This window comes from Pseudomonas sp. P20, from assembly GCF_016463925.1.
GTDB lineage: Bacteria > Pseudomonadota > Gammaproteobacteria > Pseudomonadales > Pseudomonadaceae > Pseudomonas > Pseudomonas aeruginosa.
The window spans coordinates 96,887-141,415 of record NZ_JAEMVM010000029.1; the positions used below are offsets into that span (position 1 = coordinate 96,887).

36 protein-coding genes are annotated in these 44,529 nt (G+C 69.2%); 25 read left to right on the forward strand and 11 right to left on the reverse strand.

The genetic code is table 11. The features are described 5' to 3' along the window. Positions 1 to 245 precede the first annotated feature (245 nt). Positions 246 to 1,655: an LLM class flavin-dependent oxidoreductase gene (locus JHD77_RS27325; RefSeq protein WP_003107490.1), complete on the forward strand. Its 1,410-nt coding sequence runs from the start codon at positions 246 to 248 to the stop codon at positions 1,653 to 1,655. Positions 1,656 to 1,715: 60 nt separating this feature from the next. On the opposite strand, the gene JHD77_RS27330 is transcribed toward JHD77_RS27325, so the two are convergent. The 6 genes from JHD77_RS27330 to JHD77_RS27355 all read right to left on the reverse strand — a co-directional run bounded on the left by JHD77_RS27330 (position 1,716) and on the right by JHD77_RS27355 (position 8,387). After that, positions 1,716 to 2,951: an SfnB family sulfur acquisition oxidoreductase gene (locus tag JHD77_RS27330; protein WP_023115331.1), complete on the reverse strand. Its 1,236-nt coding sequence runs from the start codon at positions 2,949 to 2,951 to the stop codon at positions 1,716 to 1,718. Between the two features lie 30 nt (positions 2,952 to 2,981). Continuing rightward, entirely contained in the window at positions 2,982 to 4,241 is a 1,260-nt protein-coding gene (locus tag JHD77_RS27335; protein WP_003117845.1) for an acyl-CoA dehydrogenase family protein, read from the reverse strand. Between the two features lie 217 nt (positions 4,242 to 4,458). After that, a complete protein-coding gene (locus JHD77_RS27340; RefSeq protein ID WP_003115067.1) occupies positions 4,459 to 6,084 on the reverse strand; it encodes an NADP-dependent glyceraldehyde-3-phosphate dehydrogenase in 1,626 nt (541 codons plus the stop codon). Positions 6,085 to 6,247: 163 nt separating this feature from the next. Further along, positions 6,248 to 6,391 carry a hypothetical protein gene (locus tag JHD77_RS27345; protein WP_003089416.1) on the reverse strand — a complete coding sequence of 48 codons (144 nt, stop codon included), beginning with the start codon at positions 6,389 to 6,391 and terminating at the stop codon, positions 6,248 to 6,250. A gap of 25 nt (positions 6,392 to 6,416) precedes the next feature. Continuing rightward, positions 6,417 to 7,769 carry a GntP family permease gene (locus tag JHD77_RS27350; RefSeq protein ID WP_003107128.1) on the reverse strand — a complete coding sequence of 451 codons (1,353 nt, stop codon included), beginning with the start codon at positions 7,767 to 7,769 and terminating at the stop codon, positions 6,417 to 6,419. 96 nt (positions 7,770 to 7,865) lie between these two features. Next, positions 7,866 to 8,387, reverse strand: a complete 522-nt coding sequence (locus JHD77_RS27355) for a gluconokinase, GntK/IdnK-type (RefSeq protein ID WP_003107130.1) — start codon at positions 8,385 to 8,387, stop codon at positions 7,866 to 7,868. Between the two features lie 194 nt (positions 8,388 to 8,581). On the opposite strand from JHD77_RS27355, the gene gntR reads away from it, so the two are divergent. Then, complete coding sequence (gene gntR, locus JHD77_RS27360) at positions 8,582 to 9,613, forward strand: LacI family DNA-binding transcriptional regulator GntR (protein ID WP_003107131.1); 1,032 nt, start codon at positions 8,582 to 8,584, stop codon at positions 9,611 to 9,613. Between the two features lie 746 nt (positions 9,614 to 10,359). Here gntR and JHD77_RS27365 read toward each other — a convergent pair. The 3 genes from JHD77_RS27365 to JHD77_RS27375 all read right to left on the reverse strand — a co-directional run bounded on the left by JHD77_RS27365 (position 10,360) and on the right by JHD77_RS27375 (position 13,053). Beyond that, entirely contained in the window at positions 10,360 to 10,725 is a 366-nt protein-coding gene (locus tag JHD77_RS27365; RefSeq protein WP_003089408.1) for a cupin domain-containing protein, read from the reverse strand. 32 nt (positions 10,726 to 10,757) lie between these two features. After that, positions 10,758 to 12,056, reverse strand: a complete 1,299-nt coding sequence (locus JHD77_RS27370) for an NAD(P)/FAD-dependent oxidoreductase (RefSeq protein WP_031755316.1) — start codon at positions 12,054 to 12,056, stop codon at positions 10,758 to 10,760. A gap of 103 nt (positions 12,057 to 12,159) precedes the next feature. Beyond that, positions 12,160 to 13,053 (reverse strand): LysR family transcriptional regulator, encoded by an 894-nt coding sequence (locus JHD77_RS27375; protein ID WP_003144059.1) that lies wholly within the window; start codon positions 13,051 to 13,053, stop codon positions 12,160 to 12,162. Positions 13,054 to 13,167: 114 nt separating this feature from the next. Between JHD77_RS27375 and JHD77_RS27380 the strand changes: the two genes are divergently transcribed. From JHD77_RS27380 to JHD77_RS27390, 3 genes are all read left to right on the forward strand, one after another. Next, a complete protein-coding gene (locus JHD77_RS27380) occupies positions 13,168 to 14,343 on the forward strand; it encodes a serine hydrolase domain-containing protein (RefSeq protein ID WP_003122721.1) in 1,176 nt (391 codons plus the stop codon). Continuing rightward, positions 14,343 to 15,596 carry an MFS transporter gene (locus tag JHD77_RS27385; protein ID WP_034023089.1) on the forward strand — a complete coding sequence of 418 codons (1,254 nt, stop codon included), beginning with the start codon at positions 14,343 to 14,345 and terminating at the stop codon, positions 15,594 to 15,596. Before JHD77_RS27380 ends, JHD77_RS27385 begins: the two co-directional genes overlap by 1 nt. A 299-nt stretch (positions 15,597 to 15,895) precedes the next feature. Further along, positions 15,896 to 16,399, forward strand: a complete 504-nt coding sequence (locus JHD77_RS27390) for a hypothetical protein (RefSeq protein ID WP_003113089.1) — start codon at positions 15,896 to 15,898, stop codon at positions 16,397 to 16,399. A 75-nt stretch (positions 16,400 to 16,474) separates the two neighbouring features. Here JHD77_RS27390 and JHD77_RS27395 read toward each other — a convergent pair whose 3' ends face one another. Continuing rightward, positions 16,475 to 17,056 (reverse strand): helix-turn-helix domain-containing protein, encoded by a 582-nt coding sequence (locus JHD77_RS27395; RefSeq protein WP_003122724.1) that lies wholly within the window; start codon positions 17,054 to 17,056, stop codon positions 16,475 to 16,477. 54 nt (positions 17,057 to 17,110) lie between these two features. Continuing rightward, positions 17,111 to 17,269, reverse strand: coding sequence for a hypothetical protein (locus JHD77_RS27400; RefSeq protein WP_003089396.1), 159 nt, complete (start codon positions 17,267 to 17,269; stop codon positions 17,111 to 17,113). A 289-nt stretch (positions 17,270 to 17,558) separates the two neighbouring features. Here JHD77_RS27400 and JHD77_RS27405 point away from each other — a divergent pair, with 289 nt between their 5' ends. The 20 genes from JHD77_RS27405 to JHD77_RS32505 form a co-directional block, all read left to right on the forward strand. Next, positions 17,559 to 18,446 (forward strand): TauD/TfdA dioxygenase family protein, encoded by an 888-nt coding sequence (locus tag JHD77_RS27405; RefSeq protein ID WP_191519446.1) that lies wholly within the window; start codon positions 17,559 to 17,561, stop codon positions 18,444 to 18,446. 40 nt (positions 18,447 to 18,486) lie between these two features. Then, complete coding sequence (locus tag JHD77_RS27410) at positions 18,487 to 19,509, forward strand: ABC transporter substrate-binding protein (RefSeq protein ID WP_003089389.1); 1,023 nt, start codon at positions 18,487 to 18,489, stop codon at positions 19,507 to 19,509. Between the two features lie 7 nt (positions 19,510 to 19,516). Further along, a complete protein-coding gene (locus JHD77_RS27415; protein WP_003113091.1) occupies positions 19,517 to 20,365 on the forward strand; it encodes an ABC transporter ATP-binding protein in 849 nt (282 codons plus the stop codon). Positions 20,366 to 20,381: 16 nt separating this feature from the next. Next, a complete protein-coding gene (locus JHD77_RS27420) occupies positions 20,382 to 21,248 on the forward strand; it encodes an ABC transporter permease (protein ID WP_003117834.1) in 867 nt (288 codons plus the stop codon). Between the two features lie 109 nt (positions 21,249 to 21,357). Then, positions 21,358 to 21,975 carry a LysE family translocator gene (locus JHD77_RS27425; RefSeq protein WP_003089383.1) on the forward strand — a complete coding sequence of 206 codons (618 nt, stop codon included), beginning with the start codon at positions 21,358 to 21,360 and terminating at the stop codon, positions 21,973 to 21,975. 164 nt (positions 21,976 to 22,139) lie between these two features. Further along, complete coding sequence (locus tag JHD77_RS27430; protein WP_172626321.1) at positions 22,140 to 25,820, forward strand: non-ribosomal peptide synthetase; 3,681 nt, start codon at positions 22,140 to 22,142, stop codon at positions 25,818 to 25,820. Positions 25,821 to 25,849: 29 nt separating this feature from the next. Then, positions 25,850 to 26,938 carry a TauD/TfdA family dioxygenase gene (locus JHD77_RS27435; RefSeq protein ID WP_003160283.1) on the forward strand — a complete coding sequence of 363 codons (1,089 nt, stop codon included), beginning with the start codon at positions 25,850 to 25,852 and terminating at the stop codon, positions 26,936 to 26,938. Continuing rightward, the gene (locus tag JHD77_RS27440; protein ID WP_031755697.1) at positions 26,935 to 27,954 is read left to right on the forward strand and encodes a TauD/TfdA family dioxygenase; all 1,020 of its coding nucleotides are present in this window, start codon (positions 26,935 to 26,937) and stop codon (positions 27,952 to 27,954) included. The genes JHD77_RS27435 and JHD77_RS27440 overlap by 4 nt, the downstream gene beginning before the upstream one ends. Positions 27,955 to 27,973: 19 nt before the next feature. Then, positions 27,974 to 34,351: a non-ribosomal peptide synthetase gene (locus JHD77_RS27445; protein WP_031755698.1), complete on the forward strand. Its 6,378-nt coding sequence runs from the start codon at positions 27,974 to 27,976 to the stop codon at positions 34,349 to 34,351. A gap of 67 nt (positions 34,352 to 34,418) precedes the next feature. Then, positions 34,419 to 34,961, forward strand: a complete 543-nt coding sequence (locus JHD77_RS27450; protein WP_003089366.1) for a YbaK/EbsC family protein — start codon at positions 34,419 to 34,421, stop codon at positions 34,959 to 34,961. 219 nt (positions 34,962 to 35,180) lie between these two features. Continuing rightward, entirely contained in the window at positions 35,181 to 36,632 is a 1,452-nt protein-coding gene (locus JHD77_RS27455) for a carbohydrate-binding protein (protein WP_003089363.1), read from the forward strand. A gap of 176 nt (positions 36,633 to 36,808) precedes the next feature. Then, positions 36,809 to 37,558 (forward strand): GntR family transcriptional regulator, encoded by a 750-nt coding sequence (locus tag JHD77_RS27460; RefSeq protein ID WP_003089358.1) that lies wholly within the window; start codon positions 36,809 to 36,811, stop codon positions 37,556 to 37,558. Then, complete coding sequence (locus JHD77_RS27465; protein ID WP_003113100.1) at positions 37,555 to 39,279, forward strand: fumarate reductase/succinate dehydrogenase flavoprotein subunit; 1,725 nt, start codon at positions 37,555 to 37,557, stop codon at positions 39,277 to 39,279. The genes JHD77_RS27460 and JHD77_RS27465 overlap by 4 nt, the downstream gene beginning before the upstream one ends. 85 nt (positions 39,280 to 39,364) lie before the next feature. Next, positions 39,365 to 39,610: a 4Fe-4S dicluster domain-containing protein gene (locus JHD77_RS27470; protein ID WP_003089354.1), complete on the forward strand. Its 246-nt coding sequence runs from the start codon at positions 39,365 to 39,367 to the stop codon at positions 39,608 to 39,610. Positions 39,611 to 39,744: 134 nt separating this feature from the next. Then, positions 39,745 to 41,151: an ABC transporter substrate-binding protein gene (locus tag JHD77_RS27475; RefSeq protein WP_003113101.1), complete on the forward strand. Its 1,407-nt coding sequence runs from the start codon at positions 39,745 to 39,747 to the stop codon at positions 41,149 to 41,151. A 24-nt stretch (positions 41,152 to 41,175) separates the two neighbouring features. Beyond that, complete coding sequence (locus JHD77_RS27480; RefSeq protein WP_003113102.1) at positions 41,176 to 41,973, forward strand: ABC transporter permease; 798 nt, start codon at positions 41,176 to 41,178, stop codon at positions 41,971 to 41,973. Next, positions 41,970 to 42,824 carry an ABC transporter ATP-binding protein gene (locus JHD77_RS27485; protein WP_003122732.1) on the forward strand — a complete coding sequence of 285 codons (855 nt, stop codon included), beginning with the start codon at positions 41,970 to 41,972 and terminating at the stop codon, positions 42,822 to 42,824. The genes JHD77_RS27480 and JHD77_RS27485 overlap by 4 nt, the downstream gene beginning before the upstream one ends. Further along, complete coding sequence (locus tag JHD77_RS27490) at positions 42,821 to 43,786, forward strand: HEAT repeat domain-containing protein (RefSeq protein WP_016852895.1); 966 nt, start codon at positions 42,821 to 42,823, stop codon at positions 43,784 to 43,786. Before JHD77_RS27485 ends, JHD77_RS27490 begins: the two co-directional genes overlap by 4 nt. Next, the gene (locus tag JHD77_RS27495; protein WP_003113105.1) at positions 43,783 to 44,064 is read left to right on the forward strand and encodes a DUF971 domain-containing protein; all 282 of its coding nucleotides are present in this window, start codon (positions 43,783 to 43,785) and stop codon (positions 44,062 to 44,064) included. Before JHD77_RS27490 ends, JHD77_RS27495 begins: the two co-directional genes overlap by 4 nt. A gap of 341 nt (positions 44,065 to 44,405) precedes the next feature. Continuing rightward, positions 44,406 to 44,529, forward strand: a 124-nt coding sequence (locus JHD77_RS32505) for a hypothetical protein (protein WP_237614100.1), incomplete at its 3' end; no start/stop codon positions are given.

A 44,529-nucleotide genomic window follows, 5' to 3' on the forward strand; every position in this document is an offset into this window, starting at 1 on the left:
CCGCTCGCGGCTATCCGCCGGGTGGGGTACCGGTGCGTTGGCGGATAGCGCTGGGGCGCTATTCGCCCTACGGGGTTCGGGGCTCGGGTGGGGCGGGCGAATGTGTTGATCCACCAACACTTGCCCAGCAGTTGCGCCCGCACAGCGACAGGGGCTTGCCACCCAGGCCTTATCCGGCGCGGCCCCGCGGCCCGGCACGGGCTGTGCACGGGGTGCCGGATGCACAGGCAAGCCAAGGAGTCCCCATGCCGCGCGAAATCCGTCTCAACGCCTTCGAAATGAACTGTGTCGGCCACCAGTCGCCCGGCCTCTGGGCGCATCCGCGCGACCGCTCCTCGCAGTACAAGGACCTGGAGTACTGGACCGACCTGGCGCGGTTGCTCGAACGCGGCCGTTTCGACGGACTGTTCATCGCCGACGTGCTGGGCATCTACGATGTGCTCGACGGCAATGGCGACGCGGCGATCCGCCAGGCCGCCCAGGTACCGGTGAACGACCCGCTGGCGCTGATCACGCCGATGGCCGCGGTGACTCGCCACCTGGGCTTCGGCCTGACCGCCTCGCTGTCCTTCGAGCATCCCTATCCCTTCGCCCGCCGACTCTCGACCCTGGACCACCTGACCAAGGGCCGGATCGGCTGGAACGTAGTGACCTCCTACCTGGAAAGCGGCGCGCGCAACCTCGGCCAGCAGGCCCAGCTCGACCACGACCGCCGCTACGACTATGCCGACGAATACCTCCAGGTGCTCTACAAGCTCTTCGAAGGCAGTTGGGAGGACGGCGCGGTGCTCCGCGACCGTCGCCGAAGGATCTTCAGCGACCCGGGCAAGATTCACGAGATCCGCCATGTCGGCGAGCACTTCCAGGTACCCGGCATCCATCTCTGCGAACCGTCGCCGCAGCGCACGCCGGTGCTCTACCAGGCCGGCGCGTCGAGTCGTGGCAAGCGCTTCGCCGCCGAGCACGCCGAGTGCGTGTTCGTCGCCGCGCCATCGAAGACCGTGCTCAAGCAGGCGGTCGCCGACATCCGCCAGCGCGTCGCCGAGGCCGGCCGCGATCCGCGCAAGGTACTGGTGTTCAACCTGCAGACGGTGGTGCTGGGCGAAACCGACGCCAAGGCCAGGGCCAAGTTCGACGAATACCGCGCCTTCGTCAGCTACGAAGGGGCCCTGGCGCTGATCTCCGGCTGGACCGGGATCGACTTCGGCCAGTATCGGCCGGATCAGGTGCTGCGGCACATCCACACCAATGCGATCCAATCGGCGGTGGAAGCGTTTTCCAGCGCCGATCCGACGCGCACCTGGACGGTCCGCGAGCTGGCCGACTGGGTCGGTATCGGCGGCTTCGGCCCGCTGTTCGTCGGCAGCCCGGCGACCGTCGCCGACCTGTTGCAGGAGTGGGTGGAGGACACCGACGTGGATGGCTTCAACCTGGCCTATGCGCTGGCCCACGAAACCTTCAGCGACGTGGTCGAATTGCTGGTGCCGGAGTTGCAGAAGCGCGGGGTGTACAAGACCGAATATGCGCCGGGGACTCTGCGCGAGAAGTTGTTCGGCGACGGCCCGCGGCTGCCGGATTCCCATCCGGCGGCCGGCTATCGCGACCTGCGGGCGCTCTGGGAGAAGGAGGCCGGGCGCAACGCGCTGCCGGCCTGACCTGGGCGGACGGCGGGATGACGCCGGTGGCGATATCCGCCCCAGGGCCCGGGACGGCTCCTAGAGCCAGGCGTGCCGCGGTGGCTTCACCCCATTCAACTGGTAGTTGCCGATGGCATGGTATTTCCAGCGCACCGGGTCATGCAGGGTGTGGGTGCGGGCGTTGCGCCAGTGGCGGTCGAGATTGAGTTCCTCCAGGGTCGAGCGCGTGCCGGCCAGTTCGAACAGCCGGTTGGCGGCGAGCAGGGCGGCTTCGGTGGTGAGCACCTTGGCCTCGGCCACGGCGATCGAGGCGGCGGCCACGCTCTCCTCGTCGGGGGCGGCGAGCGCCGCTTCGATGGCGTCGCCCGCCAGGTCGAGCACGGCTTCCGCGGCGCGCACGCGGATGCGCAGGTCGCCGACCTGCTGGATGGTGTAGGGGTCTTCCCAGGCATGCTGCTGGTTGGCGTCTATCCATGGCCGCGCGTGGCGGCGCACCTGCTGCACGGTCTCGGCGAGGATGCCACGGGCGATGCCGGCGTCGATGGCGGCCTGGATGAACTGCGATACGGCGCCGGCGGCGGTGGGGCGGTCGAAGGCGCGGTGCACCGGGATGACGTGCTCGGCCGGCACCCGCACGTTGTCCAGGATGACGGTGCCGCTGGCGGTGGTGCGCTGGCCGAAGCCGGACCAGTCGTCGATCACCGTCAGCCCCGGCGCGTCGCGCGGGATGAACGCCAGGTGCGCGCGCTGCTCGGCGTCGAGGCCGACGGCCGGTACCCAGTGGGCGAGCAGGGCGCCGCTCGAATAGAACTTGCGGCCGTCGATGCGGAACCCGTCGCCATCCGCCAGGACTCGTGTCTGGAATTCGGCGACGGTACGGCTGTGGCGTTCGGAGAAGGCGTTGCCGAAGCGCACGCCGTCTAGCACCAGGCCGTAGAAGAAGCGTTTCTGCTCCTCGCTGCCGTCCAGGCGCAAATGGTCGAGCACCGCCAGGTGGTTCTGCGGCAACTGCGCCAGGGACGGGTCTACCGCGGCGATGGTCTTCAGTACTTCGGCCAGGGTCCGGTAGCCGACCTCGGCGCCGCCGTAGGCGCGCGGTACGCTGATGCCCCATAGGCCGCTCTGCGAGAAGGCTTCCAGTTCGGCCACCGGCAGCCGGCGCTGGCGGTCGCGCAGCGAGGCTTCCTCGGCGAACAGCCCGGCCAGTTCGCGGGCGACGCGGATCGCCTCGGCGTCGTCGGCGATGCGCCGGGCCGGGGTCCGTGGCAGCGGTTGCCGATAGGGATCGGCGGCGTTCTTTTCCAGTGCGCTCATGGCAACTCCTTGCGATGGGATGGGCGAGGTTCAGCGGGACGCCGTGGCCGGACCGCTGCCGATCTGCCAGACGTAGGGCGGCTCGCTGCCGTTGATCTCCCAGTCGCCGACGATCCGTTGCTTGTAGATCAGGGGATTGTGCGAGGCGGCGGTGCGCGCATTGCGCCAGTGGCGGTCGAGCTGCTTGCCGCGGCCGACGGCGGAAGCGCCGCTGGCGTCGAACAGCTCGCTGGTGGCCTGCAACACCAGTTCGGCGACGATCGCCTGGGCCTTGGCCGATTCGATCTCGGCGGCGATATTGGCCTCCTTCTCCGCCTGCGGGTCGCCTACGAAGCGCGCCAGGTAGGCGCGCTGGGCCGCTTCGGCGGCGCGCAGGGTGGCCGCCTCGGCGGCGTAGACGCGCGCGGCGATGCGCCCGACCACCTGCTGCACCTGGGGATCCTGGCTGACTCGCGGGGCATTGCCGTGGCTGTAGATACGGGTCCGCCCGCGCACCTCGGCGGCGACGTCGCGCAAGGCGGCGCGGCCGGTGCCGGCCAGCACCGCGAGCAGGACCAACTGGTAGAACGCGGTCTGGTACTTGAAGCGGCTGGCGAAGTCGATGAGGTTCTCTTCCTCCACCTCGGCGTCCTCGAACAGCGACGTGCCGCTGCCGGTGGTGCGCTGGCCGAAGCCGTCCCAGTCGTCGCTCTGGCGCACGCCGGGCTGGTCGGTGCGGATCGCCGCGATCACGTCGGCGCCGGTGTCGTCGCGCTGGGCATACAGATCGATCCAGTCGGAGAAGAGGCTGCCGGTGCTGTAGTACTTGCTGCCGTTCACCACCCAGCGACCGTCGTCCTTGCGCGAGACGCGGGTGAGCACTTCGCCCAGCCGTACCGAACCGACCTCGGTCCAGGCGCAGCCGACCAGGTCGCCCTCGACGAAGCGCCGCAGCCAACGGTCGCGGCCAGGGCCGGGCTCGGCATTGAGACGGTCCTCGACGAAGGCGAAGTGGCCGCGCAGGGCCTGGGTGATGTTGGAGTCGGCCTCGGCCAGTTCGATCAGCAACTGAACCAACTGCGGCAGCGAGGCGCCGGCGCCGCCGTGCTCGCGCGGCACGCGCACGGCGCCGAAGCCGGCCTGCTTGAGCCAGGCGATCGCCTCGTGGGGCAGTTCGCGTTGCCGTTCGCGCTCGACGGCGCCTTCGGCGATGCGCGCGAAGATCGGTCGGAAACGCTGGGCGAGCAGTTCGTAGTCGGCGCCTTCGGAGAGACTGGCGGCGGTGGCTTCGGGATGGACGCGGGCGTTCATGCGGACTCCTGGTAGGCAGCGGGGCCGTCCGGTCGACGGCTACCCTGGAGTCCGGGCCGTTGCACAGCCTGTGCCGACCCGCGCAGGCCACTGGTTGCGCGGGTTCGCGCGAGCAGGAGGTGTTGCCGGGGCGGCAGCCTGTTGCGCGGCTGCTGCCTGGCGGACAGTGGGGGAGGTGGCGGCAGGTCCCTCTCCCGGCGGGAGAGGGACAGGCGCTTCAGAAGATGTAGTCGGTGGTGAGGAAGTTCGACGCGCGGTTGCGGATGATCTCGCTGACCAGGGTCTTGTTCGCCTCGGTGTCGCGGGTCGCCACCAGGGTGCGGATGGAGAACACCCGCAGCGCGTCATGGACCGACAGGGTGCCTTCCGCCGAATTCTTCCGGCCGTTGAACGGGTAGCTGTCCGGGCCGCGCTGGCACTGGGCGTTGACGTTGATCCTGCCGACCTGGTTGGCGAAGGCGTCGACCAGCCGGCCGATCTGCGCCGGGTCGTTGCCGAACAGGCTCAACTGCTGGCCGTAGTCGGAGCGCAGGACGTAGTCGATCACCTCGTCCAGCTCGCGATAGGGCACCACCGGCACCAGCGGACCGAACTGCTCCTCGTGGTAGAGGCGCATGTCCGGGCTCACCGGACTCAGCAGAGCGGGGTAGAAGAAACTTTGCCGATGCTCGCCGCCGCCCGCATTGACCACTCGTGCGCCCTTGGCCAGGGCGTCGTTCAGCAGGCCTTCGAGATAGTCGACCTTGCCCGGCTCCGGCAGCGGCGTCAGCGCCACTCCCGGTTCCCACGGCATGCCCGGCTTGAGGCTGGCCAGGCGCGCGCTGAACTTGTCGAGGAACGGTCGCAGCACGCTTTCGTGGACGAACAGGATCTTCAGCGCGGTGCAGCGCTGGCCGTTGAAGGACAGCGCGCCGGTGACCGCCTCGTTCACCGCGTTGTCCAGGTCGACCTGCGGCAGGACGATACCCGGGTTCTTCGCGTCCAGGCCGAGGGCGGCGCGCAGGCGGTGCGGGCGGGGGTGCAGCTTCTTCAGGTCGCTGGCGCCGGAATGGGTGCCGATGAAGGCGAACACGTCGACCTTGCCGCTGGCCATCAGCGCCGACACGGTTTCCCGGCCGCGCCCGTAGATGACGTTGATCACTCCTGGCGGGAAGCTGTCGCGGAAGGCTTCCAGCAACGGGCGGATCAGCAGCACGCCGAACTTGGCCGGCTTGAACACCACCGTATTGCCCATGATCAGCGCCGGGATCAGGGTGGTGAAGGTTTCGTTCAGCGGATAGTTGTACGGCCCCATGCACAGCGCCACGCCCAGTGGAACCCGGCGGATCTGGCCGAGGGTGCCCTGTTCCAGTTCGAAACGGCTGGAGTGGCGGTCGAGTTCCTTCAGCGCTTCGATGGTATCGACGATGTAGTCGCAGGTGCGGTCGAACTCTTTCTCGGAGTCCTTGAGGTTCTTGCCGATTTCCCACATCAGCAGCTTGACCACCGCCTCGCGTTGCTCGCGCATCCGCGCCAGGAAGCGTTCGACGTGCTGGATGCGCTCGGCCACCCGCAGGTTCGGCCACAGGCCCTGGCCGTGGTCGTAGGCCCGCACCGCGGCGTCGAGCGCGGCGAGCGCGGCGTCGGCGTCGAGCAGCGGGGTGCTGCCGAGGATCACCTGGCGCTCGCCGTCGGCCTCGGCGAGGAATACCGGGCTGCGTACCGGCGCCAGCGGGCCGTCCCAATGTCGCAGTTGGCCGTCGACCAGGTAGTCGCGCTGCTCGATGGGGGCGTCGGGGCGGTACTGCTCGGGAATGGCGTCGAGGCTGGGAAACAGCGAATCGAGGTGGAGCGGGGCGGTCATGGCGGGTCCTCGAATGACGTGGATGAAAGGCGTGGGACTGTTGTAGCGCGGTCCGGATCGAAGGTAAATCGTTTCAGCAGGAAAACCGTCGCGCCCTTGCCGGAAATCAGCCTTTGCTCCCGCTTCGTGGGGGGCGGGAGCAAAGGCATGGCGCCGGCTGGCTTCAGGCGTCGGCGGTAGGCTCTTCGCGGGGCCGCGCCGGCGGTGGCTCAAGCAGTTCCTGCTGCTCGGCATAGCGCTGGCGGATATCGAAGTCGCGCGGCCAGCGCGAGGCTTCGTGGTCGGGGCGTTGCATTGGTTCGGTCATGGCTGAACTCCGGTCGGGCTGGTGCTCAGAGCACCAGCGACAGCAACAGGATGAAGACCAGGCCGACCACGGAGAGGATGGTCTCCATCGCGGTCCAGGTCTTGAAGGTCTCGCTGACGCTCATGTTGAAGTACTGCTTGACCAGCCAGAACCCGGCGTCGTTGACATGGGAGAGGATCAGCGAGCCGGCGCCGGTGGCGAGCACCAGCAACTCGCGGTTGACGCCGGGAATCAGGTCGATCACCGGCACCACGATGCCGGCCCCGGTGATGGTGGCGACGGTGGCCGAGCCGGTGGCGATGCGGATCACCGCGGCCACCAGCCAGGCCAGCAGGATCGGCGAGATCTGCGCGTTCACCGCGAGATGGCCGATGACGTCGCCGACCCCGCTGGCCACCAGCATCTGCTTGAAGCCGCCGCCGGCGCCGATGATCATCACGATGGCGGCGGTCGGTGCCAGGCTCTGGTCGAGCAGCCTGAGGATCTTCTTCGAGTCGAAGCCACGGGCGTAGCCGAAGGTATAGAGCGCCACCAGCAGGGCCAGGAGCAGGGCGCTGATCGGATGGCCGATCATGTCCATCCAGGCGCGGAACGCGTGGCCATCGGGGAAGGCGACGTCGGCGAAGGTCTTCAGCAGCATCAGGAACACCGGCAGCAGCACGGTCGCCAGGGTCACGCCGAAGCTGGGCAGGTCCTGGGTCTCGGGCTCGTGGGCGATCTGCTCGACCAGTTCCGCCGATGGCGTGCCGGGTATGTAGCGCGAGACCAGCGCGCCGAACAGCGGGCCGGCGATGGCGGCGGTGGGCAGGGCGACGATCAGGCCGTAGAGGATGGTCTTGCCGATGTCGGCGCCGAACACGCCGATCGCCAGCAGCGGGCCGGGATGCGGCGGCACCAGACCGTGCACCGCGGAAAGGCCGGCGAGCAACGGGATGCCGATCTTGATCAGGGACACGCCGCTGCGCCGGGCGACGATGAACACCAGCGGGATCAGCAGGATGAAGCCGATCTCGAAGAACAGCGGGATGCCCACCAGGAACGCGGCGAGCATCATCGACCAGTGCACCCGCTCCTTGCCGAAGGCGCGGATCAGGGTGCGGGCGATCTGGTCGGCGCCGCCGGAATCGGCCATCAGCTTGCCGAGCATGGTGCCCAGGGCGAGGATCACGCCGACGAAGCCGAGCACGCCGCCGAAGCCGTCCTGGAAGGATTTGACGATCTTCTCCACCGGCATCCCCGAGGTCAGGCCGAGGAAGCCGGCGGCGATGATCAGGGCGATGAAGGGATGCACCTTGAAGCGGGTGATCAGCACGATCAGGCCGATGATGGTCACCAGGGCGTCGAGGAGCAGGTAGGCATCGTGTGACATGCCGAACATGGAGGGCTCTCCTTTTGTCGTTGTTCTACCGGAGTTGCTGTTTCATTGAAGCGCTTTTTCGGGGTAGCGCTATCTTTGTCGGACAAGCGAAAGACTTCAGGCGGCGGCGTGCTCCAGCCACCAGGCGTGGGCGGCCTGCGCCAGGCATTCCACCGGCAGGGTGGCGTCCAGGCGCAGGGTCAGGGGTTCGTCGAGCGGCGGCTCGAGGGCGGCGAACTGGCTGTCGATCAGGGTCGCCGGCATGAAGTGGCCGGGGCGCTGGGCGACGCGCTCGGCGGCGACCGCCGGGGTCAGTTCCAGGTAGACGATGCCGAGGCCGGGCACCGCGCGGCGCAACCGGTCGCGGTAGGCGCGCTTGAGGGCGGAACAGGTCAGTACCGGCAGCTTGCCGGCGGCCACCGCCTGGCGCAGCTGCTCGGCGAGGGTGTCCAGCCAGCCGGCGCGGTCGTCGTCGGTGAGGGGGATGCCGGCGCTCATCTTGCGGATGTTGGCGGCGGGATGGAAGCTGTCGCCTTCGATGCCGTGGGCGCCGCTGCGCTGGCAGAGGGCCTGGCTGACGCTGGACTTGCCGCAACCGGCGACACCCATGATGACCAGGGCTTGGAGGGGTGGATGCATGGAACACCTCAAGCGTGAGACAGCGCTGTCTTTGCGACCTGGAAAAAATCGCGCGAGCCTGGCTCCGCCTTCTTGTCGTTGTGGTCTGTCGAATCCCGCGCGGGCAGTGGCGGACAGGCCGCCTCAGGCGATTGCCCAGGTCGCGAGACAGCGCTACCTTAGTGCCTGGAATTTTGTTTGGCAAGCAGGCCACGATGAGCATCACCAAGAACGACAAGAACACGCGAACCACCGGACGTCCCACCCTCAACGAAGTCGCGCGCCGTGCCGGGGTCAGCCCGATCACCGCGTCGCGCGCGTTGCGCGGCGTCGCCAGCGTCGCCGAAGAACTGGCGCAGAAGGTCCGCGACGCCGCCCGCGAACTCGGCTACGTGGCCAACCCCGCGGCGCGCGCGCTGGCCTCGGCGCAAAGCCACAGCGTGGCGGTGCTGGTGCCGTCGCTGGCCAACCTGCTGTTCATCGAGACCCTCGAGGCGATCCACGCGGTACTGCGGCCGCAGGGCCTGGAAGTGCTGATCGGCAACTTCCACTACTCGCGCAACGAGGAAGAGGACCTGATCCGCAACTACCTGGCCTACCAGCCACGCGGCCTGCTGCTGACCGGCTTCGAGCGCACCGAGAGCGCCCGGCGGATGATCGAGGCCAGCGGCATTCCCTGCGTGTACATGATGGACCTGGACTCCGGCTCCGGGCTCAATTGCGTCGGCTTCTCCCAGTTGCGCGCCGGCGAGGCCGCCGCCGAGCACCTGCTGGCACGCGGCCGCAGGCGCCTGGCCTACATCGGCGCCCAGCTCGACCAGCGCACCCTGCTGCGCGGCGAGGGGTTCCGCCGCGCCTTGCAAAAGGCCGGCTGCTACGACCCGGGGCTGGAAATCCTTACGCCGCGGCCGTCCTCGGTGGCCCTCGGCGGCGAACTCTTCGTGCAGTTGCTGGCCAGCCAGCCGCAGGTCGACGGGGTGTTCTTCTGCAACGACGACCTGGCCCAGGGCGCGCTGCTGGAGGCCCTGCGCCGTGGGGTCAAGGTGCCGGAACAGATCGCCGTGCTCGGTTTCAACGACCTGCCGGGTTCGGACTGCACGGTCCCGCGCCTGAGCAGCATCCGCACCCCGCGCGAAGCCATCGGCCGGCGCGCGGCGGAGCAGTTGCTGGCGCTGATCGCTGGCAAGGAGGTGCGCGATAGCGCGCTGGACATGGGGTTCGAGCTGATGGCGCGGGAGAGCACCTGAGCCCGCGGCCCGACGGTGCGGCCGTTCAGGGACATGTCGAGGGCTGGGCAGCGCCGCCGGGCGTAACGGCTTGCCGGGTAGGGCGAATAGCGCCGCAGGCGCTATCCGCCGTTACGCCGGGTTTCACGGCGGATAACCGCGAGCGGTTATTCGCCCTACGGGGGCGTGTCGAGGGCTGGGCAGCGCCGCCGGGCGTAACGGCTTGCCGGGTAGGGCGAATAGCGCCGCAAGCGCTATCCGCCGTTACGCCGGGTTTCACGGCGGATAACCGCGAGCGGTTATTCGCCCTACGGGGCGTGTCGAGGGCTGGGCAGCGTCGCCGGGCGTAACGGCTTGCCGGTAGGGCGAATAGCGCCGCAGGCGCTATCCGCCGTTACGCCGGGTTTCACGGCGGATAACCGCGAGCGGTTATTCGCCCTACGGGGACATGTCGAGGGCTGGGCAGCGCCTCCGGGCGGAACGGCTCGCCGGGTAGGGCGAATAGCGCCGCGGGCGCTATCCGCCGTTACGCCGGATTTCACGGCGGATAACCGCGAGCGGTTATTCGCCCTACGGGGGCGTGTCGAGGGCTGGGTTGCGCCTCCGGGCGTAACGGCTTGCCGGGTAGGGCGAATAGCGCCGCAGGCGCTATCCGCCGTTACGCCGGGTTTCACGGCGGATAACCGCGAGCGGTTATTCGCCCTACGGGGGCGTGTCGAGGGCTGGCAGCGCCTCCGGGCGTAATGGCTCGCCGTTACGCCGGTGTCTCAAGCCACCGCGTAGTAATGCTTGACGAAGCCGCCGTCGGCAACCTCCCAGAGCACCGGGGTGCCCTTGCTGACGAACCAGCTGTCGCCGGCCTTGTAGAGCGTGCTCTGGCCGGTGGACTCGTCGGTGAGGCGGACCTCGCCGCTGACCACCGTGGCCTGTTCGCTGAACGGATAGGTCATGCGGAACTTGCCGGCGGTGGTGCCGAAGTAGGCGGCGCTGACCGGGTCGGTGGGGGCTCCTGCGGTCATCTTGCCGAAGGCTTTCACCTCGCCTTCGAGGATCTCCGAGCCGAGGTCGGCGACGCTGCCCCAGGCGTCCAGTTCGTCGAGGGTGATGCCGTGGCGGATAACGGTAATGGCCATGGGAATGCTCCTTGTAGAGTGATCGGTAGGTTTCAGCGCCGGCCGCTCCAGTAGCCGGAGAGCTGGTGCCAGGTCTTGCCCGCGCTGAGCAGCAGCGGGCGGAAGTGGTCCTTGCCGTGGATCGGGATGCGGCGCACCGAGCTGAGCAGGTCGTAGCGCGCCGAGCCTTCGCTCATGCCTTCGGCGAGGACCTTGCAGACGATGTGGCTGGGGGTCACGCCGAACCCGGAATAACCCTGGACGAAGAACGCGTTGGGCCGCCCCGAGAGGCTGCCGATCTGCGGGAACAGGTTGGCGCTGCAAGCCATCGGCCCACCCCAGGCGAGGTCGATGCGGATGTGCTCCAGGTAGGGGAAGATCTTCAGCATCAGCTTGCGGTTCCAGGCCTTGAGGTCGCCGGGGATGCGTTCGACGAAGGGCGTGGCGGCGCCGAACAGCAGGCGGTTCTCGTTGGTCACCCGGTAGTAGTCGATGACCGGGCGGATGTCGCTGTAGGCGCCGCGGATCGGGCTGATCCGCTGGATCAGTTCGTCCGGCAGCGGCTCGGTCATCATCTGGAACGCGTAGGTATTGATGGTGGTGCGGTGCAGCTCGGGTTCGAGCCGGTTGAGGAAGCTGTCGCAGGCCCAGAGCAGCTTGTTCGCGGTGACCGAGCCCTTGGCCGTGCGCACGCGGATGCGCTCGCCGTATTGCACCTCCAGCGCCGGGCTGTATTCGAATATCCGTGCGCCGAGGCCGGCCAGCGCCTTGGCTTCGCCGAGCAGCAGGTTGAGCGAGTGCACATGGCCGCCGCCCATGTGCAGCAGGGCGCTGCCGTAGGCGTCCGAGCCGATGATCTGGCGCACCTCGGCACCGTGCAGGTAACGGATCTCATGGGGCGAGCCGAGCGACCGGAATTCCTTTTCCCAGGCCTGCAGGGTCTTCGCCTGGCGTGCGTTGAAGCCCATGTAGCCGTAGCCATGGCAGAAGTCGGCGTCGATGGCGTACTTCTCGATACGGCCCTTGATGATGTCGGCGCCGAGGTCGCTGATCTCGAAGATCGCCCGCAGGCCGTCCTCGCCGACGTCCTTGCGGATCTTCTCCAGGTCGTGGCCGATGCCGGCCATGATCTGCCCGCCGTTGCGCCCGGTACCGCCGAAGCCGAGGTGGCGGGCCTCCAGCACGACGATGTCGGTGATGCCGTGCTCGGCCAGCTCAAGCGCGGTGTTGATCCCGGAGAAGCCGCCGCCGATCACCACCACGTCGGCGTCCAGGTCGGTTTCCAGGGAGGGGAAGGACAATTCGTACTTCTTGGTCGCCGTGTAGTAGGTCGGCGTCTCGATGTTGATCATGGATGCGGCCTGGCAAGGGGTGGATGTACCTATTAGACGCTCCGTGGCCGCCGCGGTCTTGTTCCTGTCTGCCGCCGGCTTGACCGGCCCTGCCAGGCGCGCTTCAGCCCAGCGTGGCGATCACCCGTGGCGCGACGAAGTCGATGAAGGCGCGCAGCTTGGGCGAGACCTGGCGGCCGGACGGCCAGAGCAGGAAGAATCGCGCGCGGCGCTCGCAGAAGGCGTCGAGGACGCTGACCAGGCGTCCTTCGCGCAGCGCCTCGCGGATCGAGAAGTCCGGCAGGCAGGCGATGCCCTGGTCGCGCAGGGCGAAGCAGACGCGGGTCTCGATGTTGTTGCAGACCATCGACACCGGAATCTGCGGCGGGGCTTCGCCGTCCGCGCGGCGCAGCGGCCATTCCTCGAGGCGGCCGGTATTGGGGAAGCGGTAGTGCAGGCAGGTGTGCCGCAGCAGGTCTTCCGGGCAGCGCGGCGTGCCGTGGCGGGCGAAGTAGGCCGGCGAGCCGACCAGCTTCAGCTGGAACTCACCCAGTTCGCGCATGGACAGCCGCGAATCCACCGGCTGGCCGGTGCGCAGGACCACGTCGAAGCCTTCGTCGACGACATCCACCACGCGATCGCTGAAGTCGAGGTCTAGCTCGATGTCCGGATAGGCCTGCATGAAATCGGCGAGCGTCGGCAGGACCAGCCCGCTGACCAGCGGCAGGCTGACCCGCAGGCGCCCGCGCGGGGTCTCGCGGCTTTGCGACAGCTCCAGCTCGGTGGCTTCGATCTCGGCCAGGATGCGCCGGCTGCGCTCGAGGAACAGGCTGCCTTCGGCGGTCAGGGTGATGCTGCGGGTGCTGCGGTGGAACAGGCGCACGCCGAGTTTCTCTTCCAGGCGGGCGACCCGCTTGCCCACCGCCGAGGCGCTGACGCCGAGGGTCCGGGCGGCGCCGACGATGCTGCGGGTCTCGGCGACGCGGACGAAGACGGTGAAACCGCTGAGGCTGTCCATGCAAGGCTCCGATTACGGACATGATGGTCCGGATAGAACGGAACTCTATCCGTCTTTTTCCGCTTTTGCAGCGCTCTTAGCCTGTCCGCATCCTTCATCTGCGGAGAGTCCCGCATGTCCAGTTTCGAACGAGAGCCAGGCTGCGGCCTGGCGGAAAATGTCGATCAGGTGATCGAGGCGGCATTCGCCGACCAGCGCCTGGTGGGGGCGGTGGTGCTGGTGGCACACCGGGGGCAGTGGCTCTATAGACGGGCTGCCGGCCTGGCCGACCGCGAAGCCGGCCGGATAATGGGCGAGGACAGCCTGTTCCGCCTGGCCTCGGTGAGCAAGCCGATCGTCAGCGTCGCGGCCCTGAGCCTGGTGGACGAGGGCCGGCTGGCCCTCGATGAGCCGATCGCCGACTGGTTGCCGGCGTTCCGTCCGCGCCTGGCCGACGGCCGCGAGGCGCGCATCACGCCGCGGCAGTTGCTGAGCCACAGCGCCGGCCTCGGCTATCGCTTCCTCGAAGCCGACGCAGACGGCCCCTATGCCCGCGCCGGGATTTCCGACGGCATGGACCTGCCGGGTTTCGACCTGGCCGAGAATCTCCGTCGCCTGGCCTCCGTGCCCTTGCTCTACGAACCCGGCCGCGCCTGGGGCTATTCGCTGGCCACCGACGTGCTCGGCGCGCTGGTGGAGCGGGTCGACGGGCGGCCGCTGGCGGAAGCGCTGCGGCAGCGGGTCGGGATTCCAGCCGGCATGCGCGACAGCGGCTTCCTCTGCGCCGACGCGTGCCGACTGGCGGCGGTCTACGTCAGCGACCGGCCACGCCCGCGCCGAATGGCCGGGCGGGAGACCGTGGCGCCGTTCGAGGACAGCGTCGGCATTCGCTTCGAGCCGAGTCGGGCCTTCGAACCGTCTGCCTATGCGTCCGGCGGGGCGGGGATGATCGGCAGCGCCGGCGACGTGCTGCGCCTTTTGGAAATCCTTCGCCAGGGCGGCGCGCCGTTGCTGACGCCTGGCCTGGTGGAGGAGATGGGCCGCGACCAGGTACCCGGCCTGGAACTGCCGGCCAATCCCGGTTTCGGCTTCGGCCTGGGTTTCTCCGTGCTGCGCGACCCGGCTATCGCGCAATCGCCGGAGGCTCCCGGCACCTGGCGCTGGGGTGGCGCCTACGGGCATTCCTGGTTCGTCGACCGGGCCCGCGAACTGTCGGTGGTGGCGCTTACCAACACCCTGTTCGAGGGCATGTCGGGACGCTTCGTCAACGACCTGCGCGACGCCGTCTACCGTTCCGCGGAGCTGCGCTGATGGGACGCCGCGAAGCATTTCCGGAGAACGCCGGGGCCGCTGCGTCGGCCGTGGCGCCGCGGCTGCCGCTGAGTGCGCTGCTGGCGATGGCGATGTCCGGCTTCGTCGCCATTCTCAGCGAAACCCTGCCGGCCGGCCTGCTGCCGCAAATCGGCGCGGGGCTGGCGGTCAGCGAGGCGCTGGCCGGGCAACTGCTCAGCGTCTACGCCTTGGGTTCGCTACTGGCCGCGCTGCCGGCGGCGAGCCTGACCCAGGGCTGGCGGCGGCGCCGGGTGCTGCTGCTGGCGCTGCTGATCTTCTTCGTCTGCAACAGCCTAACCGCCGTTTCCTCGGATTACCGCCTGACCCTGCTGGCGCGCTTCGGCAGCGGCGTCGCCGCCGGCCTCGCCTGGGGCCTGCTGGCCGGCTACGCGCGGCGCCTGGTGCCGCCGGAGCAGCAGGGGCGGGCGCTGGCGGTGGCCATGCTCGGTGCGCCGCTGGCGCTGTCGCTCGGCGTTCCGCTGGGCACCTGGCTGGGCGGCCTGCTCGGCTGGCGCTGGGCCTTCGGCCTGTTGTCGCTGACCGCGCTGCTGCTGGTCGGCTGGGTGCTGCGCAGCGTGCCGGACTTCCCTGGCCAGCCGGCCGGGCGGCGCCTGCGCCTGCTCGGGGTGCTGCGCACGCCGGGCGTGCGTCCGGTATTGCTGGTGATCGTCGCCTGGGTGCTGGCGCACAACATCCTCTACACCTATATCGCGCCGTTCCTCGCCAAGGTCGGCCTGGGCGCCTCGGTGGACCTGGCCCTGCTGGTATTCGGCAGCGCCGCGGTGGCGGGAATCTGGCTGGTCGGCGTGCTGGTCGACCGGCACCTGCGGCGGATGGTCCTGGCCAGCCTGGCGCTGTTCGCCGTGGCGGCGCTGGCGCTGTGCCTGGGCGCTCGCTGGAGCTGGCTGGCGTTCGCCGGCCTGGCCCTCTGGGGGCTGACGTTCGGTGGCGCGGCGACGCTGCTGCAGACCGCCTCGGCGGACGCCGCCGGGGAGGGCGCCGACCTGGCCCAATCGATGATCGTGGTGGCCTGGAACCTGGCCATCGCCGGCGGCGGAGCGTTGGGTGGCATGGTGTTGCAGCGCTGGGGCAGCGAGATGCTGCCCTGGACCCTGCTACCGCTGATCGGCTTGGCCGCCGTGCTGGTCTGGGGCAATGCCGCGCACGCTTTCCGCGTCGGCCCGCGCGACTTCCGCAGGGCATCGTCCGAGCACCGGAAAGCGGCGCAATAGACGGGGCTGCGCCCGGCAAGGGGAAAAAGGCTGCGGGTCTTAGAATGTTTATTCACCTGGGTTATTTGGATAGGTCCATTTCGAATATCCATCGCGTCGAAATACCGGCTGTGACGATGCGTTCCTCCGCCATGCAGCGGAATCCGCTGTCATTGCGCCGAACATCTTCGCTGTCTCGCCGCTAGCCACCATGCAGCGCCCGGCTCGGCTGTTGCACCGGCATCTTGCCGGTGCGTCGGCGCTGCCTAGAATCGGCCCCATTCGCACCTACCCCCGCTTCGCCTACAGGAGTTACCGCCATGATGAATGCCATGCAGATGCCGATGAACATGAATGCCGCCATGCCGATGATGCCCATGATGGGCATGCCGATGATGATGGCGACCATGCAGTGCGAAACGATGGACGACGGCATGCTGTGCAAGATGATGCCGGCGATGGGTATGGACATGGGCCAGTTCCGCAACAGCGCCGAGATGATGGCGATGATGATGAACTGCGGCATGCCCATGATGATGCAGTGCGGCAACCTGGCGATGATGGGCATGTCCCAGGCCTGCATGGCGATGATGCCGACGATGGGCATGGGGATGGGCATGCCGATGATGGGCATGGCTCCGATGAAGTGCATGATGGAGTGCTCCATGCAGGGCGACGCCATGCACTGCAGGATGATGCCGATGCAGGGCATGGACATGGAGATGTTCAAGAACTGCTGCATGCTGATGGCGAAGATGATGGAGTGCGGCATGCCGATGATGATGAGTTGCAACGGCATGCCGATGATGTGCTGCACCTGCTGATCCGTCGCCGGATGGAAAAGGCCCGCCCGGGATGACCGGGCGGGCCTTTCTTCGTCCATGGCAGCAGGGCCGGGGTCAGTCCAGGCGCTCCGGGTAGGTCATCACCAGGTACGCCAGGGCTTCGCTATCGGCGGGGTTGCGGTAGCTGTGCGGCTGGTCGGCGTAGAACAGGATCGAGTCGCCGGTGGCGAGCAGGAAGCGCTCCTCGTTGACCCGCACTTCCAGTACCCCCTGCGCCACCACCAGGTTCTCCTGGGTGCCGGGGGCGTGGGCTTCGGCGTCTTCCTGGCCGAGGCCGCGCAGGCGCAGTTCGTAGAACTCCACCTGGCGCGCCACATCGAAGGGGAACAGCGCGCGGCTGGTGAAGGCGCCGTCGGCGCTGACCAGGCGCTTGCTCTGTTGCGCCGGCAGCACGGCGACACCGGCGAAGGCGCGATCGTCGAGGAAGGCTGCCACCGACACCTTGAGACCCTGGGCGATCTTGCACAGCACCTTGATCGACGGCACGCTGCGCCCGGACTCGATCTGCGCCAGCATCGCCCGGCTGACACCGGAAATCCGCGCCAGGGCGTCCAGCGAGAGATTGCGCTTGCCGCGCAGGCGCAGCAGGTTGTGGGCGACGCGCTGGCCAATCAGATCATCGGGTTCGGTATGCACGCCGGCGGCCAGTTCCAGGTGGGCAACGCCATCGCTGGCGGGCAGGTTCATCGGTCAGGCCCGGCGGCTGCGCTCGTCGTGCCTGGCTGGCGGTTGCGGCACGGCGTAGCCGGCCCGCCAGGCGTACACCGCCCACATCATTTCGCCCAGGCGGCGTGCCTGGCGGCGCGAGCGGTAGCGGGCGAAATCGATGACGTTGTCGGTGCGGTCCATGAGGCATTCCTCGGGCGGCGGGTTCGATGGCAGCCAGACTATCCCTTCGCCGCTTAGAGCCATAAATACTAAGTTTTTATTTATTAATTCACTTTTGTGCTTACAAGGGACGCCGAACCGTACGGAGCAGCATATTTATATTCTTTAAAGATATTTAAATTAATTTTCTTATTCCAATAAATTAAAGGCTCTCGCGTACCTGCCGACCAATCGGCGCGTCGCACCGAATCCATGCCGCCTCGCGCGGTATCTCGTGCCCGGCGTGTCCGGGCTTGCGTGGGAGTCAGCGATGTCCGTTTCCCTTCCGGCGCCAGCGCGCGCCGACGTTCCCTTGCAGATCCGTGCCCTCGACGCTGCGTTCGGCGCCGAGGTGCTCGGCCTCGACCTCGGGTTGCCCCTGGCCGCCGAGGACTTCCGCCGTATCCACCGGGCGCACCTGGACCACCATGTGCTGGTGTTCCGTGAGCAGCGCATCACCCCGGCGCAGCAGATCGCCTTCAGCCGGCGCTTCGGTGAGTTGCAGATACATGTGCTGAAGCAGTTCCTGCTCCCAGGGCATCCGGAGATCCTCATCGTTTCCAACATCGTCGAGAACGGCCAGCCCGTCGGTCTCGGCGATGCCGGCAAGTTCTGGCACTCCGACCTTTCCTATAAGGAGCTGCCGAGCCTCGGCTCGATGCTGCATGCCCAGGAGCTGCCGGAGGAGGGCGGCGATACTCTGTTCGCCGACATGCACAAGGCCTGGGACAGCCTGCCGGAAGCCCTGCGCAAGGCCATCGAGGGACGCACGGCGGCGCATTCCTATACCGCCCGCTACAGCGAACCGCGCTTCGAGGGCAACTGGCGGCCGACCCTGAGCGCCGTCCAGCTCGCCGAGGTGCGCGAAGTGGTCCATCCGATCGTGCGCACCCACCCGGAAAGTGGGCGCAAGGCGCTGTTCGTCAGCGAAGGTTTCACCACCCGCATCGTCGGCCTGCCGGCCGACGAGAGCGCCCAACTGCTCGCCGAGCTGTATGCGCACAGCGTGCGCCCCGAGCACATCTACCGGCATCGCTGGCAGGCGCATGACCTGGTGTTCTGGGACAACCGCTCGCTGATCCATCTCGCCGGCGGTTGCCCGGCCCACCTGCGGCGCAAGCTCTACCGCACCACCATCCAGGGCGACGCGCCGTTCTGACGACGGCACGCGCTTCCCCCTTTTCGCCAGGAGCGTTTCCATGAACCGCATTCCCCGTTTCACCCGCCTGGTCGCCGCGCTCGGCCTGGGCCTGAGCCTCGCCACCACGCTGCTGGCCAGCCGGCCGGCGCAGGCCGAGGGCGAGATCCGCATCGCCGAGCAGTTCGGCATCGTCTACCTGCTGCTCAACGTGGTCCGCGACCAGCGCCTGATCGAAAAGCACGGCCAGGCCGAGGGCCTGCAAATCAAGGTCGACTGGACCCAACTGTCCGGCGGCGCGGCGGTCAACGATGCGCTGCTGTCCGGGGCGATCGATATCGCCGGTGCCGGCGTCGGTCCGCTGCTGACCATCTGGGACCGTACCCGCGGGCGCCAGAACGTCAAGGCGGTGGCTTCGCTGGGCAACTTCCCCTACTACCTGCTGAGCAACGACCCGCGGGTCAGGAGCATCGCCGACTTCGGCGCCGGGGATCGCATCGCCGTGCCGGCGGTGGGGGTTTCGGTGCAGTCGCGCTTCCTCCAGTACGCCGCGGCTAAGCAGTGGGGCGACAAGCAGTTCGACCGCCTCGACAAGTACACCGTGGCGCTGCCGCATCCGGACGCCACCGCCGCGCTGGTGGCCGGCGGCACCGAGCTGACCGGGCATTTCTCCAACCCGCCGTTCCAGGACCAGGCGCTGGCCAACCCGAAGGTCCACGTGGTGCTCGACAGCTACGAGCTGCTGGGGCCGAATTCGCCGACCGTGCTGTTCGCCACGGAGAAGTTCCGCCAGGACAACCCGAAGACCTACCGGGCCTTCGTCGAGGCGCTGAAGGAAGCGGCGGCCTTCGCCCAGAACGACAAGGCGGCCGCCGCCGATACCTATATCCGGGTGACCGGGGCGAAGATCGACCGAGCCGCGCTGCTGAAGATCATCGCCAATCCGCAGGTGGAGTTCAGCGTCACGCCGAAGAACACCTATCCGCTGGCGGAGTTTCTCTACCGGGTCGGTGCGATCCGCAACAAGCCGGCCTCCTGGCAGGACTATTTCTTCCAGGACGGCGCGCCGTTGCAGGGGAGTTGAGACGCCGATGAACGCCGCCTCCCGCCAACCTTCCACGCTCCCCGCCGACGCCCTGCTGGCGGTGGACGGAGTCAGCCTCGAATACCGCACCCGCTCGCGCGTGGTGCGGGCCACCCAGCGGGTCAGCTTCGAAGTCGACCCGGCCGATCGCTTCGTCCTGCTCGGCCCGTCCGGTTGCGGCAAGTCGACCCTGCTCAAGGCGGTGGCCGGCTTCATCACGCCCAGCGAGGGCGAGATCCGCCTTCAGGGACAGGCGGTCAGGGCGCCCGGCCCCGACCGTATCGTGGTGTTCCAGGAGTTCGACCAGTTGCCGCCATGGAAGACCGTACGGCAGAACGTGCTGTTCCCCTTGCGGGTGTCCGGCCAGGTGACGCGCGACGAGGCCGAGCGACGCGCCGACGAATGCCTCGAGAAGGTCGGCCTGGCGGGCTTCGCCGAGGCCTACCCGCACACGCTGTCCGGGGGCATGAAGGCGCGGGTGGCGATCGCCCGGGCGCTGGCGATGCAGCCGAAGATCCTGCTGATGGACGAGCCGTTCGCCGCGCTGGACGCGCTGACCCGGCGAAAGATGCAGGAGGAACTGCTGCGCCTGTGGGAAGAGGTGCGTTTCACTCTGCTGTTCGTCACCCACTCCATCGAGGAGGCGTTGGTGGTGGGCAACCGCATCCTGCTGCTCTCGCCGCACCCGGGGCGGGTCCGGGCCGAAGTGCACGGCCACCCGTTCGGGCTGCACAGCCTTGGCGGCGAGCCGCTGCAAGCCGCGGCGCGACGCATCCACCGCTTGCTGTTCGACGAGGGCGGCGAACCGACGGCGGCCGCGACCCTCGACTTCGCCGATATCCGGCTGGCCCATTGAGCAGAGGAATCGATCGATGAGTCGAGTCACGCGCGTTCGCGAAGAATACGAAGTCCAGCTCGAACCCCTGCTGGAGGTCTCCCTGGAGCGGCGCCTGCCCCTGAGCCAGCGTCTCTGGCAACAGGGCTGGCTGCGCAAGGGGCTGATCCTGGCGCTGCTGGCGCTGGCCTGGGAGCTGGCGGCGCGGGTCCAGGGCAACGACCTGCTGCTTCCAGGCTTCCTGCAGACGGCCAGGGCCCTCGGCGAGGGCCTGGCCAGCGGCGAACTGCCGGCCAAGGCGGGGATCTCCCTGCTGGTGCTGTTCAAGGGCTACCTGCTGGGGATCGTCCTGGCCTTCGTTCTGACCAGCCTGGCGGTCTCCACGCAGTTGGGCCGCGACCTGCTCGGGACCCTCACGGCGATGTTCAACCCGCTGCCGGCGATCGCGCTGCTGCCGCTGGCGCTGCTCTGGTTCGGCCTGGGCCAGAACAGCCTGATCTTCGTGCTGGTGCATTCGGTGCTCTGGGCGCTGGCGCTGAACACCTATGCCGGTTTCCTCGGTGTCTCGGAGACCCTGCGTATGGCAGGGCGAAACTACGGCCTGCGTGGCCTGCGCTTCGTCCTGCTGATCCTGGTGCCGGCGGCGCTGCCGTCGATTCTCGCCGGGCTGAAGATCGGCTGGGCCTTCGCCTGGCGCACGCTGATCGCCGCGGAACTGGTGTTCGGCGCGAGCAGCGGCAAGGGCGGGCTCGGCTGGTACATTTTCCAGAACCGCAACGAGCTGTACACCGACAAGGTATTCGCCGGCCTGGCCGTGGTGGTGCTGATCGGCCTGCTGGTGGAGAACCTGGTGTTCGGCAGCATCGAGCGCCTCACGGTGAAGCGCTGGGGAGTGCAACGCTAGGGCGGCGGACGGGTGGAGTGTTACGGCAACTTTCTCGGCAACTGTTGCGCTGGCGCGGCGGCAAAGCGGAGTAACGTCTTGCCCGCACCCACTTCAAAGGATGGAACGAATGTCGCTCTCCGTGGATCTGCTGCTGGCGTTCTCCCTGTTCGCCTTCGTCACCTCCGTCACGCCCGGTCCGAACAACACCATGTTGCTGGCCTCGGGGGTCAACTTCGGTTTCGTCCGCTCCATCCCGCACATCCTCGGGATCAGTTGCGGCTTCTTCATCATGGTGATGGCGGTGGGCTTCGGCCTGGGCACGGTGTTCGAGGCCTATCCGGTGCTGTACACCATCCTGCGCTACGTCGGCGCGGCCTACCTGCTGTACCTGGCCTGGAAGATCGCCACCTCCGGCCCGGCCGGCAACGACCCGGAGGGACGTGGCAAGCCGTTGAGCTACTGGGGCGCGGCGGCGTTCCAGTGGGTCAACCCGAAGGCCTGGGTGATGGCGGTCGGCGCCATCAGCACCTATACGCCGTTGCAGGGCTACTTCACCAACGTGGTGGTGATCTCGACGGTATTTGCCCTGATCAACGCGCCGACCATCGGAATCTGGGCCGGTTTCGGCAGCATGCTGCGCAACGTGCTGCGCGATCCGCGCTGGCTGAGGGTGTTCAACGTAGGGATGGCGCTGCTGTTGGTCGCGTCGCTGTACCCGATCCTCGCGGAAAACCATTCGGCCTGACCTGTCACCACCCTATCAATTGTATTAGCTCGTAACTCGTCGCCATTTCGTGAAGAGTTTTTCGCTCGGTGCCCAGCCTCGGAAGGGGGAGAGCGATGCAGGAGCGACATGGCTTACCGTTACGCAGCTTTTCGTCGGGCAAGGCGCTGACCGCGGGACGCGCAGTGCGCCCGGAGGTTGCGCAGGAGCGGCGCTACCTGCAAGGCGCCCCGCTGGGGCTGGAGTTGCCGGGACGAATCGCCTTGCGCGACCCGCATTGCGCCTGGCAATGGTTCGAGCCGGAGGCGGCCGCGGAAGCGTTCCCGGCGGCGCACTGGCTGGCGGCGTTCCTGGTACTGCTGGGACGCTACGGCAACGAAGAGATCACCCTGGGCTTTCCCGAGCCGATCACGGTTCGCGGGCGGCAGGCGCCCGCGCTGCTGCGTTCCTCCTACCGGGCGATGGAGTCGTCCGCCGAACGTAGCGCGCGGCTGGCGGAAGAACTCGATGACGCCCGGCGGCAGCTATCCGCCGACGGCCAGGAGCGCGCCGCCCTGGCCGGGCGCTGCGCGGTCCAGGTGCTGGCGGCGCGGCCGACGGCGAGCAGCCCCGGCTGGCTGGCCCTGGTGCTGGCGGCGGACGGCAGCGTCGGCCTGGCTCTGCGCGATCCCCAGTACGACGAATTGCGGCGTATCGCCGGCCATCTCGCGCGCCTGGCGCGCGGCCTGGTCGACGCCCAGGCCTGCGTCGGCCGGCTGCCCTGGCTGGACGCCGACGAAGAGCGCCGTTTGCAGGCCCTGCGCAGCGAGCCCCAGGCCGCCCCGTCGCGCGGCGTACTCCACCATCTGTTCGAGGCCCAGGCGCGGCGCACACCGCAGCGCATCGCCGTGCACGCCGCCGACCGTAGCCTCAGCTATGCCGAGCTGGAGCGCGAAAGCGCCGCGCTCGCCGTGCGCCTGCGCGCCGCCGGGGTGGCTCCGGAGCAGCGGGTCGGGGTCTGCCTGCGGCGCGACAGCGGCCTGCTGGTCGGCCTGCTTGGCGTGCTCCGCGCCGGCGGTTGCTACGTCCCGCTGGACCCGGCCTATCCGGAGGAACGGGTGGCCTACATGCTCGACGACGCCGACTGCCTGCTGGTGCTGGTCGACGCGAGCACCCGCGAGCGGGTCGCCGCGCTGGGCCGGCCATGCCTGACGCTGGAGGAGGGCGGCGACCAGGCGAACGACCTGGCGCTGCCCGCGAGCGAGGTCGGCGCCGACCACCTCGCCTACATCATCTATACCTCCGGATCCACCGGACGCCCCAAGGGCGTCGCCATCGAGCACGGCAGCGCCCATGCCTTCCTGCGCTGGGCCGGCCAGCACTATGCCGCCGAAGAATGGAGCGGGGTACTGGCGGCGACCTCGGTGTGCTTCGACCTGTCGGTCTACGAGCTGTTCGGCACCCTGGCCGAAGGCGGCACGCTGCACCTGGTGGAAAACCTGTTCAGCCTGCCGGACTACCCGCGCCGCGACGAGATCAGCCTGCTCAATACCGTGCCCTCGGTGTGCGCCGCGCTGCTCGCCCTCGGCGACCTGCCGGGCGGGGTGCGCACGCTGAACCTGGCCGGCGAACCGCTGCGCGGCCACCTGGTGCGACAGATTCGTGGCCAACCCCAGGTACGGCGCCTGGTCAATCTCTACGGGCCGACCGAGGACACCACCTATTCGACGGTGCACGAACTGGACCTGCACGCCGAAGCGCTCGACGAGCCGCCCATCGGCCGACCGCTGCCCGGCACCACGGTGGAGGTGCTCGACGGCTTCGAGGCGCCGCTGCCGCTGGGCGTGGCCGGGGAACTGTACCTCGGCGGCATCGGCCTGGCGCGTGGCTATTTCGGCAAGCCGGAGCAGACCGCCGAGCGTTTCCGCGTCGATCCGGGCAGCGGCGAGCGCCGCTATCGCACCGGCGACCGCGTACGCATGCGCGAGGACGGCGTGCTGGAACACCTCGGCCGGCTCGACGACCAGGTCAAGTTCAACGGCTTCCGCATCGAGCTGGGCGAGATCGCCTCGTGCCTGGCGAGTTTTCCCGGGGTGAGCGAAGCCTGCGCCATGCTCACCGAGGACAGCGCCGGCCTGCGTCGGCTGGTCGGCTACCTGGCGGCGCCGTTCGCCCCGCCGCTCCAGGCGCTGAACGAGCACCTTGGGCAAAGTCTGCCGCACTACATGTTGCCGTCGGCGTTCGTGGTCCTGGCGGAGCTGCCCAAGACGCTCAACGGCAAGATCGACCGCAAGGCCCTGCCGCGTCCCCAGGCGACCGGCGCCGAGCCCCAGGCGCTGCCCAGCGATCCGCTGGAGCAGGCGCTACACCAGGCCTGGCAGGCGCAGCTTGGTGCGCCGCCGCGCGCCGGACAGGGCTTCTACGCCGCCGGCGGCGATTCCCTGCGGGCGGTGCACCTGCTCGCGACGCTGCGCCAGCGACTGTCCCGACGCGTACCGTTGCAGGCGTTCGCCGGTGGCCCGGCGACCCCCGAGGCCCTGCTGGAACTGCTGCGCCAGGCCGCGCCCGAGGGCGACGAGCCGGAGCCGAGCGCCGGCGCCGCCGGGCTGAGCCTCGCCGAACGGCGCCTGTGGGTGGCCCAGCAACTGGCGCCGGAGGACACCTCCTACAACCTGCTGGCCCACCTGCGCATAGTCGGCGCCACGGCCGACGCCATCGAACAGGCCTTGCGCCAGTTGCTGGAACGGCATGTGGCGCTGCGCCGGCGTGTCGAAACGGGCGTCGACGGGCCGCAGCCGCATGCGCTGGCGGCGCATGCGGTGCCCCTGCAACGCCTGCTGGCGAGCGACGCCGTCCACGCCGAGCGGTTGCTGGAGGATGGCGTGCGCCGTGAGGGCGCGCGAGTCTTCGACCTCGCCCACGAGGCGCCGGCACGCCTGCTGCTGGTCGTCACCCGCGACAGCGCGCGCGCCGACCTCCTGCTCAGCGTCCATCACTACGCCTTCGACGATGTGTCGCTGGCGGTCTTTGCCGCGGAACTGAAGACGCTGCTCGATGGCGGTCGCCTGGGCGTGCTCGCCAGCACGCCGGAACAGGTTGCCGCCCGCGAGCGCGCGGCGTTGGCCTCGGGACGCCTGGACCGCGTCGCCGAGCGCTGGGCTGAGCGTTTGTTGCCGCTGGCGAAGGCTCCCGGCGCCGCGCCGGCGCGCCCGGAGGAGAGCGGCGGGCGCGCCGGCCAACGCCTCGCCCTGCCGGTTTCCGCCGCCGTCCATGCCGCCTGCCGGGCGCTGGCCGAACGCACCTCGGTAAGCCCGTTCAGTGCTGCGCTACAGGCCTTCGCCGAAGTGCTCGGCGCCGAACTGGGCGTCGACGACCTGCTCGTCGGCGTGGCCCTGGCCGGGCGTTCGCGCCTGGAAATGCAGGGGCTGGTCGGCTGCTTTGTCAACCTCCTGCCGCTGGCGGTCGGCCTGCGTCCGGAGCAGTCCGTGGAGTGGCGCCTGCGCCAGGTCGGCCATGATCTGCTGGAACTGCTCGAACACCAGGACGTGCCCCTCGAATGCGTGACCCAGGCCCTGCGCCAGCGCGGCGCCAGCGGCCTGCCGATCCGCATCGCCTGCGGCGCGCACAACGGTCGGGCGGCCCCGGCGGTGGATGCCGGGGTGCGCGTCGAAGCCGACTTCATCCCGGTGCCTGGCGCGCGCCTCGACCTGACGCTGTGGCTGGAAGACCAGCCGCAGGGTTGGCTGGCCGTCTGGACCGGGGCCAGCGCGATCTTCGACCTGCACCGCATCGAGCGCCTGCACCAGGCCTGGGAGCGGCGCCTGCTGGCGAATGCCGGCGAACCTATCTCGAAACGCATGTCGCCGGAGGGCTGCAACGCTTCCTGACGACCCCGAGCCTCCCACGGAGAACAGCGATGGAACGAACAGCTCCCAGTCTCACCGGTCGCGGCTTCGCCCGGCCGCGCAATCTCAGCCCGCGCAGCAGCGAGGCGCTGGTGCGGCGCCCGGCGGCGGAGCGCGACGGCCTGCCGCTGCTGATCGAGGCACAGGCTCCCGGCCTGTCCCTGGCCGACTGGATTCGCGAGCAGGGCCAGTCCCTGCACGACGACCTGAACCTGGCTGGCGGCCTGTTGCTGAGAGGCTTCGAGGTCGACTCGGCAGAGCGCTTCCGCGCAGCCGCCGCTGCCTTCGCCCCGCAACTGCTCGACTACAAGGAGCGTTCCTCGCCGCGTAGCCAGGTCAGCGGCGAGGTCTACACCTCCACCGAGCATCCGGTGGACCAGCCGATCTTCCTGCATAACGAGCAGTCCTATACCGCCGACTGGCCGCTGTACATCATGTTCCATTGCCAGGTCGCGCCGCTCGAGGGCGGCGCCACCCCGGTGGCGGCCAACCGGCTGGTGCTCCGCCACCTGCCGGACGAATTGCTGGAACGCTTCGGGCGCCTGGGCATCCTCTACGTGCGCAACTACCGCGCCGGCCTCGGCCTGTCCTGGCGCGAAGCGTTCCAGACCGACAGCCGCGCCGAGGTCGAGGCGTTCTGCGCTGAGCACCGGATCGCCCATGCCTGGATCGGCGACGAGCACCTGCGCACCTGGCAGAGGCGCGCGGCGTTCCAACGCCACCCGTATACCGGCGAGCGCCTGTGGTTCAACCACGGCATGTTCTTCCATGCCACCAGTCTCGAGCCGGGCCTGCGCGATGCGCTGCTGCGCAGCGTCGCCGAGGAAGACCTGCCGTACCAGACCTACTACGGCGATGGCAGCCCGATCGAGGCGCAGACCCTGGCGACCATCCGCAGCGCCATAGACCGCGAGACGCGGCGCTTCGACTGGCGCGTGGGCGACGTGCTGATCCTCGACAACATGCTCGCCCAGCACGGCCGCGAGCCGTTCCGCGGGCCGCGACGGATCCTCACCATCATGTCCACGCCGTATTCCAGCCTGGCGCCCGCCGACGTCCCGCCGACACCTTCGCGCCTGGCGCTCGGAGGTGCCGCATGAGCGCCTCGTTCAGCGCGCCGCGCCTGCGCCCCCGGCAGCTCTCGGCCGGCGACCTGGTGGAGGAAAGCCTGCTCGACCCGGCCAACGACTACCTGCGCATCGTCCGCGCGCGCCAGCCGGGCATGGACCTGCGGCAATGGATCGCCGCCGCCGGCGCAGGGCTGCGCGACAGCCTGCTGCGGCATGGCGGCATCCTGTTTCGTGGCTTCGCGGTAGACGGAGCGGAGGGCTTCTCCCAGGCGGTACAAAGCTTTTCGCCGAACATGCTCGACTACCTGGAGCGCGCGGCGGCACGCCAGGAAGTGGCGCACCGGGTGTTCACCTCCACCGAGTTCTCGCCGGACGGCTGGATTCCGCCGCACCACGAGATGTCCTACTCGCACAACTGGCCGAGCTATATCCACTTCTACTGCCAGACACCGCCCGCCACCCAGGGCCGCACGCCCCTGGCCGACGAGCGCCGGGTCAGCGCTCGGATACCCGAGGCGATCAGGCAGCGCTTCCTCCGCCATGGGGTGTGCTACGTGCGCAACTACGGGCCGGAGATCGACCTGACCTGGCAGGAAGGCTTCCAGACCGACAGTCGCGCCGAGGTCGAGGCCTACTGCCGGCAGACCGGTACCCAATGGACCTGGCTCGACGACCAGCGCCTGAATACCCGCCAGGTACGCCAGGCGATGGTGCGCCACCCGCTCAGCGGCGAGACGCTGTGGTTCAACCACGCGCACATGTTCCATGTCTCCAACATGCCGCCGTCCCTGGCCCGGGCCTTGCTCGACGAGGTCGGCGAACAGGGCCTGCCGCGCAACGCCTACTACGGCGACGGCAGCCCGATCGAGGCGGAGGTGCTGGACACCATCCGCGCCGCCTACCGCGAGGAAACCCGCGCGTTCGCCTGGGAGCGCGGCGATGTCCTGATGCTCGACAACTTCATCAGCGTCCACGGCCGCGAGCCGTACACCGGCGAGCGCAAGGTGCTGGTGGCGATGACCGACCTGCATGTCCACCAACCCTGAACCCGTGCGAGGGATAGCCATGAGTGCGTCAGAAGACCTGCAATCCGCTGTGCAACCGGCCGCGAGCGAAGCGCTCGAAGGATTCCCGCTGTCTCCCTTGCAGACCCGCGCCTGGCGCCGCCATGCCGAGCGGCCGGAAAATACGGTTGTCGGCGTGCGCCTGCACGCCCCGGCCGATCCCGTGGCGACGCTGGAGCGGCTGCGCCGGGCGCTGGACGGCGAGGCGCAACTGCGCGTGGCCTACCGGACGATGCCGGGCATGAGCCTGCCGGTGCAGGTACTGGATGGGCGCGCGGCCGATCTGCTGGTCGAGCGCCTGCCGGGAGACGGCGACTGGGCCGGACGCTTCGCGCGCGAAAGCGAGCGTCTCGCCGCTTCGCCCCTGGGCGGGGAAGGCCAGCCGGTACTGGCGCTCGGCCTGCTGCTGGACGCCGCCGGAGAGACGCTCCAGGGGCTGTTGCTGGCGGCGCCGGCGTTCGTCGTCGATGCGGCCAGCCTGGTGGCGCTGCTGCGCCGCGGCCTGGGGCCGGCCGGCCAGGCGAGCGCGGACGAGGGAGACGAGGCGCTGCTGTTCCAGCATTTCTCCGAGTGGGCCAACGAGGCGCTGGCCGGCGAAGACGGCGAAAGCGCCAGCGGTTACTGGCGAGAGCAGGCGGCCGTTGCGGCGGAGAGTCCGCTGGCGCTGGCGGACGACCTGGGCGAAGGCGAGTGGACGGCGCGGCGCCTGCTGCCGCGCGCGCTGCTCGAACGCCTGGCAGCCAACGGCTTGCCGGAGGCGGCCGCCCTGCTGGCCTGGACCCAGGTCGCCGGGCAGTTCCAGGGCGACGAGGGACTCCCTCTGGAAATGGCGCGACTGGTCTCGGGGCGCCTGTTCAATGAGTTCGCCGAGCTGGCCGGACCGTTCGCCGGGGTCGCGCCGCTGTGCCTGGAGAATGTCCGCGCGGGCAGCGTCGGCGAGCGGCTCGACGCCCTCCAGGCGGCGATCCTCGCCCAGGAGGAGGCAGCGGCCCTGCGCGATCCCTTTGCCCCCGACTGGCCGCTCGCCGAGTTGGGCTTCGCCTGGCTGGCGGGCGAACTGGATGGCGCCGGGGTGGCCGAGCTGGATTGCCGTCAGCCGCCGCTGGGCGGGTTCCTCGAGTTGCAGGTGCTGCCCCACGGCGAAGGCCGGCTGGCCAGCCTGCGGGTCCGCCGCGACCATGACGGAACGCTGGCCGGGCGCTTGCTCGACGCCTGGGTCGAATGCCTGGAAAGCATCGCCGCCGACAGGCAACTGCCACTGGCCGGGCTGCCGTTGATCGGCGCGGCCGAGCGCGAGCGCTACCAGGCCTGGCAGGGCGAGCGCGTGGAGCCCGCGCCGGTGGAATCCCTGGTGGCCGCGTTCGATCTGCGCGCCGCCCTGCAGCCGCAGGCGCCGGCGTTGCTGGATGCCCACGGCAGCCTGGATTTCGCCACGCTGCGCGCGCGCAGCGAAGCGGTCGCCGAAGCGCTGCTGGCTGCCGGCGTGCGGCCCGGCCAGGCGGTGGCGGTGATGACCGGGCGCAACCGCGAGGCGATCGTCGCCCTGCTCGGGGTGATGCGCGCGGCGGCGGTGTATACCCCGGTCAATCCGGAGTTTCCGGCGGCGCGGGTGGAGCGGATGCGCGAAGCGGGTGGGATCGTCTTCGCCCTTGCCGATGCCGAGTGCGCCGGGCGCGCCCGCGAGGACTTCGCCGGGGCCTCCCTGGACCTGTCGACGCTGCCGCTTGCCGGCAGCGGCATGAGCCTGCCGGCGCCGGGCGGGCGCGATGCGGCCTACATGATCTTCACCTCGGGCACCAGCGGCCAGCCCAAAGGCGTGGTGGTCGAGCACGCCAGCGCGCTCAACCTGTCCCAGGCCCTGGCGCGCACGGTATACGCGAACGTGGTGGGCGAGGGCCTGCGGGTGACGGTCAACGCGCCGTTCTCCTTCGACTCCTCGATCAAGCAGATTCTCCAGTTGCTCTCCGGCCATTGCCTGGTCCTGGTGCCGCAGGAGGTGCGCAGCGATCCGCAGCGGATGCTGGGGTTCCTCGAAGAACGGCGCATCGACGTGCTCGACTGCACCCCGTCGCTGTTCCGCCTGCTGCTCCAGGCCGGCCTCGACGATGCCCACCCGGCGCTGCCCGGGCGCATCCTGGTAGGGGGCGAGCGCTTCGACGAAGCGTCCTGGGAGGTCGCCGCCGGCTGGCGCCGCTGCCAGGTGTTCAATCTCTACGGTCCTACCGAAGCCACGGTGAACGCCAGCCTGGCGCGGGTCGCCGAGCATGCGCGGCCGACCATCGGCCGCGCCCTGGCCAACGTCGATCTGCATGTGGTCGATGGCCTCGGTCGTCGCAAGACCCGTGGCGCCAGCGGCGAACTGTGGATCGGCGGCGCCGGGGTGGCGCGCGGCTATGCCGGCGACGCCGGCGAGGCGGCCGGGCGCTTCCTCGAGGAGGGCTGGCCGGGCAGCGGCCGCCTGTACCGCAGCGGCGACCTGGTGCGCTGGCGCGCCGACGGTTGCCTGGAGTTCCTCGGGCGGATCGACGAACAGGTGAAGATCAACGGCTACCGCATCGAACTGGGCGAGATCCGCAGCGCGTTGCTGGAACACCCGGCGGTGGGCGAGGCGGCGGTACTCACCGACGAGGCCGATGCGGCCGAACCGGGCGCGGATCGCCGGATCGTCGCCTTCGTCACCGCCGCCGAGGAGACCGCGGACGAGTCCTGGCTGGAAGTCGACCTGCCCAGCGGGCACCGGGTCGCCGGACTGAACCTCAACGAAACCGAGTACGTCTACCAGGAAATCTTCGTCGACGAGGTCTACAGCCGCGACGGCATCGTCCTGCCGCCGGACGCGGTGGTCCTCGACGTCGGTGCCAACATCGGCCTGTTCTCGCTGTACATCGCCAGCCGCGCGCCGCGCGCGCGAGTGGTCGCCTTCGAGCCGCTGGCACCGATCCGCCGGCGCCTGGAGGCCAACCTCGGACGCTACGCACCGCAGGTCGAGGTATTCGGCATCGGCCTGTCCGACGCCGAGCGCGAGGAAACCTTCACCTACTATCCGGGCTACTCGACCTTCTCCGGGATCGCCGAGTACGCCGACGCCAGCGGCGAACGCGACGTCATCCGACGCTACCTGAGCAACCAGGGCGAGGAGGGCGGGGCCAACCTGCTGCTGGACAACATCGACGAAATCCTCGACGACCGCCTGCGCGCCGAAGCCCACCGCTGCCGCCTGCGCCGCCTCGACCAGGTGATCGGCGAACTGGGCCTGGAGCGTATCGACCTGCTGAAGATCGACGTGCAGCGCGCGGAAATGGATGTGCTGCTCGGTCTCGACGATGCGGCGCTGGCCAAGGTCCGGCAGATCGTCCTGGAGGTCCATGACAAGCGCGACGGTGCCACCGCCGGCCGCGCCGATGCCTTGAGCGACCTGCTGCGCCGCCATGGCTTCGAGGTGAGCATCCGTCAGGACGCGCTGCTGGAGGGTACCGACCGTTACAACTGCTACGCGGTGCGCCCGGGCTATGCCGAGTCGCTGGCCGAGCGCATCGACTGGCGCGCGCTCGCGCCGCGCCCCGCCGCGGCCCTCGGCGGCGAGCTGAGCGAGCAGGCCCTGCGTGGCTTCCTCGAGGCGCGCCTGCCGGCCTACATGCTGCCGAGCCGGATCGCCCGGGTCGAACGCCTGCCGCTGACCACCGAAGGCAAGCTCGACCGTCGCGCGCTGTTGGCGGCGCTGGCCGCCGAGGCGGCCGCGCAGACCCTGGAAGCGCCGGCCAATGCCACCGAGGCGGCCCTGCTGGAGATCTGGAAGAGCGTGCTGAAACGCCCGGCGATCGGCGTCAGCGACAATTTCTTCCAGGTCGGCGGCGACTCCATCCGCCTGATCCAGATGCAGGTCATGGCGCGCGAGGCGGGGCTTGCCTTTACCCTGCGCGACGTGTTCAACCACCAGAGCATCCGCGAACTGGCGCGCCTGCTGGCCGCTCCGGCGAGTCCGGCGGATGCGGCCGCGAGCTCGGCGCCGCGGGTGCTGGAGCCGTTCGCCCTGTTGTCGGCGGCGGAACGCAAGCGCCTGCCGGAGGGGCTCGACGACGCCTATCCGATGACCAGCCTGCAACAGGGCATGCTCCTGCAAAGCGAGGCCAGCGGCGATCCACGGCTGTTGCACAACGTCGTCCTGCACGAGGTGCATGGACGCCTGGACGGCGAGTTGCTGGCGCGCGCCTGGGCGATCCTGATCGGCCGCCACGCGATCCTGCGTACCGGCTTCGACCTGCACGGTGGCCAGGTTCCCCTGCAATGGGTCCACCCGGCCGCTGCGGTCGCCGCCGAGGTGCCGGTGCACGACCTGTGTGGCCTCGATGGGGAAACACGGCGCCTGCGCCTGCGTGCCTGGATCGAGGAAGAGCAGGCCACCCCGTTCGACTGGAGCCGCCCACCGCTGGTGCGCCTCGCCGCGCTGGCGCTGGACGAGCGGCGCTTCGCCCTGGGCGTCGCCGAACACCATAGCGTGCTGGACGGCTGGAGCCTGCAAAGCCTGGTGGACGAGCTGCTGGCGGTCTACGCCGACCTTCTCGCCGGTGTCGTCGCGCGGGAAGCGGAAGCGCCCGCGGTAGGCTTCCGCGACTACGTGGCGCTGGAGCGTGAGGCCGAGGCCAACGCCGCCTCGGCGCTGTTCTGGCTCGACTACCTGGCCGGCGCCCGCTACCGGCCGTTGCCCGGCCTGGCGGAGGAGGGACCCCGGCGCATGGCGGCGGTCCGCGTGGACGTGCCGGCCGGCAGCCTGTCGCGCTTGCGCGCCCTGGCCGAACGCAGCGGCTTGCCCTTGCGTTCGTTGTTGCTGGCGGCGCATGGCCGAGCGTTGTGCCGCTTCAGCGATGCCGATGAAGTAGTCACCGGCTTCGTCAGCCACGGGCGCCCCGAGGAGCCGGGAGCGGACCGCCTGCTCGGCCTGTTCCTGAACACCCTGCCGTGCCGGCTGTCGGCTTCCGTCGATCTGCTCGACAGCGCCCGTCGCGCATTCGACTACGAGCGCGCGAGCCTGGAACATCGGCGCCATCCGCTGGCGGCGATTCGCAGGCGCAACCGCGAGTTGCGCCTGGACAGCCTGTTCAACTTCGTCGACTTCCACCAGGACGACGCCGCGCCGACGGCGGGAGTAAGGCACGGCGGCATCCTCGACCAGGTGGTGGTGGACGTCGACGTGCCGCTGGCGGTGGACTTCGAGGTGGCCGGCGAGCGCCTCGAGGTGGGCTTCCAGTACGCCGCCGGACGTTTCCCCGCCGAGCGCGCCGAGGCGCTGGCCGACGCCTACCGCGAGGCGTTGCTGGCGCTGCTCGAGGACCCGGCGCAGCCGCCCACGGCGGCCCAGGCCGAGGACAGCGTGGAGCTGCGGCGGGTGCTCAAGGTGTTGTCCCGGGTGCTCGGCCGGCCGCTGGCGGCCGACCAGGGCTTCGCCAGTGCCGGCGGGCATTCGCTGCTGGGCGTGCAGGCGATCGCCGAATTGCGCCGGCTGACCGGCAGGCAACTGAGCCTGGGGCTGTTGCAGGGCGATCCGGATGCCCGCGAAGTGGTGCGCCGCTGCCATGCCGCCGACGCGCCGCCGTTGCCGCCCGCCACCGAGCGCGCCCGGGCCCTGTGGTTGCAGCGCAGCGGGAGCGCGCAGCCGCGCCTGCGCCTGATCGCGCTGCCGCCCGCGGGCGGCAACGCCGGCACTTTCCGTGGTTGGGACGCGCGCCTGCCGGCGGACGTGGAGCTGCTGGCGATCCAGTATCCGGGGCGCCAGGAACGCCAGGACGAGCCATTCGTCACCGATGTAGAGGCCATGCTCTGTGCCATCGACGACGCGCTCCTGCCATTGCTCGACCGTCCGTTCGCCCTGATCGGCGCCAGCCTCGGCGGCATGCTCGCCTACGAACTGGCGGCACGCCTGGAAAGCCTGCACGGCCTGCGCGCCAGGCAGTTGTTCGTGATCAGCAGCCGCGCTCCGGGGCCGGACCTGGAATACCCGCGCTTCCATGCGATGGGCGACGCCGAGTTGCTGCGAACCCTGCGCGAGTACGACGTGCTGCCGCTGGAAGTGCTCGACGACCCGGAGCTGCGCGAGATCAGCCTGGCCACCCTGCGCGCCGATTCGCGCCTGGCCGCCGACTATCGCTACCGCCCGCGCGAGCCGCTGGCCATACCGATCACCGCGATCCTCGGCGAGCAGGACCCGGGCGTCTCCAGGGTGGCCATCGACGGCTGGCGGCGGCACGCCAGCCGCTACGAGCTGGAGACCCTGGCCGGCGGCCACGGCCTGGTGGTGACGGCGGCGGAGGAGGTCTGCGCGATCCTGCGGCAGCGCCTGGCGCCCGATGTGCCTGGCGGCGTGCCGGCGAACCTGGCAACCTGAACCGCCGGCCCCTGCCGCCCGCCTGGCGGCAGGGGCCGGTGCCGTCCGTCTTCATTCGAGGTTGCCCATGGTTCTGCGCGAATACACCCAACGCCACCGGCTCGACGCCGTCGCCCCGGCCGACTACCACCGCCATCTGCCGGAGCAGGTCGCGCGCGGCCTGCCTTCCGCCGAGCTGGTGGTGTTCCGCGTCGCCGACGAGCATTCCGACACCGCGGCGTTCAGCGCACGCTACGGCTTTGGCCTGGAGGACTGCGCCAACACCCTGGTCCTGCGCTACAAGCGCGACGGCGCCGAAGGCTATGCCGCGGTGGTCAACCTGGGCTCGCGGCGGCTCGACGTGAACGGCGCGGTCAAGGCGCTGCTCGGGGCCCGCCGGCTGTCCTTCGCCGCCCGCGAGGTCGCCACCGAGCTGACCGGCATGCAGTTCGGCGGCATCACCGCGTTCGGCTTGCCCGAAGGCATGCCGCTGCTGGTCGACGCGGCGGTCTTCGAACGGCCGTTGGTGGTGATGGGCGCCGGGGTCCGCGAGACCAAGCTGCTGCTGTCCCCGGCACTGCTGAAAGACCTTCCCGGAGTGGTGGTCGCCGAACTCAGCGAAGCCGGTTGAACCCGGCGCGGAGCATCGCCGCCGCGGCTCTGCCAATTGTGGTAGGTGAAGCCTTCCGCCGTCTCTGCAACCATGCCCCCGCCCTGATCGCGACAAACGCCGGAATGCCCCGTGGTAGACGCTCGCGCCTGTTTTTTCTAAGCGTTCGCGGCGGCCACGGCGCGGTTCGTCGGACAGCCCCTCCGGATGCGTTTCCTACCTTCATCCGAGGAGCGGTAAATGATCAGGATCGACTTTTCCCAGTTGCACCAGGCCCGCGAAGATGCCGCGGCGGCCATGCCGAGCATCGCCGGCAAGAAGATTCTCATGGGCTTCTGGCACAACTGGCCGGCCGGCGCCGCCGACGGCTACCAGCAGGGCTCGTTCGCCAACATCGCGCTGGAAGACGTGCCGAGCGAGTACAACGTGGTCGCCGTGGCCTTCATGAAAGGGCGCGGCATCCCGACCTTCCAGCCATACAACCTGTCCGACGCGGAGTTTCGCCGCCAGGTCGGCGTGCTCAACGCCCAGGGCCGCGCGGTGCTGATTTCGCTGGGGGGCGCCGACGCGCACATCGAGTTGCACGCCGGGCAGGAGCAGGCGCTGGCCGCCGAGATCGTCCGTCTGGTGGAAACCTACGGTTTCGACGGTCTGGACATCGACCTCGAGCAGAGCGCCATCGACCTGGCCGACAACCAGCGGGTGCTGCCGGCGGCCCTCAAGCTGGTGCGCGAGCACTACGCCGGGCAGGGCAAGCACTTCATCGTCAGCATGGCCCCGGAGTTTCCCTATCTGCACAAGAACGGCAAGTACGTGCCTTATCTGCAGGCCCTGGAAGGCGTCTACGACTTCATCGCGCCGCAGTACTACAACCAGGGCGGCGACGGCCTGTGGGTCCAGGAGGCGAACGGCGGCAAGGGCGCCTGGATCGCGCAGAACAACGACGCGATGAAAGAAGACTTCCTCTACTACCTCACCGAGAGCCTGGCCACCGGCAGCCGCGACTTCGTGCGGATCCCGGCGCAGCGCCTGGCCATCGGCCTGCCGAGCAACGTCGATGCGGCGGCTACCGGCTACGTGATCGATCCCGCCGCGGTGAGCAACGCGTTTCGCCGCCTGGAAGCCGCCGGTCACGCGATCAAGGGCCTGATGACCTGGTCGGTGAACTGGGACGATGGCCTGAACAAGCGCGGCGAGCGCTACAACTGGGAGTTCCGCAAGCGCTACGCCAGCCTCATCCATGACGGCGAGGGCGGCGACCAGCGCCCGGCGGCGCCGCAGGGCCTGCGTCTGCTGGAGCGCGGCGAGACCAGCCTGGTGCTGGCCTGGAACGCCTCCAGCGGGCAGCGTCCGATCGATTACTACAGCCTCTATCGCGACGGCGCCATGGTTGGCCAGAGCGCCGCGCTGGGTTCCACCGACAGCGGCCTGACGGCGGACACCCGCTACAGCTATTTCGTCACCGCCACCGATACCCAGGGCAACCAGTCGCTGCCCAGCGAAGGCCTGGAGGTCAGCACCAGCGGCGGGGCGGTGGATCCGCAATTCCCGCAGTGGCGGGAGAACCAGGCCTACCGGGTCGACGATGGGGTGACCTACGAGGGGCTGCGCTATCTCTGCCTGCAGGCGCACACCTCCAACAGCGGCTGGACGCCGCCGGTAGCCTTCACCCTCTGGCGGCCGCTGCGCTGAGGGGGCGGGCCGGTCCGCGCCGCGGGCCGGCCCTTTGGCCGGCGAGAACCACGCACGGGGCGGTGGCCTATCCATATGCGTTTTCGGTATTTCCGCTTGATCGTTCATGGCGTTTACCATCACAGCATAACTTGTTATAACAAGTGTCCGAGCCACTCCGACGAGCGAATCCGACCATGGGCAAACTGCTCCCGCTTTCTCCCGTGCCGCTGTACAGCCAGCTCAAGGAGCTGCTGCGCGGGCGCATCCTCGACGGCGTCTACCCGCCGCTCAGCCGCATGCCTTCGGAGAACGAGCTGGGCAAGGCCTTCGACGTCAGCCGCATCACCGTGCGCCAGGCGCTCGGCGACCTGCAGAAGGAAGGGCTGATCTTCAAGATCCACGGCAAGGGCACCTTCGTCGCTCGGCCGAAGGCGTTCCAGAACGTCAGCACCCTGCAAGGCCTGGGCGAGTCCATGACGCAGATGGGCTACGAGGTCATCAACCGCCTGCACGGCCTGCGCTACGTGCCGGCCGGCGCGCAGGTGGCCGAGCGCCTGCGGGTGGAAGAGGGCAGCCCTGTGTGCGAGATCAAGCGGGTGCGGCTGGTCAACCGCGAGCCGGTTTCGCTGGAAGTCACCTACCTGCCGCAGGCGCTCGGCGAGCGCCTGGAGAAGGCCGACCTGGTGACCCGCGACATCTTCCTGATCCTCGAGAACGATTGCGGCATTCCCCTCGGCCATGCCGACCTGGCCATCGACGCGGTGCTCGCCGATGCCGACCTGACCCGCGCCCTGGCGGTCGAGGAGGGCGCGCCGATCATGCGCATCGAGCGCCTGACCCATGCCGCCGACGGCGCGCCGCTGGACTTCGAATACCTCTACTACCGCGGTGACGCTTTCCAGTATCGCCTGCGCATCGATCGGCAGAAGGGAGAGCGGGCATGAACACCCTGGAGCAGGAATACGACATCGTGGTGATCGGCGGCGGCACCGCCGGGCCGATGGCGGCGATCAAGGCCAAGGAACACGACCGCGAACTGCGCGTGCTGCTGGTGGACAAGGCCAACGTCAAGCGCAGCGGCGCCATCAGCATGGGCATGGACGGGCTGAACAACGCCATCGTCCCCGGCCACGCCACGGCCGAGCAGTACACCCGGGAAATCACCGTGGCCAACGACGGCATCGTCAACCAGGCGGCGGTCTACGCCTATGCCAGCCACAGCTTCGAGACCCTGCGGCAACTGGATCGCTGGGGCGTCAGGTTCGAAAAGGACGAGACCGGCGACTATGCGGTGAAGAAGGTCCACCACATGGGCGCCTACGTGCTGCCGATGCCGGAAGGGCACGACATCAAGAAGGTGCTCTACCGCCAGCTCAAGCGTGCGCGGATCCCCATCGCCAACCGCCTGGTCTGCACCCGCCTGCTCACCGATGCCGAGGGCGCGGTGAACGGCGTACTCGGTTTCGACTGCCGCAGCGGCGACTTCCATGTGATCCGCGCCAAGGCGGTGATCCTCTGCTGCGGCGCGGCGGGCCGCCTGGGCCTGCCGTCCTCGGGCTACCTGATGGGTACCTACGAGAACCCGACCAACGCCGGCGACGGCTACGCCATGGCCTATCATGCCGGCGCCGAGCTGGCCAACCTGGAATGCTTCCAGATCAACCCGCTGATCAAGGACTACAACGGCCCGGCCTGTGCCTACGTCACCGGCCCGCTGGGTGGCTATACCGCCAACGCCAGGGGTGAGCGCTTCATCGAATGCGACTACTGGAGCGGGCAGATGATGTGGGAGTTCCACCAGGAACTCGAAGGCGGCAATGGCCCGGTGTTCCTCAAGCTCGACCACCTGGCGGAGGAAACCATCCAGACCATCGAGGACATCCTCCATGGCAACGAACGCCCCAGTCGCGGGCAGTTCCACGCCGGGCGCGGCACCGACTACCGCCAGCAGATGGTCGAGATGCACATTTCCGAGATCGGCTTCTGCTCCGGCCACTCGGCCTCCGGCGTGTGGGTCAACGAGAAGGCCGAGACCAGCGTGAAGGGCCTCTACGCCGCCGGCGACATGGCCGCGGTGCCGCACAACTACATGCTCGGCGCCTTCACCTATGGCTGGTTCGCCGGGCGCAACGCCGCCGAATACGTCGCCGGGCGCGCCTTCAGCGCGGTCGACCGCGCCCAGGTCGAGCGCGAGCGTGCGCGGATCGAGGCGCCGCTGCTGCGCGAGCATGGCCTGCCGGCGGCGCAGGTGGAGTACAAGCTGCGCCGGCTGGTCAACGACTACCTGCAACCGCCCAAGGTGACCCGCAAGATGGAATTGGGCCTGCAACGCATCCAGGCCATCGCCGAGGACCTGGAGCGGATCAAGGCGGACAACCCCCACGAGCTGATGCGCGCCCTGGAAGTCAGCGTTATCCGCGATTGCGCGGAGATGGCCGCGCGCGCCTCGCTGTTCCGCACCGAGAGCCGCTGGGGCCTGTACCACCACCGGGTGGACTATCCGCGGCGCGACGACGCTGCCTGGTTCTGCCACGCGCACCTGAAGAAGGACGAGCAGGGACGCATGGCCAGCTTCAGGAAACCGGTCGAACCCTACCTGTTCGCCATCGACGAGGGCGAACAGCAGGCCTACCAGCGCCTGCGGCTGAGGAACGACGCCGCCTAGGGCCCCACGCCCCGGCGTAGTACCGCTAGACACCGAGCCCGCCGCCACGAAAGCGGGCCAGATCGAACCACGAGGACCGCGTGCCATGGCCTACCGACCCCAGGACATCTTCTTCCGCAGCAGCGCCCCGGTGACCATCGACGAAGACCGCTGCATCGCCGACAAGGGCTGCACCGTCTGCGTCGAGGTCTGCCCGATGGACCTGCTGGCCATCGATCCGACGACCCGCAAGGCCTACATGGCCTACGACGAGTGCTGGTACTGCATGCCTTGCGAAAAGGACTGCCCGACCGGCGCGGTGAAGGTCGAGATTCCCTACCTGCTGCGCTGACGCCCGCTCCCGGCAAGCGAGGCAGAACCCGCCATCCGGCCACTCCCGGACGCCACTCTGAAACACCCCTCGTTTCCCACCACCGTCCGGGTGGCGGAGACGATTCCCATGACCATGATTCGAGGGGAATCCCCATGCGACTGCGTGCAATCCTGGCCAGCCTGGCGCTGGCCCTGACTTCCCTGGGTGCCCAGGCGGAAACCATCCGCGTGGCCATCGGCACTCAGGACACCACCATCAACTGCGCCGCCGGCGGGCTGCTGATCCGCGAGCTGGGCCTGCTGGAGAAATACCTGCCGCGCGACGGCCGCTACAAGGATGCGGACTACCGGGTGGAGTGGAAGAACTTCACCAGTGGCGCACCGCTGACCAACGAGATGGTCGCCGGCAAGCTCGACTTCGGCGCCATGGCCGACTTTCCCGGCACCTTCAACGGCGTGGCCTTCGCCGCCGCCGGCAAGCGCAGCCTGTTCATCAGCGTGCTGTCCGGCAGCACCCGTGGCAGCGGCAACGGCATCGTGGTACCGAGCGGCTCGCCGGTGCAGTCGCTGGCCGAACTGAAAGGCCAGACCATCTCCGTACCGTTCGCCTCCACCGCCCATGGCATGCTGCTGCGCGCGGTGGCGGCGCAAGGCTGGGACCCGCAGCGCGACGTGACCATCATCGCCCAGCCGCCGGAAATCGCCGGTTCGGCCTTGCAGGCGAACAAGATTGCCGCCCATGCCGACTTCGTACCCTTCGCCGAGCTGTTCCCCAATCGCGGCTTCGCCCGCAAGATCTACGACGGTTCCCAGGCCAACGCGCCGACCTTCCATGGCGCGCTGGTGGACGCCGCCTACGCCGAGCGCTATCCGGAGGTGGTGGTGGCCTACCTGCGGGCGAGCATCGAAGCCAATCGACTGCTGGCCGCCGAACCGGAGAAATACAGCGAGCTGATCGAGAAGGTCACCGGCATCGAGGCCGAGGTCAATTACCTGTTCCACGGTCCGCTCGGCCTGCAGACCCGCGACCAGGCCTGGAAACCCGAATACCGCCAGGCGCTGGCGACCTCCATCGACACCCTGAAGCTGCTGAAGAAGGCCGACCGTGGGCTGGACGTCGAGCGTTTCGTCGACGACCGCTACATCCGCGAGGCCTACCGTCAGGCCGGGCTGGACTACCAGGCGGCGCTGGCAGACTACGCACCGTCGCCGCTGCGCGCCAGCGACGCGCGCAGCGGCCGGCCGATCGAGGAGTTCGAACGGGTAGCGCAGATCTGGGTGAAGGGCGAGGCCAGGGTGCGCCATTACGCTTCGCCGGAGTCGGCCCTGGCCGATCTTGCCGAGCTGAAGGCGCAGGGCAAGGCGATTCGTGCGATCTACGCCCAGGATCGTGACAGCGGGATCAAGCTGCTGGCCAACCAGGCGTGGTTCGTCCGCGACGGCGAGGGTCGCCTCAACGCCTTCCTGCTCCGCGAGCAGGCCCAGGACTATGCCCGCCGCCATGGTGGCGAGGTACGCGACTTTGCCGCCGCCAGCCAGCAGGCGCTGGCGCTCCGCTGAGGCGGGCGTCTTCGGAGTCCGCCCATGAGTTCGCTTCCGATCTCCCGACCCTGGCGCTGGGCCACCCGCGCCGCCTCGCTGGCGGCCTGCCTGGCGTTCTGGCAGCTCGCCGCCGGTCTGCAACTGAATCTGGGCCTGGTGACCTTCGCCAACGTGCCGACGCCCGGCGCGGTGTTGCTGGCGGCCTGCAACCTGGCCCAGTCCAGCGTGCTCCTGGCGCACCTCGGCGCCAGTCTGGCGCGGGTCTTCGCCGGCTATCTGCTGGCCGCCGCGCTGGGCATCGCCCTCGGCCTGGCGATCGGCCGCTCGGCCTGGGCCGAGGCCTTGCTGCTGCCGCCGCTGGAAGTGCTGCGGCCGATCCCGGCGGTGGCCTGGATTCCCCTGGCGATCCTGATGTTCCCTTCGTCGGAGGCCTCGATGATCTTCATTACCTTCACCGGCGCGCTGTTCCCGATCCTGCTCAATACCGTGCATGGCGTGGAGGCGCTCGATCCGCGCCTGCTGGCTTCGGCGCGCAGCCTGGGGGCGGGGCGCCGGGCGCTGCTGCGCGAGGTGCTGCTGCCCGGCGCCGGACCGGGCATCTTCACCGGCCTGGCGATCGGCATGGGCACCTCCTGGTTCTGCCTGGTGACCGCCGAGATGATCTCCGGGCAATGGGGACTGGGTTACTACACCTGGGCTTCCTACAACATCCAGAACTACGACGAGGTGGTGGTCGGCATGCTGCTCATCGGCCTCTTCGGCATGGGCAGCAGTGGGTTGGTGAAGCGCGTCGGCGCGTCGCTGACGCCCTGGTACGCGGCGGGAGGCAAGGTCCGATGACGACGGCCGGCAACAGCCTGGGGCGCATCCAGATCCGCGACCTGAGCATCCGCCTGGGGCAGGGGAGCGAAGCCTTCGAGGCGGTCCGCGATCTGAGCCTGGAGGCGCGGCCGGGCGAGTTCGTCTGCCTGCTCGGGCCTTCGGGATGCGGCAAGTCGACCCTGCTCGGCGCCCTGGCCGGCCACCTGCGGCCAAGCGCCGGCAGCGTGAGGGTCGACGGCCGGAGCGTGGAAGGACCTTCGCCGCAGCGTGGCATGGTATTCCAGCAGCACACCCTGTTCCCCTGGCGGCGGGTCCGCGACAACGTCGCCTTCGGCCTGAAGATGCAGGGCCTGGCCCGCGCCGAGCGCAACCGGCGCGCCATGGAGATGCTCGGACTGGTGGGGTTGGCGGACTTCGCCGGGCGCTGGCCCGGCCAACTGTCCGGGGGTATGCAGCAGCGCGTGGAGATCGCCCGGGTGCTGGTCAACCGGCCGCGCCTGCTGCTGATGGACGAGCCCTTCGGCGCCCTCGACGCGCAGACCCGGCTGAAGATGCAGACCTTGCTGCTGGACGTATGGGCGCGGGTCCGCACCACGGTGCTGTTCGTCACCCACGACATCGACGAGGCCCTGTACCTGGCGGACAGGGTGCTGGTGATGAGCCCCCGTCCGGGACGGATCATAGCCGACCTGGCGCTGGACTTCCCGCGCCCTCGCGACACCCGGCTGGTGACCAGCGCCGACTTCGTGCGCCTGAAACGCCACTGCCTGGAACTGCTCGACCACGACGACGGCCGCCAGTTGCCGCGCCTGACCCCGCTCGGCTTGCCGCCGGGCATCACCCCGGACCGACTGCGGATCGCCATATGACCTGTAAAAACGCCACCCTGCCCGAAATCCTCGAACTGTCGCCGCGCCTGGAGGACGCCGACCCCGGCGTACGCCGCCTGGCGCTGATCGAACTGGCCGACCTGGAGCTGCCGGAGGCGCTGCCGTTGCTGGTTGCGGCCCTGCGCGGCGATCCCGACCCCGGCGTGCGCGGCGAGGCCGCGCGCCTGCTGGAGGCCTGGGAGGAAGACGCGGTGGTCGATGCGCTCTGTGCGGCCCTGGCCGATCCGCTGCCGGCGGTGGCCGAGGCCGCCGCGCAGAGCCTTGGCGAACTCAAGGAACCGGCCGCCGGGCGGCGCCTGCTGCCGTGGCTCGGGCATGCCGATGCCTTCGTCCGCGCCAGCGTATTGCGTGCGTTGCGCGAACTGCGCCTGGAGGAGAGCGCCGTGCCGGCCCTGGCCGCCCTCGGCGATCCGCAGGCGGCGGTGCGCCGCGAGGCGGTGGCGGTACTCGGCTGGCTCCGCCACCAGCCGGCCCTGGCCGAACTGGCCAGGCTGGCCAGCGCCGATGTCGACCCGGAGGTACGCCGGGCGGCCACCGGCGCCCTCGGCCTGAGCCGCGAGGCGACGGTGCTGCCGGCGCTCTGCGCGGCGCTGGCGGACGCTCAATGGCAGGTTCGCGAAGAGGCGGCGACGACCCTTGGCAAGCTGGGCCGGGAGGAGGCCGGCGAGCCGCTGCTGAAGGCCCTGGCGGACGACTACTGGCAGGTCCGCCTGCGCGCCGCGCGGGCGCTCGGGCGCTTGCGCCACCGCCCGGCGCGGGAGGCGCTGGAAGCATTGCTCGGCCATCCCATCGGCAACCTGCGCAAGGAGGCCGCCCTGGCCCTCGGCGAACTGGCGGACCCGGCCTCGGCCCAGGCCTTGCGGGTCGCCGAAGGCGACGGCGATCCCGAGGTGCGCAAGGCGGTGCGCATCGCTCTGGCGCAACTGCGGATGCCGGCATGACCCAGCCGCCGCTGCGCCTGCGCAATTCCGCCAGGGACGGCTGGCTGATGCTCGAATGGGCGGACGGCGCGGTCAGCCGGATCGACCATGCGCGCCTGCGCGCCGCCTGTCCCTGTGCGCAATGCCGGGCGCAGCGCCTGCGCGGACGGATCGTCGCGGCGGAGCAGGGCGTGCGCCTGCGCGATATCCGCCTGCAGGGCTACGGCGTGCAGTTGCTGTTCGACGATGGTCACGAGCGCGGTATCTACCCCTGGTCCTATCTGCGCGACGAACTCTGAGGCGGGTATTGTTCCGCTCCCGGCAACAACGTGAAGCGTGTTCATGGGTTTCAGATTGTTGCCAATCCCTGCGTTGTCCCCGTCCCGCCACGGCCACCACCCGGGTGACCCGCTCGAAGGCCCGCCGCCTGGCTTCGTTGTCGTTTCCGTAACACTGTTTTCCAGCCTGAAACGTTTCAGCTTTACTTGCAAAGACCTTATCATTCGCAAATTAACCATTGTTCTGCTTGGCTCAGATCATGAGTCCTCTTCATAAACCCTTGCTCCTTGCAAGGTTATCGAGGAAGTAGAGCGGTCGCTGCGTGCGGCCAGTCGATCATTCGCAACGAGGAAGCGTTCGCGTGAAATCCCATCTTCTCCGCCCGGCCCTGCGCCCCGTGGCCGGCGGCCTATTGTCCGCCTCCCTGCTGTGCAACGCGGCGCACGCCGCCGAGGCGTTCTCGCCGAACTCGAAATGGATGCTCG

Excerpts from the sequence above, each read along its gene's own strand:
- JHD77_RS27365 (WP_003089408.1), bottom strand. The coding sequence starts at position 10,725 with ATGGCCATTACCGTTATCCGCCACGGCATCACCCTCGACGAACTGGAC.
- JHD77_RS27405 (WP_191519446.1), top strand. The coding sequence starts at position 17,559 with ATGTCCGTTTCCCTTCCGGCGCCAGCGCGCGCCGACGTTCCCTTGCAG.
- JHD77_RS27460 (WP_003089358.1), top strand. The coding sequence starts at position 36,809 with ATGGGCAAACTGCTCCCGCTTTCTCCCGTGCCGCTGTACAGCCAGCTC.
- JHD77_RS27410 (WP_003089389.1), top strand. The coding sequence starts at position 18,487 with ATGAACCGCATTCCCCGTTTCACCCGCCTGGTCGCCGCGCTCGGCCTG.
- JHD77_RS27465 (WP_003113100.1), top strand. The coding sequence starts at position 37,555 with ATGAACACCCTGGAGCAGGAATACGACATCGTGGTGATCGGCGGCGGC.
- JHD77_RS27355 (WP_003107130.1), bottom strand. The coding sequence starts at position 8,387 with ATGCATCCACCCCTCCAAGCCCTGGTCATCATGGGTGTCGCCGGTTGC.
- JHD77_RS27475 (WP_003113101.1), top strand. The coding sequence starts at position 39,745 with ATGCGACTGCGTGCAATCCTGGCCAGCCTGGCGCTGGCCCTGACTTCC.
- JHD77_RS27420 (WP_003117834.1), top strand. The coding sequence starts at position 20,382 with ATGAGTCGAGTCACGCGCGTTCGCGAAGAATACGAAGTCCAGCTCGAA.
- JHD77_RS27495 (WP_003113105.1), top strand. The coding sequence starts at position 43,783 with ATGACCCAGCCGCCGCTGCGCCTGCGCAATTCCGCCAGGGACGGCTGG.
- JHD77_RS27480 (WP_003113102.1), top strand. The coding sequence starts at position 41,176 with ATGAGTTCGCTTCCGATCTCCCGACCCTGGCGCTGGGCCACCCGCGCC.
- JHD77_RS27490 (WP_016852895.1), top strand. The coding sequence starts at position 42,821 with ATGACCTGTAAAAACGCCACCCTGCCCGAAATCCTCGAACTGTCGCCG.
- JHD77_RS27450 (WP_003089366.1), top strand. The coding sequence starts at position 34,419 with ATGGTTCTGCGCGAATACACCCAACGCCACCGGCTCGACGCCGTCGCC.
- JHD77_RS27335 (WP_003117845.1), bottom strand. The coding sequence starts at position 4,241 with ATGAACGCCCGCGTCCATCCCGAAGCCACCGCCGCCAGTCTCTCCGAA.
- JHD77_RS27435 (WP_003160283.1), top strand. The coding sequence starts at position 25,850 with ATGGAACGAACAGCTCCCAGTCTCACCGGTCGCGGCTTCGCCCGGCCG.
- JHD77_RS27385 (WP_034023089.1), top strand. The coding sequence starts at position 14,343 with ATGGGACGCCGCGAAGCATTTCCGGAGAACGCCGGGGCCGCTGCGTCG.
- JHD77_RS27440 (WP_031755697.1), top strand. The coding sequence starts at position 26,935 with ATGAGCGCCTCGTTCAGCGCGCCGCGCCTGCGCCCCCGGCAGCTCTCG.
- JHD77_RS27455 (WP_003089363.1), top strand. The coding sequence starts at position 35,181 with ATGATCAGGATCGACTTTTCCCAGTTGCACCAGGCCCGCGAAGATGCC.
- JHD77_RS27390 (WP_003113089.1), top strand. The coding sequence starts at position 15,896 with ATGATGAATGCCATGCAGATGCCGATGAACATGAATGCCGCCATGCCG.
- JHD77_RS27325 (WP_003107490.1), top strand. The coding sequence starts at position 246 with ATGCCGCGCGAAATCCGTCTCAACGCCTTCGAAATGAACTGTGTCGGC.
- JHD77_RS27330 (WP_023115331.1), bottom strand. The coding sequence starts at position 2,951 with ATGAGCGCACTGGAAAAGAACGCCGCCGATCCCTATCGGCAACCGCTG.
- JHD77_RS27445 (WP_031755698.1), top strand. The coding sequence starts at position 27,974 with ATGAGTGCGTCAGAAGACCTGCAATCCGCTGTGCAACCGGCCGCGAGC.
- JHD77_RS27380 (WP_003122721.1), top strand. The coding sequence starts at position 13,168 with ATGTCCAGTTTCGAACGAGAGCCAGGCTGCGGCCTGGCGGAAAATGTC.
- JHD77_RS27470 (WP_003089354.1), top strand. The coding sequence starts at position 39,365 with ATGGCCTACCGACCCCAGGACATCTTCTTCCGCAGCAGCGCCCCGGTG.
- gntR (WP_003107131.1), top strand. The coding sequence starts at position 8,582 with ATGAGCATCACCAAGAACGACAAGAACACGCGAACCACCGGACGTCCC.
- JHD77_RS27345 (WP_003089416.1), bottom strand. The coding sequence starts at position 6,391 with ATGACCGAACCAATGCAACGCCCCGACCACGAAGCCTCGCGCTGGCCG.
- JHD77_RS27340 (WP_003115067.1), bottom strand. The coding sequence starts at position 6,084 with ATGACCGCCCCGCTCCACCTCGATTCGCTGTTTCCCAGCCTCGACGCC.
- JHD77_RS27400 (WP_003089396.1), bottom strand. The coding sequence starts at position 17,269 with ATGGACCGCACCGACAACGTCATCGATTTCGCCCGCTACCGCTCGCGC.
- JHD77_RS27375 (WP_003144059.1), bottom strand. The coding sequence starts at position 13,053 with ATGGACAGCCTCAGCGGTTTCACCGTCTTCGTCCGCGTCGCCGAGACC.
- JHD77_RS27425 (WP_003089383.1), top strand. The coding sequence starts at position 21,358 with ATGTCGCTCTCCGTGGATCTGCTGCTGGCGTTCTCCCTGTTCGCCTTC.
- JHD77_RS27415 (WP_003113091.1), top strand. The coding sequence starts at position 19,517 with ATGAACGCCGCCTCCCGCCAACCTTCCACGCTCCCCGCCGACGCCCTG.
- JHD77_RS27370 (WP_031755316.1), bottom strand. The coding sequence starts at position 12,056 with ATGATCAACATCGAGACGCCGACCTACTACACGGCGACCAAGAAGTAC.
- JHD77_RS27485 (WP_003122732.1), top strand. The coding sequence starts at position 41,970 with ATGACGACGGCCGGCAACAGCCTGGGGCGCATCCAGATCCGCGACCTG.
- JHD77_RS27350 (WP_003107128.1), bottom strand. The coding sequence starts at position 7,769 with ATGTTCGGCATGTCACACGATGCCTACCTGCTCCTCGACGCCCTGGTG.